Annotated in this window: 45 protein-coding genes, 1 tRNA gene and 1 riboswitch (2 of these 47 only partly in view); of the genes, 24 read left to right on the top strand and 22 right to left on the bottom strand. The window is 63.5% G+C overall.

Annotated features, from left to right (window positions below):
• On the bottom strand, positions 1-436 hold the 5' portion of the coding sequence (locus tag EO094_RS09785; RefSeq protein WP_128292131.1) for an SDR family NAD(P)-dependent oxidoreductase. The gene continues 470 nt to the left of window position 1, outside the view; 436 of the gene's 906 nt are visible here — the first part of the coding sequence; the start codon lies at positions 434-436; the stop codon falls past the left edge of the window.
• A gap of 34 nt (positions 437-470) precedes the next feature.
• Complete coding sequence (gene aptA / locus EO094_RS09780; RefSeq protein WP_128292130.1) at positions 471-1,814, bottom strand: omega-aminotransferase AptA; 1,344 nt, start codon at positions 1,812-1,814, stop codon at positions 471-473.
• Positions 1,815-2,020: 206 nt separating this feature from the next.
• Between aptA and EO094_RS09775 the strand changes: the two genes are divergently transcribed.
• Positions 2,021-5,524 carry a hybrid sensor histidine kinase/response regulator gene (locus tag EO094_RS09775; protein ID WP_128292129.1) on the top strand — a complete coding sequence of 1,168 codons (3,504 nt, stop codon included), beginning with the start codon at positions 2,021-2,023 and terminating at the stop codon, positions 5,522-5,524.
• Positions 5,525-5,530: 6 nt separating this feature from the next.
• Here the strand turns inward: EO094_RS09775 and EO094_RS09770 are convergent, their stop codons facing one another.
• Complete coding sequence (locus EO094_RS09770; protein ID WP_128292128.1) at positions 5,531-6,193, bottom strand: response regulator; 663 nt, start codon at positions 6,191-6,193, stop codon at positions 5,531-5,533.
• A gap of 297 nt (positions 6,194-6,490) precedes the next feature.
• Between EO094_RS09770 and EO094_RS09765 the strand changes: the two genes are divergently transcribed.
• Positions 6,491-8,389, top strand: a complete 1,899-nt coding sequence (locus tag EO094_RS09765; protein ID WP_128292127.1) for a sodium:solute symporter family transporter — start codon at positions 6,491-6,493, stop codon at positions 8,387-8,389.
• Here the strand turns inward: EO094_RS09765 and EO094_RS09760 are convergent.
• Together EO094_RS09760 and EO094_RS09755 are read right to left on the bottom strand one after the other, a co-directional pair.
• Positions 8,374-8,847 carry a secondary thiamine-phosphate synthase enzyme YjbQ gene (locus EO094_RS09760; protein ID WP_425455869.1) on the bottom strand — a complete coding sequence of 158 codons (474 nt, stop codon included), beginning with the start codon at positions 8,845-8,847 and terminating at the stop codon, positions 8,374-8,376. The genes EO094_RS09765 and EO094_RS09760 overlap by 16 nt on opposite strands.
• Positions 8,848-8,877: 30 nt before the next feature.
• Positions 8,878-9,360 (bottom strand): hypothetical protein, encoded by a 483-nt coding sequence (locus tag EO094_RS09755; RefSeq protein WP_128292126.1) that lies wholly within the window; start codon positions 9,358-9,360, stop codon positions 8,878-8,880.
• Between the two features lie 87 nt (positions 9,361-9,447).
• Here EO094_RS09755 and EO094_RS09750 point away from each other — a divergent pair, with 87 nt between their 5' ends.
• Both EO094_RS09750 and EO094_RS09745 read left to right on the top strand, forming a co-directional pair.
• Positions 9,448-9,810, top strand: coding sequence for a DUF952 domain-containing protein (locus EO094_RS09750; RefSeq protein ID WP_128292125.1), 363 nt, complete (start codon positions 9,448-9,450; stop codon positions 9,808-9,810).
• Complete coding sequence (locus EO094_RS09745; RefSeq protein WP_246008455.1) at positions 9,807-10,895, top strand: quinone-dependent dihydroorotate dehydrogenase; 1,089 nt, start codon at positions 9,807-9,809, stop codon at positions 10,893-10,895. The genes EO094_RS09750 and EO094_RS09745 overlap by 4 nt, the downstream gene beginning before the upstream one ends.
• A gap of 28 nt (positions 10,896-10,923) precedes the next feature.
• Here EO094_RS09745 and EO094_RS09740 read toward each other — a convergent pair whose 3' ends face one another.
• The 3 genes from EO094_RS09740 to EO094_RS09730 form a co-directional block, all read right to left on the bottom strand.
• Complete coding sequence (locus tag EO094_RS09740) at positions 10,924-12,234, bottom strand: MATE family efflux transporter (RefSeq protein ID WP_342772735.1); 1,311 nt, start codon at positions 12,232-12,234, stop codon at positions 10,924-10,926.
• A 182-nt stretch (positions 12,235-12,416) separates the two neighbouring features.
• Positions 12,417-12,695, bottom strand: a complete 279-nt coding sequence (locus EO094_RS09735; RefSeq protein ID WP_128292123.1) for a DUF6460 domain-containing protein — start codon at positions 12,693-12,695, stop codon at positions 12,417-12,419.
• Positions 12,696-12,782: 87 nt separating this feature from the next.
• Positions 12,783-14,411, bottom strand: coding sequence for a cisplatin damage response ATP-dependent DNA ligase (locus EO094_RS09730; protein ID WP_128293239.1), 1,629 nt, complete (start codon positions 14,409-14,411; stop codon positions 12,783-12,785).
• Positions 14,412-14,714: 303 nt separating this feature from the next.
• Here EO094_RS09730 and EO094_RS09725 point away from each other — a divergent pair, with 303 nt between their 5' ends.
• Together EO094_RS09725 and EO094_RS09720 are read left to right on the top strand one after the other, a co-directional pair.
• Positions 14,715-14,915, top strand: a complete 201-nt coding sequence (locus tag EO094_RS09725) for a hypothetical protein (protein WP_092808924.1) — start codon at positions 14,715-14,717, stop codon at positions 14,913-14,915.
• A gap of 22 nt (positions 14,916-14,937) precedes the next feature.
• Positions 14,938-15,501 (top strand): GNAT family N-acetyltransferase, encoded by a 564-nt coding sequence (locus EO094_RS09720; protein ID WP_128292122.1) that lies wholly within the window; start codon positions 14,938-14,940, stop codon positions 15,499-15,501.
• A 3-nt stretch (positions 15,502-15,504) separates the two neighbouring features.
• Here EO094_RS09720 and EO094_RS09715 read toward each other — a convergent pair whose 3' ends face one another.
• Complete coding sequence (locus EO094_RS09715) at positions 15,505-16,515, bottom strand: ligase-associated DNA damage response exonuclease (RefSeq protein WP_128293236.1); 1,011 nt, start codon at positions 16,513-16,515, stop codon at positions 15,505-15,507.
• Between the two features lie 104 nt (positions 16,516-16,619).
• The gene (locus EO094_RS09710; protein WP_128292121.1) at positions 16,620-17,123 is read right to left on the bottom strand and encodes a hypothetical protein; all 504 of its coding nucleotides are present in this window, start codon (positions 17,121-17,123) and stop codon (positions 16,620-16,622) included.
• Positions 17,124-17,236: 113 nt separating this feature from the next.
• Between EO094_RS09710 and EO094_RS09705 the strand changes: the two genes are divergently transcribed.
• From EO094_RS09705 to EO094_RS09695, 3 genes are all read left to right on the top strand, one after another.
• Positions 17,237-19,828 (top strand): ligase-associated DNA damage response DEXH box helicase, encoded by a 2,592-nt coding sequence (locus EO094_RS09705; RefSeq protein WP_128292120.1) that lies wholly within the window; start codon positions 17,237-17,239, stop codon positions 19,826-19,828.
• Entirely contained in the window at positions 19,818-20,504 is a 687-nt protein-coding gene (gene pdeM, locus EO094_RS09700) for a ligase-associated DNA damage response endonuclease PdeM (RefSeq protein WP_425455893.1), read from the top strand. Before EO094_RS09705 ends, pdeM begins: the two co-directional genes overlap by 11 nt.
• Before the next feature lie 159 nt (positions 20,505-20,663).
• On the top strand, positions 20,664-22,220 hold the full coding sequence (locus tag EO094_RS09695) for a c-type cytochrome (RefSeq protein ID WP_164879616.1): 1,557 nt from the start codon (positions 20,664-20,666) through the stop codon (positions 22,218-22,220).
• A gap of 118 nt (positions 22,221-22,338) precedes the next feature.
• Here EO094_RS09695 and EO094_RS09690 read toward each other — a convergent pair whose 3' ends face one another.
• The 3 genes from EO094_RS09690 to EO094_RS09680 form a co-directional block, all read right to left on the bottom strand.
• Positions 22,339-23,100 (bottom strand): TIGR02186 family protein, encoded by a 762-nt coding sequence (locus EO094_RS09690; protein ID WP_128292118.1) that lies wholly within the window; start codon positions 23,098-23,100, stop codon positions 22,339-22,341.
• Positions 23,097-24,023, bottom strand: coding sequence for a sulfite exporter TauE/SafE family protein (locus EO094_RS09685; protein ID WP_128292117.1), 927 nt, complete (start codon positions 24,021-24,023; stop codon positions 23,097-23,099). Before EO094_RS09685 ends, EO094_RS09690 begins: the two co-directional genes overlap by 4 nt.
• A gap of 89 nt (positions 24,024-24,112) precedes the next feature.
• Positions 24,113-28,240 (bottom strand): peptidoglycan-binding protein, encoded by a 4,128-nt coding sequence (locus tag EO094_RS09680; RefSeq protein WP_128292116.1) that lies wholly within the window; start codon positions 28,238-28,240, stop codon positions 24,113-24,115.
• 349 nt (positions 28,241-28,589) lie between these two features.
• Between EO094_RS09680 and EO094_RS09675 the strand changes: the two genes are divergently transcribed.
• The 8 genes from EO094_RS09675 to EO094_RS09640 all read left to right on the top strand — a co-directional run bounded on the left by EO094_RS09675 (position 28,590) and on the right by EO094_RS09640 (position 37,036).
• Positions 28,590-28,991, top strand: a complete 402-nt coding sequence (locus EO094_RS09675; RefSeq protein WP_128292115.1) for a MerR family transcriptional regulator — start codon at positions 28,590-28,592, stop codon at positions 28,989-28,991.
• 139 nt (positions 28,992-29,130) lie between these two features.
• A complete protein-coding gene (locus EO094_RS09670; protein ID WP_128292114.1) occupies positions 29,131-30,939 on the top strand; it encodes an acyl-CoA dehydrogenase C-terminal domain-containing protein in 1,809 nt (602 codons plus the stop codon).
• Between the two features lie 78 nt (positions 30,940-31,017).
• Entirely contained in the window at positions 31,018-32,226 is a 1,209-nt protein-coding gene (locus EO094_RS09665; protein WP_128292113.1) for an acetyl-CoA C-acetyltransferase, read from the top strand.
• A gap of 3 nt (positions 32,227-32,229) precedes the next feature.
• Positions 32,230-32,697 (top strand): cupin domain-containing protein, encoded by a 468-nt coding sequence (locus EO094_RS09660; RefSeq protein ID WP_128292112.1) that lies wholly within the window; start codon positions 32,230-32,232, stop codon positions 32,695-32,697.
• Between the two features lie 19 nt (positions 32,698-32,716).
• Entirely contained in the window at positions 32,717-34,921 is a 2,205-nt protein-coding gene (locus tag EO094_RS09655; RefSeq protein ID WP_128292111.1) for a 3-hydroxyacyl-CoA dehydrogenase NAD-binding domain-containing protein, read from the top strand.
• 16 nt (positions 34,922-34,937) lie between these two features.
• Positions 34,938-35,489: a thioesterase family protein gene (locus EO094_RS09650; RefSeq protein WP_128292110.1), complete on the top strand. Its 552-nt coding sequence runs from the start codon at positions 34,938-34,940 to the stop codon at positions 35,487-35,489.
• Positions 35,490-35,622: 133 nt separating this feature from the next.
• Positions 35,623-36,285, top strand: a complete 663-nt coding sequence (locus tag EO094_RS09645; protein ID WP_128292109.1) for a S24 family peptidase — start codon at positions 35,623-35,625, stop codon at positions 36,283-36,285.
• Between the two features lie 16 nt (positions 36,286-36,301).
• On the top strand, positions 36,302-37,036 hold the full coding sequence (locus EO094_RS09640; RefSeq protein WP_128292108.1) for a thermonuclease family protein: 735 nt from the start codon (positions 36,302-36,304) through the stop codon (positions 37,034-37,036).
• A 26-nt stretch (positions 37,037-37,062) separates the two neighbouring features.
• On the opposite strand, the gene EO094_RS09635 is transcribed toward EO094_RS09640, so the two are convergent.
• Positions 37,063-38,154, bottom strand: a complete 1,092-nt coding sequence (locus EO094_RS09635; protein ID WP_128292107.1) for a 2'-deoxycytidine 5'-triphosphate deaminase — start codon at positions 38,152-38,154, stop codon at positions 37,063-37,065.
• 158 nt (positions 38,155-38,312) lie between these two features.
• Positions 38,313-38,390: riboswitch (SAM riboswitch) on the top strand.
• Between the two features lie 55 nt (positions 38,391-38,445).
• On the opposite strand from EO094_RS09635, the gene EO094_RS09630 reads away from it, so the two are divergent.
• On the top strand, positions 38,446-39,633 hold the full coding sequence (locus EO094_RS09630; RefSeq protein ID WP_128292106.1) for an O-succinylhomoserine sulfhydrylase: 1,188 nt from the start codon (positions 38,446-38,448) through the stop codon (positions 39,631-39,633).
• A 12-nt stretch (positions 39,634-39,645) separates the two neighbouring features.
• On the opposite strand, the gene EO094_RS09625 is transcribed toward EO094_RS09630, so the two are convergent.
• Positions 39,646-40,248 carry a CDP-alcohol phosphatidyltransferase family protein gene (locus EO094_RS09625; RefSeq protein WP_128292105.1) on the bottom strand — a complete coding sequence of 201 codons (603 nt, stop codon included), beginning with the start codon at positions 40,246-40,248 and terminating at the stop codon, positions 39,646-39,648.
• 105 nt (positions 40,249-40,353) lie between these two features.
• Between EO094_RS09625 and EO094_RS09620 the strand changes: the two genes are divergently transcribed.
• Positions 40,354-41,175, top strand: a complete 822-nt coding sequence (locus EO094_RS09620) for a transporter substrate-binding domain-containing protein (RefSeq protein ID WP_164879615.1) — start codon at positions 40,354-40,356, stop codon at positions 41,173-41,175.
• Between the two features lie 9 nt (positions 41,176-41,184).
• Here EO094_RS09620 and EO094_RS09615 read toward each other — a convergent pair whose 3' ends face one another.
• Both EO094_RS09615 and EO094_RS09610 read right to left on the bottom strand, forming a co-directional pair.
• Entirely contained in the window at positions 41,185-41,994 is an 810-nt protein-coding gene (locus EO094_RS09615; protein ID WP_425455868.1) for a sterol desaturase family protein, read from the bottom strand.
• A gap of 33 nt (positions 41,995-42,027) precedes the next feature.
• Complete coding sequence (locus tag EO094_RS09610; protein WP_128292102.1) at positions 42,028-42,441, bottom strand: tellurite resistance TerB family protein; 414 nt, start codon at positions 42,439-42,441, stop codon at positions 42,028-42,030.
• Positions 42,442-42,618: 177 nt separating this feature from the next.
• On the opposite strand from EO094_RS09610, the gene EO094_RS09605 reads away from it, so the two are divergent.
• The 4 genes from EO094_RS09605 to EO094_RS09590 all read left to right on the top strand — a co-directional run bounded on the left by EO094_RS09605 (position 42,619) and on the right by EO094_RS09590 (position 46,141).
• Entirely contained in the window at positions 42,619-44,229 is a 1,611-nt protein-coding gene (locus EO094_RS09605) for a lysine--tRNA ligase (protein WP_128292101.1), read from the top strand.
• Between the two features lie 131 nt (positions 44,230-44,360).
• A tRNA-Gly gene (locus EO094_RS09600) sits at positions 44,361-44,435 on the top strand.
• 93 nt (positions 44,436-44,528) lie between these two features.
• Positions 44,529-45,470 (top strand): aldo/keto reductase, encoded by a 942-nt coding sequence (locus EO094_RS09595; protein WP_128292100.1) that lies wholly within the window; start codon positions 44,529-44,531, stop codon positions 45,468-45,470.
• The gene (locus tag EO094_RS09590; RefSeq protein ID WP_128292099.1) at positions 45,467-46,141 is read left to right on the top strand and encodes a DUF6064 family protein; all 675 of its coding nucleotides are present in this window, start codon (positions 45,467-45,469) and stop codon (positions 46,139-46,141) included. The genes EO094_RS09595 and EO094_RS09590 overlap by 4 nt, the downstream gene beginning before the upstream one ends.
• Before the next feature lie 78 nt (positions 46,142-46,219).
• Here EO094_RS09590 and EO094_RS09585 read toward each other — a convergent pair whose 3' ends face one another.
• From EO094_RS09585 to EO094_RS09575, 3 genes are all read right to left on the bottom strand, one after another.
• Positions 46,220-48,337, bottom strand: coding sequence for a catalase (locus EO094_RS09585; protein WP_205649882.1), 2,118 nt, complete (start codon positions 48,335-48,337; stop codon positions 46,220-46,222).
• A gap of 198 nt (positions 48,338-48,535) precedes the next feature.
• Complete coding sequence (locus EO094_RS09580) at positions 48,536-50,017, bottom strand: glycosyltransferase (protein WP_128292098.1); 1,482 nt, start codon at positions 50,015-50,017, stop codon at positions 48,536-48,538.
• 321 nt (positions 50,018-50,338) lie between these two features.
• Complete coding sequence (locus EO094_RS09575; protein WP_128292097.1) at positions 50,339-52,387, bottom strand: glycosyltransferase; 2,049 nt, start codon at positions 52,385-52,387, stop codon at positions 50,339-50,341.
• 227 nt (positions 52,388-52,614) lie between these two features.
• Here EO094_RS09575 and apaG point away from each other — a divergent pair, with 227 nt between their 5' ends.
• Positions 52,615-53,007 (top strand): Co2+/Mg2+ efflux protein ApaG, encoded by a 393-nt coding sequence (gene apaG / locus EO094_RS09570; RefSeq protein ID WP_128293230.1) that lies wholly within the window; start codon positions 52,615-52,617, stop codon positions 53,005-53,007.
• Positions 53,008-53,023: 16 nt separating this feature from the next.
• Here the strand turns inward: apaG and EO094_RS09565 are convergent, their stop codons facing one another.
• Both EO094_RS09565 and EO094_RS09560 read right to left on the bottom strand, forming a co-directional pair.
• Positions 53,024-56,419, bottom strand: a complete 3,396-nt coding sequence (locus EO094_RS09565; RefSeq protein ID WP_246008453.1) for an efflux RND transporter permease subunit — start codon at positions 56,417-56,419, stop codon at positions 53,024-53,026.
• Positions 56,416-57,671: the 3' portion of an efflux RND transporter periplasmic adaptor subunit gene (locus tag EO094_RS09560; RefSeq protein WP_128292096.1), read on the bottom strand. 10 nt of this gene lie beyond the right edge of the window; 1,256 of the gene's 1,266 nt are visible here — the last part of the coding sequence; the start codon falls outside the window, past its right edge; the stop codon is at positions 56,416-56,418. Before EO094_RS09560 ends, EO094_RS09565 begins: the two co-directional genes overlap by 4 nt.

The raw sequence follows: 57,671 nt of genomic DNA, 5'->3' as shown, positions 1-57,671 counted from the left end.
GCGAGATGCCGGCATTGTTGACGAGCGCCGTCAGCCCCTTCTCTCCGACGCGTTCGCGCAGCTGGTCGATCGCGTACTGGATCGACTTCGGATCGGAGAGATCGACCTCAATGTGGCGGACATAGCCTTCCGCCCAAGGACAGACGCGCGAGAACGGCGTGCGGGAGAGGGTGTAGACCTCCCAGTTCTCGTCATAGAACTTGCGCACGATGGCGTGGCCGATGCCACGACTTGCGCCCGTGACGGCCACGATCGGGCGCAAGCCCTGATCGGCGGCAAGCGCGGTATGATCCACCGGGCATACGGCCGGGGCGTCCGCCGAGGGTTCGGCGGGCGCATCGTGAGCATGGGCCGGACAGCCTTCCGGAGGACGTGTCTCCGTGGGCGCGGCGTGTGCGGGGCACTCGCCCGGCTTGTCGATCGTCCTGTCGTCCATCACGGCCTCTCCTTCCGGGGGCCGTATGGCCCCCTCAGGCGAGCGTCGTTTCCACCGCCCGCCGGAATTTCTCAGCAAATTCGCCGACATGATCTTGCTCGATCACGAGCGGCGGCGAAACAGCAATAATGTCGCCCAAGGCACGGACCATCAAGCCTTCCTTCCAGCAGGCCTTGAAGATCGCCTGGCCCCGCTTGCCGGGTTTTTCACCCGGACGGAACTCCACCGCGCCGATGAAGCCGTAATGGCGGATATCGACGACTTCCGGCAGGTCGCGGAGGTTGAAGAGCGCATCGCCCAGAGCATCGCCCACCGGACCCGAGGCGCGGGTCAGAAGATTTTCGCGCTCATAAACATCGAGGCATGCAATCGAGGCCGCGCACGCCAGAGGATGCGCCGAATATGTGTAGCCATGCAGGAGCTCGACACCGCCTTCGGGGCCGCGCGCCATGATCTCGTCATGGACGAAGTCTGCCACAGCGACCGCGCCCATCGGGACCGTGGCGGCCGTCAGACCTTTTGCCATCGTCGTGATGTCGGGCTTCACGTCGAATTCCTGCGAGGCGAAGGGCGAACCGAGGCGGCCGAATCCTGTGATGACCTCGTCGAGGATGAGAAGGACGCCGGTCTGATCGCAGATCTCGCGCAGCCGCTTCAGATACCCTTTCGGCGGCAGATAGACACCGCCAGCGCCGATCACCGGCTCGACGACGACGGCGGCGACCGTGGAAGCGTCGTGGAAAGCGATCAGTTCGGCCAGCTCTTCGGCAAGCTCCACGCCGTGCTCGGGCAGGCCGCGGGTGAAGGCGTTTTTCTCCGGCAGATGCGTGTGGCGCAGATGATCGGCCGGCAGCCAGGAACCGAAGGCCGTGCGGTTGGCGGTGATGCCGCCGGCGGAAAGACCGCCGAAGCCCACACCATGATAGCCTTTCTGGCGGCCGATGATCTTCTTGCGGCCGCTCTGTCCGCGCGCATGGTGATAAGCATAAGCGACCTTGATCGCCGTATCGCAGGATTCAGAGCCGGAATTGGTGAAGAGGATATGGCCGAGACCATCCGGCAGGATCGCGGAGAGGCGGTCGGCGAGTTCGAAGGAGATCGTGTGGCCGAATCCGAAACTCGGCGCGTAATCGAGGACCGGGAATTGCTCGGCAATGGCCTGGCCGATTTCCTTGCGTCCGTGGCCGAGATGCGAACACCACAGGGCGCCGCTCATGTCGAGGACGGGGCGGTCATCGGGCGTGTAGTAATACATGCCCTCGGCGCGCGCGATCAGACGCGGATCGGTCCGGAAATCGCGGTTAGGGGTGAAGGGAAGCCAATGGTGCTCGAGGCTGATTGGCCGATTGCGGGAGAAGTAGGTCGGTTGCTCGTTCATATACTATGGGTGCACCCGGCCCAAATCGGCGTCAACTCATCTTGTGAGCAGGAGCCGCGACAGAATCTTGCAGAGCTCCCGCCCCCAAAAAGCCGGCATCGCCCGCGTTCGGACCGCGTTCTTTGCCCCCTGTCGTGCACTCGCCTCCACGCCTATGATCATGTGCAGATGACACAACCAAGATCCGTCGTCCCGCGGGAAGGAAAATGAACAACGGTCTCATCGCCGTCCTGGCCGCAATTCTTTATATCGGGACGCTTTTCGCCATCGCCGCCTACGGGGATCGGCGCGTGCAGCGGACCGGAGCGAGCGCGCGTCCGAACCTCTTCGCGCTCGCCCTTTCCGTCTATTGCACGTCATGGACGTTCTTCGGTTCGGTCGGCCTCGCCTCGCATTCGGGCCTCGGCTTTCTGCCGATCTATATCGGCCCGATCCTGATGTTCACCTTCGGCTTTCCGATCCTGAGACGGATCGTGGCTCTGTCGAAGGAAGAGCGCATCACTTCCGTCGCCGACTTTTTGGGGGCCCGCTACGGCAAGAGCCAGGCGGTCGCCGTCGTCGCCACACTCATTTCCGTCATCGGGGTCATTCCCTACGTGGCACTGCAGTTAAAGGCGATCTCGTCGTCGATCTCGACAATGGTCCCGGAGCTCGGCGCCGATGCGGCCGAGGCGCTCCCCCTTCTGGGCGACACAGCCTTTATCATCGCCGTGGTGCTGGCAATCTTCGCCATCCTTTTCGGCACGCGCCACGCTGACGCGACGGAGCACCAGCACGGAATGATGCTGGCCGTTGCGTGGGAGGCGGTGGTCAAGCTCATCGCATTCCTGATTGCCGGCATCTTCGTCGTCTTCTTTCTGTTCGGAGGACCATCTGAGCTTTACGCGCTCGCAGTCGAAAGCCGCGAGGTCCAGACAATGGTCACGAACGGCCTCGTCGGCGGCGAATGGGTGGCGATGACGGCGATCGCCTTCACCGCGGCAATCCTGCTGCCGCGGCAATTCCACATCACCGTCGTGGAAAACAATTCCCTCGCCGAGCTTGAGCGAGCACGCTGGCTGTTTCCGGCGTATCTCGTCGCCATCAACATCTTCGTCGTCCCGATCGCGATCGCGGGTTTGATCGCTTTCGGCTCGTCCGTCGATGCCGATCTTTTCGTCCTGGAATTGCCGCATCGGGCGGATTTCCCGATCGTCGCGCTGATCGTCTTTCTCGGCGGTCTTTCCGCCGCAACCGCCATGGTCATCGTCGGCTGCGTGGCGCTTGCCATCATGGTCTCCAACGAGATCGTGCTTCCCGCCTATCTGAAGCGGCAGCAGACGCGCCAGCGTGATGACATGTCCCGCTTCATCCTGAGCGTGCGCCGCATCGCCATCACCGTCATCTTGTTGTGCAGCTACGCATATTACCGCGCGGCCGGCACGGCAGCGCTTGCCTCGATCGGCCTCCTCGCTTTCGCAGCCGTGGCACAGCTCGCGCCCGCCTTCTTCGGCGGACTTCTGTCACGTCGGATCACGGCCCGTGGCGCTATTGCCGGCATGACGTCGGGGCTCGCCATCTGGACCTATACGCTGCTCCTGCCAACTTTCGTCAAAGCGGGACTCATCGGTGAGGGATTTCTCAATCCAGGCCCCTTCGGCATTGCATGGCTCCGACCGCAGGCGATGTTCGGTCTCCACCTCGATCCCCTCTCGCACGGCGTCTTCTGGAGCATCAGCGTCAATTGCGCCTTGATGATCCTCGTATCGCTCGCCCGTGCGCCGGAAGCGATCGAGCGCCTGCAGGCGAAGATCTTCGTCCCCTCCGAGATGGGGCCGACACCGGCACTCAAGCCATTGCGCACGCATGTCACCTACGGCGACATGAAGGAGACGGTCGCGAGATATCTCGGCCAGGAGCGCACATCGCGTTCATTCGCCAATATGGAACAGGCGACGGGTCGCTCGACCGATCTCAGCGAGCCGGTCGACCACCAGGCGGTTCGCTTTGCCGAGCAGCTTCTCGGATCCGCCATCGGCGCGGCCTCCTCCCGCCTCGTCATGTCGCTGCTTCTGAAGCGCAGCGATCCTTCGACGCGCGAAGCCCACCAGCTCCTCGACGACGCCACGGAAGCGCTCCATTACAATCGCGACCTCCTGCAAAGCGTGCTCGACCATATGCGTCAGGGCATCGCCGTCTTCGACCGGGATCTGGCGCTCATCGCCTGGAATCGTCCTTTCCGTCAGATCATGCATCTGCCGATCGAGTTCGGTCAGGTCGGCGTCTCGCTCCGCGATGTTCTGCGCCATACCGCAAGAATCGGCTTCCTCGGCGAAGGAGATCCGGACCGGCTCGCCGATCAGCGCATGCATGCGCTCGTCTCACGGCTTCAACCCTTCGTATCACGCCACCCAGCCACCGATAGCGTCATCCGCATCGAAACCCGCCGCATGTCCGATGGCGGCATTGCGCTCACCTTCTCCGATGTGACCGAAGAGGTGGAGAGCAAGCGGGCGCTCGAAATGGCGAAATCCAATCTCGAGCGGCGGGTGGAAGAACGCACCGCCGAGCTCACCCGCATCAACGAGGCCCTGAAGAAAGCGAGTGCGGCCGCGCAGGAAGCCAACATCTCCAAAACACGCTTCATTGCAGCAGCCGGCCACGACATTCTGCAGCCGCTCAATGCGGCGCGGCTTTATGCGACCGCGCTTTCAGACCGCACGAAAGATCTTCCGGCCGCCCCTCTTGTGCGCGACCTAGAAGCCTCGCTCGATTCCGTGGAGGAGATTTTCCGAGCAGTCCTCGATCTTTCGCGTCTCGACACCGGCGCGATCACGCCAGAGCTCAGACCCTTCAACCTGCGCAAATTGTTCGATCAGATCCGTGTCGAGTTCGAGCCCATGGCGCGAGAGAAAGGCCTTGAGTTCCGGATTTTGCCGACATCCTTGTCAGTGACGAGCGATCCGTCGCTGCTTGGACGCCTCCTGCGCAACCTCGTCTCCAACGCGATCAAATACTGCGCCTCCGGCCGGGTGGTCGTCGGCTGCCGGCGCAAGAACGCCATGGTCTCCGTCGAGATCCTCGATACGGGCATCGGTATTCCCTTGTCCGATCAGGAAGTGATCTATCAGGAATTTCGGCGTCTCGATGCCGGCGCCAAGGTGGCTCACGGTCTCGGTCTCGGGCTTTCGATCGTGCAGCGGCTCGCACGGGTTTTGGGAGCCGAGGTGCGCCTGCAATCCGCTGTTGGAAAGGGAACGCATTTTTCCGTCACGGTGCCGCTGGCAATCGCCGTGCCGAAGGAAACAAGCGAAGGCGCTCCTCCCGCACCGCCGCCTGGCTCGGTTTCAGGTCTTACCGTGCTTTGCATCGACAATGACGAAAAGATCCTCTCCGGCATGGCGGCGCTCCTCGCCGGCTGGGGCTCGACCCCGCTGACGGCTAGCAATATGCGGGAGGGCATGGCGATGTTGCACCAAGAGCGCACACTGCCCGACCTTATCCTCATCGACTATCATCTCGACGAGAGCGACGGGCTCAGCGTCGTCACGGACATGCGCTGGAAACTGAGCCGGACCGTGCCGGCGATCCTGATCACCGCAGACCGTTCTGAAGAAGTGCGGCAGGCCGCGATGAAGGCCGGCGTCAGGATCCTCAACAAGCCTCTGAAGCCCGCGGCACTGCGCGCCTTGATGGCGCAATGCAAGCCCGCATCCGTGGCGGCAGAATAACGGCTTCTATTCTTCGATCGCGCCACGCCATTCGCCGGCTTCGATGCGGCCGGCAGCGAGCACCGCCTTGGTGCGGTTCTCCACACCGAGCTTTTGCAGGATCGCGGAGACATGCGCCTTGACGGTCGCCTCCGAGACGCCGAGCTCATATGCGATCTGTTTGTTGAGAAGCCCCTCGCCCAGCATCATCAGAACTCGGACCTGTTGCGGGGTGAGGCTGCGCAGACGCTCCAGAAGCTCAGCCGTTTCGCGATCGCTTTCGGCCCCGATGAGATCGTCCGGGATCCAGTGCTCGCCACGCAGGACCGTACGGATGGCTTCTGAAATCGTCTCCAGAGAAGCCGACTTGGAAATGAAGCCCGAGGCGCCGAGGCCGATCGCATTGCGAACCGTCGCCGGGTCATCCATTGCAGAAATGATGCAGATCGGCGCCGCCGGATACTGACCGCGCAGATACATGAGACCCGAGAAGCCGCGCGCGCCGGGCATCTTCAGATCGAAGAGCACGATGTCGGCTTCACCTATGCGATCGAGAGCTGCGGCGACTTCATCGAGAGTACCCGCCTCAATAATCTCAACATTGGCAAAAGCGGATTGGATCGCGCTCCGCAGAGCATTGCGGAACAACGGGTGATCGTCTGCAATCACAAAAACAGGACTATCGCTCAAACCGTCACCTAATTGGGGGACAGGGGCGCAGGGCGCCGTTTGGCCGGGATGAATGCCGTAAAAGCATTGCACAGAACCTTTTCATACCCTGTTATCGCACATGGTGAAGGACAAAAAGGGACATGGGAGATGCGCCGAATCCGGCTATCCTTCTCTTTCCGCAGACGGATCGGGTTCGCGCTGCAACGTCTCCAGCGTAGGATCAACAATCTCAGACATGTGTGGAATGCGAGAGAACCCGCGGGTTCGGCGGGCATTGGAGCCTCGTGAAGTGTCGAGAAAGGCGCGTATCGAAGCATGAGTAACCTCCCTTATTCGATCGATACTGACTTCTTCACGGCTTATGCCCGCACCATCTGGGGCTTCTTTGTCGCAGTTCTGGTGGGATCGATTCTCCTGCTTATGGCGCTCGATGCACTCGGCCTGCCGCAAGCGGTGATCGGGATGGGCTGTCTGGCAGGATCGCTCATCGCCTTTGTCGGCATCGGGCTTGCTTCCGGCAGCACGCAGGCCAAGGGCTTCTTTCTCGCCGGCGGCAGCGTGCCGGCGGGCTACAATGGCATGGCAGCGGCCGCTGCCTATCTCTCGAGCGCATGGTTCCTGCTTCTCGGTGCGGCCTTCAGCTCCTGGGGCGCGGCCGCTTGGGCGATCGTCGCCGGAGCGCTCATCGGCCTTGCAGCGGGCGGCCATTACCTCGCCGCCCCTATGCGCCAGAGCGGCGCCACCAGCACGGCGGATTTTCTGGCGCGACGGCTTGCCAGCCCATCGGTTCGCCTTGCCGCCTCCCTCATCGTCATCGCGACGGGCTTCATGCTGCTTGCCGTGATCTTCAACACCGGCGGCCGCATCACAGAAAACCTCCTCGGCCTTCCCTTCGGATGGGGTGTCGGCACGATGGCCGCGATCGTCGCTCTGATGCTCATTCTCGGCGGCATGCGCAGCACGACATGGACGCAGACAGCACAATTCATCGTGATGTTCGCCGCCTTCCTCCTGCCGGTAGCGATCGCGGCCGCCGACCGGTACGGCTGGCCGTTGCCGCAGCTCGCCTTGAGAGATGCGGCCTCTGCCGTGCGCACGATCGCGAGCGCAGATCCCCGGGCAATGCCGGAAGCTGCCGGCCTGTCCCTCTTCGGACATTTCCGGCCGGCCGATCTTGCCGGGCTGCTGGCATTTACGGCCTTGTGCAGCGTGGCTCTGCCGCATGTTCTTGAACGCTATCTGACGGCGCCTTCCGCCGCGAGCGCCAGGCGTAGTTCACGCTGGCTTCTCCTCTTTACTGGCCTGTTTCTGGTCGTGACCCCGACCTATGCCGCCCTCAGTCTGCTAGAGCTGCTGCGCGACGTGGTCGGCATGCCGCTGCAATCCTTGCCGGACTGGGTCTTTACGCATGGTCAGGCGGGGAGCCTTGCGCTGTGCGGAGCGCCAGCCGTCTCGCCCGAAGCGATCAGAGCGGCGTGCGGCGCACGCGTCGACACGATCGGTCTTTCTCTCTCCGACATCAGGCTCGCCAGCGAGACGATGGTCATCAGCTTCGCGGAGCGTGAAGGGCTCTCTTTCGCTTTTTCGAGCCTTATCTTCGTGGGCACCGTGGCCGCCGCATTGTCGAGCGCCAGTGGGTTGTTGATGACGATCGTCGGCACGGGCAGCCATGATATCCAGCACCGGCTTTTGATGCCCGATATGCCGATGGGCAAGCGGCTTCTGGCGGCGCGTGTGACGATGCTGTGCGCGATCGCGCTTGCCGCGATGTGGGCTCTCGAGCCGGACCGCGCGGTGATCGATCTCGGTTTCCTGGCGCTCGGCCTCCTCGCAGCGGGGCTGATGCCGGTCCTCATCGCGACGGCGCGCGCGCGCCATGTGCGACCCTTGCCGGCGCTGCTCTCCATGCTCGCCGGGACGGCCACGCTTCTCACCCTGTTCATGCTGCAGCGATTCGGTTTCGACCTTAGGGCAGCAAGCGGTGACGAATGGCAGCCTCAGGCTTTTGCAGCTTTGGGCGAGGCCGGCATTCCTCTCGTCGCCTCGACCTTCATCGCCATCGCGGCATCGACGGCAACCCTCATTTTGGCCTCCGTGCTCATTCCCACCACAGCGTTGGCGGCACGGCGGGGCAGGCAACTCAAAGCACAAATCACGCAACCGGAGGAGCTCTTGCGGGCGGCTGCCGAGCGGATGCCTCAGCTGCCGAAATAAACGAGCTTCAGGCTGCGCCTGTGCGGGCGCGCGCGATGCTCGACAAGATAAACGCCCTGCCAGGTGCCGAGAGCGAGGCGCCCGTCCTCAACCGGCACGGTCAAGGAGACATCGGTCAGCATGGTACGGATATGGGCGGGCATGTCGTCTGGTCCCTCCGTATCATGTACCCAGCCCGCGTTTTGCGGTGCCAGGCGGTCGAGAGCCGTCAGAAGGTCGGTCTGCACGGAAGGGTCCGCATTTTCCTGGATTGTGAGCGAAGCCGAGGTATGCCGCACGAAGATGCAGAGAAGTCCGCTCCGAGCTCCCGTCTCGCGCAGCCATTCCTGCAGCTCGTCCGTGATGTCGATGAAACTTTCACCGCGCGTCGGCAAGGAGAGGCCGCTCTGCACAAGCCGCGCGACCGTCATCTCGATCGTTTCGTCGAAGCTCACATCGCGTGCGCGTGATCTCAGCATGGCGTTCAGTCGTGCTCCCCGTGGCCCGCGTCAAAGCCTGTCGTCGTTGAAATCGCGTTTCAGATCTTCCACCATTCCGAAAAAACGCCGCATGACCTGATCGCTGAGGCTGAAAAAGCGATCGAGCTTCTCCTGCTCCTCAGACGTCATGCTCTCGTTGTCGCGCTCGGAGGCAGGGGGAGACGACGGTCTCGCGGTGAGGCTCTCAAGCTTCCCCTCGAGCCGATCGAGGCGTTGCGACAAAGCCTCGATCTCCTCCTGATAGGCGAGCCGCTCATCCGCGACGAGGCGGCAGACGGCGCCCTCGCCCATGCCTTCGCAGCGCGAGACCTCGCCCGTTTTCGTGTCGAGGCGCAACGCACCCTTCTCGATCGGCACGAAGACATAGCGCTCGGTGGTCGGCCGGTCGACGACACCATTGGACGTGCGCGGCGGTTCGGCCGCACTTGCCGGCACCAAGGCCGAGAGGCCGGCGCCCATCAAGAAGACGACGGCAAGCGAAAGAGAACGCATGGCTCTGTCCTTTTTGATGTGCACAAATGCGCAGCGGCGACGGCACCGCTTTCGGCGGGGCGCAGCTTCGTTATCATGGCGGCTGCAATGCAGCATCTCATTTACAAGATAGCGCCAAAGCCCCTGTGGCGCGAGGCCGAGGCGGCCGGCGTTTTTCACGGAGCCCCTGTCGACCGCACCGACGGCTTCATCCATTTCTCCAGCGCCGAGCAGGTCGGTGAAACGGCGGCGAAGCATTTTGCCGGGCAGAGCGATTTGCTGATCGTCGCCGTTGATGCGGAACGGCTCGGGCCTTCGCTCACATGGGAGCCGTCGCGCGGCGGGTCTCTCTTCCCACACCTTTATGCACCCCTACCGCTTTCATCGGTCTTGTGGGTGAAAGACCTGCCGCTTGGCGAGGATGGGCGGCACCGTCTGCCGGAGGAGATCCGGGCGGAGGGCAGCGCGTGAACCTGGATCAAATGGCAGCCGGGCTTATGCGGCTCCTGCCGCCGGAGCGCGCCCATGCACTCGCCTTCGCGATGCTCAAACGCTTCGGACGGACCAGCCGCGCGCGAGACGCGCACGGCAAGCTCGCCGTCAACCTTTTCGGTCTCTCCTTCGCCAATCCAGTCGGGCTTGCGGCGGGCTTCGACAAGAACGCTGAAGCCATCGACGGACTTCTCAATCTCGGCTTCGGGTCGATCGAGGTCGGAACCGTCACGCCGCGCCCGCAAAGCGGCAATCCGCGCCCGCGACTCTTCAGGCTGACTTCCGACCGCGCCATCATCAACCGCATGGGCTTCAACAATGACGGTCACGAGGCCGTCGCCCGACGTCTCGAAGAGAGACGCGGCCGTGGCGGGCTCGTCGGCGTCAATATCGGCGCCAATCGCGACCAGGAAGACCCCGCGGCCGATTACGTTGCGGGAATCCGCCGCTTCGCACAGCTTGCGAGCTGGCTCACGATCAACATTTCCTCCCCCAATACACCGGGGCTGCGCGGTCTTCAGGAGGCGGGCACCTTCGACCGACTGCTCGGCCGCTGTCTGGAGGCGCGCGAGGCCGTGCCCTCGCCACGGCGTGTCCCGCTTCTCGTCAAGATCGCGCCGGATCTCACGGAAAAACAGCTCGCCTCGCTCATCGAGACAAGTGTCGATATGGGCGTCAGCGGGCTTATCATCTCCAACACTACCATTGCGCGCCCACCTCTCAAGGCGAAGCGACTGGCGGAAGAAAAAGGCGGCCTGTCGGGCCTCCCGCTTTTCAATCCGTCGACGGCCATGCTGGCCCGCGCCCGCCAGCTCGCCGGGCCAAAGCTGCCGCTGATCGGCGTCGGCGGCATCCATGACGCACATTCCGCCTGGGCGAAGCTGGTGGCGGGCGCCGATCTCGTTCAGGTCTATACGGGTTTCATCTTCGAAGGGCCGCGCTTCGCCGAGCGCATCAAATCCGGTCTTTCGAAAGAGCTCGCCAAGCGGAACTTCGACGCCATCAGCGATGCGCGCGGCATCGAGACGGCCCGTTGGGCGGCTGCCTGGCCACCGCAGGCCTAGATTTCAAACCCGCGGCCTCTGCAGGATATCAGATCGCAGCGCTCTCCATGCCTTGCCGCTTGACGGGGAGCCGCCATGCGAGCGTCAGACCACGCAGCCCGAGGAAGACGAGCAGCGCGGCCCACAGGCCATGATTGCCGAAAGGTGGAACGAGCACAAAACACAGAACGAAAAAGCTGGCGAGCGAGGCGAGCATCATATTGCGCATCTCCTTCGACCAGGTGGCCCCGATGAAGACGCCGTCCATCTGGAAGGCGAGCACGCCGGCAAGCGGGGTGAGGCAGGCCCAGGGAAGGTAAAGCCGGGCCGCTTCGCGCACGTCCTGCGACGTCGTCATCATGTCGACGAGCGTCCTTCCGGCAAAAAAGTAGAGCCCGGCGAGCGACAGCGCGAGCACGAAGCCCCAGACGACCGTCAGACGCACGGCGCGGTCGAAGGCCGGGGGAAAGCGTGCCCCCACGGCCCGTCCGACGAGCTGTTCAGCTGCGTTCGCAAAGCCGTCGAGAAAATACCCGGCGACCAGGAAAAAATGCATCAGGACGGAATTGGCCGCGAGCGTGACCGCGCCGAGCGCTGCCCCCTGGCGGGTGAAAAAGGCAAAGGCGAAGAGCACAGAGAACGAGCGAATCATGATGTCGCGGTTGACGACGATGAGCCGCGCAAAGCCGGTCTTGTCGAAGATTCGTGTGAGGGACGGTCTCTGAGCACCGCTCACATGCGGGATAAGGACGGGCACGAAGGCGAAAAACGCCACCATCTCGGCAATGACCGAGGCTGCTGCGACACCGGTAATTCCCCAGCCAAAATCCAGCACGAAGAGAAGCGACAGAACGATGTTGGTGAGCGTCAGAACTGTCTGCAGCGCGAGCACCAGGAAGGAGCGGCCTATGCCCAGAGCCCAACCGACCAGGGCGTAGTTCGCCAGCATGAAGGGCGCGGCCCAAATGCGCACCAAAAGATAATTGGAGGTCGCATCAGCCACCTCTGGACCGACATCCATCGCCACGATGCCGAGACGTGTGACAGGCAACTGAAAAAGGATGATGACGAGGCCGGCAACGAGCGCGATCAGAAGCGCGCGCACAAGGATCGCCTGCTCCTCCTTGCGATCGCCCGCCCCAAATGCCTGGGCGACGAGCCCCGTCGTGCCGGAGCGCAGAAAATTGAGCGTCGTGAAGATGACGTCGAGGATGATGGCGCCGACCGCAATGCCGCCAATGAGCGCCGCATCCCCGAGCTGACCGATCACGGCCGTATCCACCAACCCTGCGAGCGGCACCGAAAGATACGCGAACGTCATCGGCACGGCGATGCCGAGGACCAGCCGATTGTTGACCAAGAAAGGCTTCGGCGCGGCGCCCATCTCGGGCTTTGTCGGGGCGCCTGCTTGTTCAGGCGATGGGGCGGGGCTCGTTTCGCTCATCATCTAAGCCATACAGCAATCGGTCGGCCGCGAAACCACTACAGAAGTTCATAATATGTTCCAAGCGCCCTTCCTTATCGGCGACACGACCGCTGGATTCAGTCCCGGCGCCCGCCCATCACGGAAAACAAGCGCATGATGAGGAAGATCGGCACGACAATGAGGGCGCCAAAAAGGAAGTAGCCGAAGGCGTCGGAGAAGACGGTAAAACCCATGTGGTAGACGCGCATGACGAAGCGTTCGGCCCAATAATAGATGTCGAACGGATGCACGTTGAGCACCGACAACACCAGGCCGACGATCACCGAGAGGACGATGAGACGAAGAAGAACCCGAAAGGGGGAATCGCCCAGGAAGCGTGTCATCCGGCCCGCCATGCTCGCGTCTCCTTTTGTGCGATCGGCTGAGAGCTAGGGTTTCGGAGACCGAATGGCAAGCCGATACATCGAGACACCAATCATCGATTATACCTGCTGCGGCAGAAGTTTTTCCAGGTCATCGAGACGATCCGCCTCCGCTGCAGGCTTGTCCCATCTGATCCGGCTGATGCGTGGAAAGCGCATGGCGACCCCGGATTTGTGGCGACTCGAACGAGCCAGCCCCTCAAAGGCCACCTCAAGAACGAGACCGGCGTCAGGCCCAGCCCTCACGGCCCGTACCGGGCCGAAGCGATCGACCGTATTGTTGCGCACGAACCGGTCGAGCTCCTTCAGCTCCTCGTCCGTGAAACCGAAATAGGCCTTGCCGACGGGGACAAGTTCTCCATCCTCGGCTTTCTCCGCGGTCCAGACGCCAAAGGTGTAATCGGAATAAAACGAGGAGCGGCGGCCGTGGCCGCGCTGGGCATACATGAGCACGGCATCGACCAGGAAGGGGTCACGCTTCCATTTGAACCAAGGGCCTTTCGGTCGCCCGGCCACATAGGCGGTGTCCCAGCGCTTCAGCATCAGGCCTTCGGCGATTTCATCGAGGCGGCCCTCGGCGGGCGGGTTGGCCCGAAGATGCGCAAGCTCGTCCCAATCGCCGAAGTCGACGAGGGGAGAAATATCGATGCGCGGCGAGGACAAGCGAGCGATGAAATCCTCAAGCCGCCGCCGTCGTTCTGCGAAGGCAAGCGGGCGGAGATCTTCATCCCCCTCTTGCAGGAGATCGTAAGCCCGGATGAAGGCGGGATAATCCTTGAGCATCTTCGCCGTCACGCGCTTGCGGTTGAGGCGCTGCTGCAAATCCGAAAAGGATGCGATGGCCATTCCCCCTTCCCCTTCGCGCGCCACCAGCAGCTCGCCGTCGATCGCGCCGTCGAATTCCATTTGCTCCAAAACGTCGGGAAATGCGCCGGAGATGTCATCGCCGGTGCGGGAATAAAGCCGGCGTTCTCCACCTGAAGCCGCTGCCTGGATGCGAATCCCGTCCCATTTCCACTCGGCCGCATAATCTGTCGCATCGAGCTTCGGGAAATCCTCATCCTGGATGGCACTCGCCAGCATGACCGGCCGGAAGGGAGCCTTCTGCTTCGATTGCGGTCTCTCTCCTCGCCCTTCCAGAAAGGCGAAGAGATCGACGTAGGGCGGCTTCAGGCCATGCCACATCTCCTCGATCTCGGTTGCCGGGCAGTCACCGAATTCCGCCAGGGCCTGGCGCGCGAGGCGGGCCGTCACGCCAATCCTGAGCCCGCCGGTGATGAGCTTCAAAAGCGCGTAACGCCCGCTCGGATCGAGTTCGTCGAGCCAGCCAGCGACGAGCTTCGGCCCTTCGAGACGGGATGCGCCCCTGAGCCGCTCCACCACCTCGGCGAGATGCAACGCCGCGCCGACATCGTTTTCACCCGGCCAGATCAGCGAGACGGTCTCAGCCAGGTCGCCGACATAATCATAGGAAAGCGCAAACAGGACGGGATCGACCCGCTCCTCCACCAGAGCGCGCACCATCGCCGGCTTGACCGAGACGATGTCGAGATCTCCGGTGATTGCCGCGATGGCGTAACCGCGGTCAGGATCTTTCACCTGGCGCAGATAATCGACCAGAAGCCTGATCTTGCCGTTGCGCTGCGGCGTCAGAGTGAGACGATCGAGGAGGGCGGCAAAGGCCTGCATGCCGTGAATATAGGCATCCAAGTGACGGTGACGAGCAAACCGCTGCGTCTCCGGGCCACGAAACGCCATTGTTGCAGCGCAATATTGGTGGGTTGTCGCAAGGCCTGCGACAGCTCGGCGCAGTAGCATGACTGTGCCGACACATCAGGCACTTGATGGACAATTGTGCTATGCAAAAACAATCGCGCTGCATTGCGAGAGAACGGGTTGGCAGGCGCTCAAAGCCACAGCATTTTAGGGGCGTTCGTCAGCTGCCGTTGCCGTCCCGATATGGCTCGGCTCCGTCTCCGGAAGGATCGCATCATGGCCCATGCCGCACACGGCTCTTTCAGCTTCGCCGGCCGGCTCCACGTGCCCGCTCGGTTTCGCCGCGCGTTGAATTGGATCATTTGGGCGCGCGAGGCGGAAGCCATCCGCCGCATCGAGCAGGAATCCGGTTTTCTCATCGGCCCGTCGCAGCTTCGCGAGATGAAGCGCCATCACCTCGCGCACCGGCCGCTTTGACGGCTTGCCTGGCTGAGGTCGCATGACGGCATACATCCGCAAGCTCTGGCCGTATGAGGCCGCGCTCTTCTCGGAGCATCTCTGCCGTCTCGGCCCCGAGGCGCGGCGTATGCGCTTTGCTGGCCCCGTCAACGACGCGCGCATCCAGAATTATGTTCGTGAAGCCTGGGATCTGGACACCACGATCCTCGGCTATTTCGTCAACGGCGTCATCCGCGGCTCGGCAGAACTGCACCCGCTCACCAAAGAATGGACGGGCAAAGCCGAGGCCGCCTTCGCCATCGAAGAGGCCTGGCAGGGGCGAGGCGTCGGTCGGGCGCTTCTTGCGCGCACTTTCACGCTCGCCCGCAATCGCGGCTTTCGCCAGCTGCATCTCTTCTGCCTGCAAGAGAACCGGCGCATGCTGAAGCTTGCGCGCGAGCTCGGCGCCCGTCTCACCTATGACGAAGGCGAGGTCGACGCGTTGCTCGAACCGCCGCTTGCCAATCCGTTCTCCTGGTACGGTGAAGCGCTCGACGATGCGGAAAGCGCGTTCCAGGCGACCTTGAGCCTGTTGCAGCCGAAGCCTGCCGGCGTGGCCGCCTGAGCCTCAATCGGGTTCGTCCTCGTAGCCTGCAAGATGCAGCGGGCGGGCAGCAACGCCGTTGAGCTCGCACCAGCGCAACAGCGCGTCGTCGCGGCCATGCGTGATCCACACTTCGCCGGGCGCAATTTCTCCGATCGTCTGCAAGAGCTCTCCCCAATCGCAATGGTCGGAAATGACGAGCGGCAGTTCCACCCCGCGCTGTCGGGCTCGCTGGCGGATTATCATCCAGCCTGACGCGAAACAGGCGAGAGGATCGGGAAAGCGGCGCGCCCAGCGATCGGAAAACGCCGAGGGCGGGCAGACGACGATGGCACCGGCGAACTCGCCCTTGCGCGCATTGTCCACGGTTGCCGGCGCGAGCGGACCGAGGTCGACCCCCTCCTCGCGATAGAGATCGCACAGCCCCTTCAAAGCACCGTGAATATAGATCGTGCGGTCGTATCCGGCCTCACGAAGCAGGCCGATGACGCGCTGCGCCTTGCCGAGCGCATAGGCGCCGACGAGATGAGTGCGCTCGGGGAAAACCTGCGTCGAGTGAATGAGCTTGGCGATCTCACCGCGATCATCTGGATGGCAGAAAACCGGCAGGGCAAAGGTCGCCTCGGTGATAAAGACATCGCAGGCGACCGGCTCGAAGGCGGCACAGGTCGGATCCTTGCGGCGTTTGTAATCGCCCGAGGCGACGATGCGGAAGCCGTCCTTTTCCACCGCGATCTGCGCCGATCCGAGCACATGGCCGGCCGGATGAAAGCTGACGGAGGCGCCATTGATGGCGAGCGTTTCGCCAAGCTTCGCGTCCTGAGTGGAGGCCGCGAAGTCCGGCCCATATCGGGCGGCCATGATCTTCAACGTCTGCGACGTCGCCATCACCGCGCCATGGCCGGCACGCGCATGGTCGGCATGGCCGTGGGTGATGAGCGCGCGTGGCACCGGGCGCGTCGGATCGATGTAGAAATCGCCTGGCGGGCAATAAAGGCCTTTCGGCGTCGTGCACAGAAGTTCGGTCGGGCGCATCGTCCCGAGATAGTGGCACGGGCCGGCTTTTCCATGTCGCCGTTGCATGTCAACGGAACGCCCATGTCACCGGCACGCCGCGGCGGAGCTTTCGGGCCTTGGCCCTAAATCTCGCCGAGCCGCAGCCAGCGGTCGTCCTCGGGCCGCCGCACCTCCCAGATACGCCAGCCATTGAGATTGACCTTCTTGCCGTCGCGGGTGCGCACATGCGCGATGAGCGCGGCGGAGGGAGAATTGTAGCTCGTGCCGTTCACGACCCAGTGGCCGTCGACGATGAGACCTTCCACCGTCTGGCCGGCATAGGCAGCTCTCAAGGTCGTCCCGTTCGGCAAAAACACCTCGTGACCGTGACGGCCGATCTTCGACCAGCCGCCCTCCTTGGCACCGCCGCCCTTGGCGCGGCGCGCACGTTCGCCGAGGCTTTCTTCCGCAGCCGCACCCCCTCCTCTGCGGCCGTCGAGGCCGAGCAGGCGACGGAGGATGGCGTTCTGCGTCTCCTCAAAATCTTCGCGTGCACCTTCGATCCGCTTGTGCACGTCCATGTCGACAGCAATCGTGGCGAGGTTCTCCTCGTCCTTCTTCTTGCTGCCCTTCTTCTTCTTGGCCATGCCTCCCCCCGGCAGCCGCATCTTGGCATTGTGGAACTTTTCGACGCCGCGGGGGACGCGACGCAACGTCAGGTCCGCTCGACTTGGCCGCAACCAAGCCTAAACTCATCGTCATGACGGCACCCGCTGCGATCCCCATTGGCGAAAACGGGCTCCTGCCGGAGCGTTTCCAGCAATGGTTCGCCGACCGGGGCTGGGCACCGCGCCCCCATCAGCTCAAGCTCATCGCCCAAGCACGGGCGGGATCCTCGTCGCTTTTGATCGCTCCGACCGGCGCTGGCAAGACGCTCGCGGGCTTTCTGCCCTCACTCATCGAGCTTTCGCAAGCGCACGACAGGCGCAATTCATCACATTTCATCGGTCCGCACACCCTTTATGTCTCGCCTTTGAAGGCGCTCGCCGTCGACATCGAGCGCAATCTCGGCATGCCGGTCGCCGAGATGGGGCTGCCCCTGACGGTGGAAACGCGCACCGGCGATACACCCACCCATAAGCGACAGCGGCAGAAACTCAGCCCTCCCGACATCCTTCTGACGACGCCGGAGCAGGTCGCGCTTTTGATCGCCTCACGCGATGCGGAGCGCTTCTTCGCGCGCCTGTCGACAGTCGTCTTCGACGAATTACACTCTTTGACCCCTTCAAAGCGCGGCGACCTTTTGGCGCTCGGGCTTGCACGGCTGCGCCGGCTCGCACCGGGCCTCAGGACGATCGGCCTCTCCGCCACCGTCGCCTTTCCCGACGATTTGCGTGCCTGGCTCGTCGAACAGAATTCCAACGCGAGCCGAAATCTCGCCGAGATGGTGGTGGTCGGCGAAGGCGCGCCTCCGGAGATTTCGATCCTGCATTCTGACGCGCGCATCCCCTGGTCGGGACACACGGCGCGCTATGCGCTGCCTGAGGTTCTCGAGGCGATCCAAAGCCATCGCATGACGCTCGTCTTCGTCAACACGCGCTGGCAGGCGGAGATGCTGTTCTCCGAGCTCTGGCGCATCAACGAGGAGGCACTTCCAATCGCGCTGCACCACGGCTCGCTCGACCGCGGTCAGCGCCGCAAGGTGGAGGCGGCGATGGCAGCGGGCGCTCTGCGCGCGGTCGTTGCCACCTCAACGCTCGATCTCGGCATCGACTGGGGCGATGTCGACCTCGTCATTCATGTCGGCGCGCCGAAAGGCGCGAGCCGTCTTGCCCAACGGATCGGCCGCGCCAACCACCGGATGGACGAGCCTTCGCGCGGTCTCCTCGTGCCGTCGAACCGCTTTGAGGTCATGGAATGCCAGGCGGCACTCGAAGCCAATGAAGCCGGCATTCAGGATACACCGCCGCTCAGACCCGGCGCGCTCGACGTCTTATGCCAGCATATTCTCGGCATGGCCGTCGCCGCCCCGTTCGACCTTGAAAGCCTCTATGAGGAGGTTCGTTCAGCCGAAAGCTATCGTGGCCTCAGCTATGAGGATTTCGAGCAGGCGGTCGATTTCGTCGCGACCGGTGGGTATGCGCTCAGAAGTTACGAGCGCTACGCCAAGATCCGGCGCCGCAAGGACGGGCTGTGGGCGCTTTCGCATCCGAAGCTCGCCCAGCAATACCGTCTCAATCTCGGCACCATCGTCGAAGCGCCGATGCTCAATGTGCGCCTCGCCTCCCGACGTGGCGGGAAGGACGGCCGCCCCGGCACCGTGCTGCGCGGGGGACGCGTCCTCGGCAAGATCGAAGAGTATTTTCTGGAGCAACTCGTTCCAGGCGACACGTTTCAGTTCGCCGGCCAGGTTCTCGCTTTCGTCGGCATTCACGAAAACGAGGCGCTCGTCACACGGGCCGAGGCCAACGACCCGGCGATCCCTTCCTATGCCGGCGGCAAATTCCCTTTGAGCACCTATCTTGCCGCCGGCGTACGGGCGATGCTCGCCGATCCCGCCCATTGGGAGAAGCTGCCGGGGCAGGTGCGCGACTGGCTCTCCATCCAGCGCGAGGTCTCGGTGCTGCCGTCGAAAGACTCGCTTCTCGTGGAGACCTTTCCGCGCGAGACGAAATTCTACATGGTCGCCTATCCCTTCGAAGGAAGGCTCGCACATCAGACGCTCGGCATGCTGTTGACGCGCCGGCTGGAGCGCGCGCGCGCCCGGCCGCTCGGCTTCGTCGCCAACGATTATGCGCTCGCGGTGTGGGGGCTGCGCGACATGGGCGCCCTCTTTGCCACCGGCAAACCTTCGCTTGCAGAGCTCTTCGATGAAGACATGCTGGGCGACGATCTGGAGGAGTGGCTGGCAGAGAGTTATCTCCTCAAACGCAGCTTCCGCAATTGCGCCATCATAGCCGGACTGATCGAGCGTCGGCATCCCGGCGAAGAGAAGAGCGGGCGACAGGTGACGATTTCCACCGACCTCATCTATGACGTGCTGCGCAGCCACGAGCCCGACCATATTCTTCTCAAGGCCACGCGTGCGGATGCCGCGACCGGCCTTCTCGACATCCGCCGCCTCGGCGAAATGCTGTCGCGCATCCAGGGGCGAATCGTGCATCAAAGGCTGGCGCATGTCTCACCGCTTGCCATCCCGGCCATGCTGGAAATCGGCCGGGAGCCGGTCTTCGGCGAGGCGCAGGAGGATCTTCTGGTCGAAGCCTCCGAGGAGCTAATGCGCGAGGCTATGGGCAGCGAGGCAGATTTTGGCGCTGGCGGAGACTTCTTACAGAGACGAGATCTTGCCTGAGACGCGTATCGCGCTTTCGGGGCGAGAGCTGGTGCTCGATGTTTCCGGGGCGCTTTGGGACCCGGCCTCACGCATGCTGGTCGTCGCCGACCTGCATCTGGAAAAGGCGTCGTCCTTCGGTCGCAGGCGCACATTCCTGCCGCCATATGACAGCGCCGCGACCCTTGCCGCCCTTCACAACCTGATCCTGCGGCGCAAGCCGAAAACCGTCATCTGCCTCGGCGACAGTTTTCACGATGGCGGCGGGCCCGAGCGCCTCGCCGAGATCGACCGCGGCAAGATCGCAGCGCTGCAGGCGGGACGCGACTGGATCTGGATCGCCGGCAATCATGATCCGGCCCCTCCCCCCGGCCTTGGCGGCGAGTGTCTCGCGGAGCTTTCGATCAATGGCCTCGCCTTCCGACACGAGCCGGAAGACGCGATGGCTCAAGGGGAGATCGCTGGACATCTTCACCCATGCGGGAAAATTGCCCGGCGCGGACGCAGCGTGCGCCGGCGCGCCTTCGTCACAGACGGCACGCGGCTCATCCTGCCCTCGTTCGGCGTCCTAACCGGCGGGCTCAACGTCCTCGACCGCGCCTTTGCCGGCCTCTTCGCCAGGCGCGGTTTCATCGCCTTCCTGGTCGGAGCCGACCGGCTCTATCCCGTCGCGCCGGCGTCTCTCAGGCCAGATTGAGCAGGCTTTCTCGCTAGCCTCGGCAACCCTCAGCCCGAAGCACCGAGACACAGCTGCGACGATGCGTTCCGGGTCCGCCGGACCACGATAATGAACTTCATTCACATTCGCGTGTTCAGCACCCCGATTCAGGATCACAAGAGGATCAGGGGACAACTTATGAGACGCTTTTTCCCGCACGGCATACTCGGCTGGTTCGGTCCGATCGTGTCGACTGGCATCGCATTCGTCGTCGTTGCGGGCATCGCCGTCGTCACCGGAATGTACAACATCGCGGCGTCGATCCCCCATCCGCCCGGCTGGGCGCAGCTTCTGCATTTCAGCTTCGAACGCTCCGTCGCCCAGCATGCGAGCGAGCTTTCCCGACCTGACGATTTCGATACCGAATGGCGCGTCGTTCAGGGCGCCGGCCATTACGGTCACGCTTGCGCCGGCTGCCATGGAGCGCCGGGGCTCGGGCAGAACGTCATGGCGCTGCAGGAGCGGCCGCAGCCGCAATATCTGCCGGAGGTGGTCGGCGAATTTTCCGATAAAGAGCTCGCCTGGATCGTCCTTCACGGCGCGAAATACACCGGCATGCCCTCTTGGACCGACACCGATCGAGATGATGAAGCGTGGTCCGTCGCGGCGTTCCTGCGGCGGCTGCCGGAGATGGATTACAAAACCTACCGCAAGCTCGCCTACGGCACGGAAGGCGAGATCACGAACCTGAGCCTTCCGGCGAAGTTCACCCAGTTTGAACCGACGTCCGAAAGCTCCAAGACAAAGACCCCCGATCCGAATACCCATCGCACAAGCGTACCCGCAACGGGCTTCACCGAGTTCGCCATGAACAACACGCTGATGTCGATGTGTGGACGCTGCCATGGCGCCGACGGGCTCGGACGGGGCATCGGAGCATTTCCCAATCTGACGCTGCAAAACCCGGAATATCTGCGCCGGACACTCGAAGCCTTTGCGCACGGTGACCGCCACAGCGGCTTCATGCGTTCCGTCGCCACCCAGCTCAGCGACAATCAGATCATGGCGCTTTCAGCCTATTATTCCATGCTACCGGAAACCCGCTCGCCAGGCTCCGAGGCGCTCGATGCGGCACTTATCGACGAAGGCCGATCGATCGCAGAGAACGGCGTGCCGGAACGCAACGTGCCCGCCTGTCTGTCGTGCCACGAGCAGACGAAGTTCACCTCGCGCCTGTTCCCGCACCTCAATGGCCAATACGCCAATTACATCGAAAGCCAGCTGAAGCTCTTCGCGAAAGGTGCGCGCGGCTACGCCGGGGATTACGGGCCGATGGACGAGCTCGCTCATCAGCTGGAGCCTGACGAGATGAAAGCCGTCGCCGCCTTTTTCAACGCCCAGGAACCGACAAGGCTGGCCAATGCCCCCGGCGCGTCAAAGGATTCGGAAAGCGGACAAAGCGAGGCCAGTGCAGCTGCCGCGGGCGCCGAGACACCGGCGACGGCCGCACCGAATGGCGCGGCCAAGCCACGGCCTGAAACAAGCGTCGACGAGACGGATACGAGTGAGGCGGCGGGTTCACCCGCCTCAGACTCCCCTCCGGCCGCAGGGAACGCGGCGATAGAGGGGACAGCGGACGATAACAGCGCTGCGTCCACTGAGAGAGGCGCAAACCCCTCTGTGCCAGTGCCGGCACCGACCAGCAGCGAGGCGGATGAGGAAGAGGCTCCTGCGTCGGCCACACCTGCCGAATAGGGCCCGACAAGGCCAAGACGGTGGAGCGGCGCAAGATGCCTCGTCGCTCTCGCCGTTGCCGGCCCTTTCCCACCATCTGATATGGCTCCGGACCAGCCTTATAGGGCTTCAAGGATACTCAGTTGCGGCGGAAGATGATGCCGGCCATCCAGCCGGTAAAGACGGCCACCATGACGGCGAAAAGACCGTAGAGCAGCGGCTGCTCCGTCGAAAAACGCGCGATACGGTCTGAAAAGCCGCTCTTCTCGACGAGCAGGCTTTGCACTTCCGCCGCCACCAGCTCTTCGTTGCGAAAGAGGAAGACGGAGACGTGGTAGGTGCCGACGGGGATCGCGGACGGCAAATGGAAGGTGGTGCGAAAGACATTGGGGGCAAGGAAGGTGACCGCATCGCCGCGCTTGACGAAGAGCTCCTTCTGTTTCTTCAGCTCCACCAGTGCCTTTGCGAAGGCCTCGTCCTGCGGCGTGTAACTTGCGTCGCGCGAGAAGCCGAGATCGGCGAAATCCAGCTTGTAGCGCGCCAAGAGCTGCTGGCTCGCCGCATCGTTCAAGTTCTCGCTCATATGGATGACGTAGAAACTCGGGACATTGTAGAATTCCCGAGAGGCCGTGTTGATCCAGATCCTGGCGACCTGCCCCTTGCGGCGCACGACGAGGGGCATCTGCGGACCCGCCACGACGATCGCAACCTCATAATCGCGCTCGCCGGAGGCCGATTTCGCGCCTTCCACCGCACCGAAGACCGTGATGTTGGAGCCTGTGAAGTTGGAGGTGATCTCGACGGCATCATCGGACAGGGTGGAGACGAGCTTCTCCGCTGAAGCCGGGCCGCAGACGAGGAGACCGGAAAAAAGGGCGAGAGCGAGCAGGAACCGCATCATCCGATCCCCTGCAGAAGGGCGATCGAATAAAGGCTCGCAGGCGGCAGGAACAGGTTCAACAGGAAGCGGAGTGCCACCGCCAGCACCAGAAGCGCTAAGAAAAGACGCAGCTGGTCGCCGCGCATGGCCTGACCGATCTGAGCCCCGAACTGTGCACCGACGACACCGCCGACGATCAAGAGACAGGCCAGCATCAAATCGACGGCGCCGTTCTCCAACGAATGCAGCACCGTGGCGAGTGCCATCGTGAAGAGGATGTAGCCGAGAGAGGTGCCGATGACGACGTTGCTCGGCACGCGCAGAAGGTAAATGAGCGCCGGCACCATAATGAAGCCGCCACCTATGCCAAGGACGGTGCCGAGAAAGCCGATCGACAGGCCAAGCAGGATCACCGGGATGACGCTCACATAGAGTTTGGAGCGGCGGAAGCGGACCTTGAACGGCAGGCCGAGCAGCCAATTGTGGTGGCGGCCTCGGCGCAGATTGGATGGGCGGCCGCGCCGTGCGCGCAGAAAGGAACGCAGCGCCTCACGCAGCATGAGGCCGCCGATCAGCCCCAGAAAGGTGACGTAGGACAGCGAGATGATGACATCGAGCTGGCCCAGCGAACGCAGCATGGTGAAGACCCGCACGCCGAGCCATGAGCCGGTGACGCCGCCGACGATGAGAAACATCGTCATCTGCGGGTCGATCATCCGCCGACGCCAATAGGAGATCGCAGCCGACGTGGACGAGGCAACGATCTGAGGCGTTACGGTCGCCACGGCGACGGCGGGACTGATGCCGGAAAAGATCAAAAGCGGCGTCAGCAGAAAGCCGCCGCCAACGCCGAACATGCCCGAAATGAAGCCGACCGCCGCTCCCATTCCGAGATAGACGAAGATGTTGACCGTCAGTTCAGCGATCGGGAGATAGAGCTGCACGCAGGACGGTCCTGTCGCTATCGGCGAAATTCGCTCGGTCTAGGCCGATCTCTTCAACACCGCCGCTTCACGAAGTGCAAGACGGTGGTTCAGATATCTTTTTCATCAAGCGCCTTAATGACGCCGGTATCGATTTTGCCGGTCACGGAAAGGCCGTTATCCTTTTGGAACGACGCAATTGCCTGGCGCGTCTTCTTGCCGAAGATGCCGTCGGCCGGTCCCGGATCGTAGCCCTTTTGGGCGAGAAGACCCTGGGTGTGCTTCACGAGGTCGGGGCCGCTGAGGCTCACGCTCTCGCTGGCTTGTCCGCCCCATCCGCTTTCGGGTGCGAAGACCATGTTGGCCTGCGGGTCGATCGGCAGGGACTTGAAAGTCTCAGCGGCCTTCTTCGCCTCCGGCAGGAGATCTTGCGGCAGTGCACTGGCGATTTCCTGCTGGCGCTTTTTCGCCTGCTGGTCGCCCGAGCGGGCTGCCACGGCAAACCATTTGTAGGCGGCCACAAGGTCCTGTTTGACGCCGAGGCCCCGGGCAAAAAGAACTGCGATATTGAACTGGCTGTCGCGCACACCCCGCTCGGCCGCGCGCTCGAAGAGATCGGCCGCTTTTTCCAAATCCGGAGCGCCGTCCGCCCCCTCGGCGTAAAGAACGGCGAGATTGTGCATGGCTTTCACATTGCCGGCATCGGCCGCCTTGCCATACCAGCCGAGTGCCTTGTCGATGTCCTTGGGAACACCCCGTCCCTTCTCGTAAATCGAGCCGAGCCGATATTGCGCCGGGGCCAGCCCACCGCGGGCCGCACGCTCGTACCAGGAGACCGCCGCCGCCTGATCGCTCGCCACGCCGCGCCCTTCAGCATACCGGACGGCGACTTCGAACTGGGCCTCCGTCACGCCGGTCTCTGCAGCGCGCCGAAGTTTTTCGGAGCCAATCGACGCCGGCAGAGAGCCTGACGGATTTGAGATGGCCGGCTCTTGTGCCGTCGGTGCAAGCGTCTTGATGGGCTGGGATGGCGGCGGAGTAATCGAGGCCGTCTGTGACAGCGCTCCATCGTCGGCGAAGATTTCGTTCTCGTCAGGCTCCGCCGGGGCGGAGGAGACAGCGGCTTCCGGCGCCTGACCGAGCGCCGTCTCGTGTTCGGCCTCAGGCTTCGGCGCGCTCGCACGCGCGGGCGGCGTCAGCTCCTGGGCACTCAAGCCTGGCAGTGCGGAGAGACGGGTCGAAAAGGCTGTTTCCCGGTCGGGCCGCGGAAGGGGCGCGGCATTGCCGGATTCCATCACCGCTCCGCCCGACGCGGGGCTCGGCTGGATGATCGAGCTGCCATCGCCCGGAGCTTCGGTCTCCTTCGGAGCGGGCGCCGGTGTCTCGACCGCCGGACGCGAATTCGCGGTCCGGGCCTCCTCCCCTCGCACCTTGACGAATTGCACCGCGGCGAACGCGACGGCGAGCGCGACAGCACCCGCGACGAGAAGACGGCGCCGGGCCTTGAAGAAATCGAGGATCTGCGACCCGCCTCGTCCCTTGGCGCGGCCAGCATCGCTTTCGGCGGCCGCAGCTTCCGCAGCGGCGGCACGGGCGGCGCGACGCGCGGCGCTCAGGAAGTCGCTCGAGGAGGTCTCTCTGTTGCGGCTTTGAGCCCTGAAATCCTCGTAAGCCGCAGCCAGCGCCTGCTCTGAACCGCTCGTCTCAGACGGCGGGTTCTTACGGGCCGCTGAAATGTAATGGCTTGCCGAACTCGGCGCATCCGCGAGGTCGGAATGCAAGGGACCGCCGCCTGGCTCCAAGAGGGAGTCGAGCGACACCTCCTCTTCCTGGCGGGGCACGAAGGATTCCGCCCTTCCGCCTGTCGCCCGCTTCAGCAATTGCGTGGCGGAGAGGCGGCTCAGGAGGCCCGGGGCGGTGCTTTCTTCCACCCGCTTTTCCGGCTCCGGCGCGGGAGGCCGCGGCGACCATTGCACGGGGCCCGCACGGCCCGCGGGACCAGGCTTCGGGCCAGACGGCGCGGTCGATGAGGGAGACTTCCCAGACGGCCTGTCGTCATCGCCGGAAGGGGTGGGGCGCGGTGCCGGCGTTCTCGAACCGCCATTGTCGTCGCCTGAGAACGGCAGGTCGCGCTCGAGGAAAGCCATACGCTTGACGACGGCTTCCAGCGTTTCGTGCACCGCGTCGAGCGAGCTTCGCGTGCGTTCCTCGCTCGCTTCGGCGACGAATTTCAGTTCGCCGAGATCGTGCTGGAGCGCGCTGGCAAGACGCGCCAGCGCTTCGGACCCTTCGGCGGTGTCGACGCCGGCCGCGTGCCAGGTTTCCGCGTCGTGGTGCAGCTCCTGACGATCCAGGCGTTCGCGAATATCCGCGAGCGCGTCTTCAAGGCGCGTCAACGCCTTCGATTCCGCTGCGGGGCGATCGAGCATCGCAGAGATGCGGCCGATCTGGGCTTCCAGCTCGCGGTTGAAGCGCGCCGGCTCCTCGGGCAGCCGGTCGAGACGCTCTTTGATTTCGCGGATGGCCGGCTGCAGCACGCGAACGCCAGCATCGGCGGTCGGCGGGCTGTTGCGGATATCGGCCCTGAGCTCGGCGATTTCCGAGCGGAGATCGACGATATCGTTCAAAAGACTGCTGTCGCTATCCGGCAGTTTTTGATCAAGGCCTTGTATGCGGGCCTCGAGCGCCGCAAAGCGCTCACCGATCGGGGCGCTGGTAACGGCGTCTTCCATGCGGGCGACGAGACCGGAAAGCTGATCGACATCGACCCGCTCATCGGCGAAGCGCGCATCGATTTCCGACAGGCGATCAAGGACGGGCTTGAGCGAGAAGCGTTCTTCGCTCTCGGTCAGAAAACCTGAAATTTCAGCCGCAAGACGGTCGAGACGCTGGGTGATTTCCTCGATATCGGACGAGTCGACACTGCGTTCATCGAGGCTCGTAGCGATGCGGCTCAGCTTGTCGTCGAGCGCGGTCAGCATCGGACGTGTATCGGGCACGGCCTGAATACGCGCGGAAAGCTCGGAGAGAGGCCCCTCTATCGCTCCGAGATCGGAGCGGCTTTCACTGAGACCTTCAACACGCTCAGCGAGACGGTCGAGCTGCGCAGCAAGATCGTCGATGGCGCCGATTCGGCTGTCGCGGATCTCATCCATCGCGGCTGCGAGCGTGTCGAGCCGGCTTTCGATACGGGCGAAACTCTCGTGTTCGTCACCGCGATCGTGAGGTTGAGACATCGCATCGATGCGGCCAGCGAGTTCGCCGAGCCGGGCTTCGATCGCATCAAAAGCTTTGCCCTGCGGAAGCGCGGCAAGACCGATGCGGATGGCGGCGATTTCCTCCGCAAGCCCCTGCGGCTGGGCAACCGAGGCGACGCTGCGATGCAGCGCCTGAAGGCGCAGATCGACATCGCCCATGCGCTCCTGCAACGAGGCGAGCGCGCCGCGCGAGGGACGCACCTCGTCTTCCAGCGCATGCTGGAGCTTCTCGATCTGGCGCAGAACCTCGGCGTTCTTATCGGCCTGGACGGGCTTCTTCTCGCGGTCATCGGCGGGTTCGGCGCGCGAAGCCTCTGCTGGTGCCTCGCTCTTCGGCCGACGATTGGCGAGATCGCGGGCGAAATCAGCAAGTCCGCCAGCGAATGCGCGGCGTGGTTCGGCGGGCTTCTCTAATGGCTTTTCTGAAGGCGTGGACTTGCGAGCCGATGGTGCCTGGATGCTCGGCTCGGCAGGTGTCGCCCGACGCTCCGGTGCAGGCGCCTCTTCGAAGGCAGCTTTGCGCTTGCCAGCAGCGTCGGCGGCGCCGCCACGGGAGAGCTCCTCCAGGTGCCTTTCGAAAGCATCGAGACGCTTTAAGAGGTCATCGGCGGCATCCGATGTCTTGTCTGAGGATGGCGGGGTCGTCGTTGCCGGCTCGTCGAACGTGCCGGGGGCGGGAGGCGCGATAGGCGCACGCCGGCTACGGGCCTGCGAGGTGCGGTCAGCCTCGCCGCGCTCCGCCTCTTCTATGCGTCTGGCAAGCGCTTCGACGGCCGCCTGCAGGTGTTCGGTGCTGATGTCGCCCTCGCCGGCATCTCCGGCAAGGCGCTCAGCTTCCGAATCGGCGTAGGCCGGCTCGTGAATGATGCGACCTTCCGCATCGAAGCGCGCATTCAACAGAGCCCGCAGATCGGTTCCCTCCTGACCCGGGGCGGGCGGCGGCGATCCTGCTCTGCCTCTCCATGATGTGCGGGCTTTCATTGCGTCTCCTCGGACCAGAAGAGAAAAACTCGACCGTTCGCACGCCGACAGGTCGAAGCACTCTGATGGTTGGAAAAAGGTTAACGGCGCTCATGGTAAACATGACGTTAACTCTGCCATGTTTTGGACGATTTCTCATGTTGAGCAGCCGGGAAAGCAGCCTGACAAGGAACCGGGGCGGCCGACGCCCCGTTCACGTTTCATCGAAGCCCGTAGGCTGGACCTATAGGCTCATGATTGACGTGCGCTATTGTTCGGTCGAGAGACTGCGACCTCAATCAAAGTGAACGTACTCACGCCCGACCGGCGGAAAGCTGGCGCTTACGGCGGGTGCAGAAAGTGGACGTGAATGACTTACAGCATCGGTGAATTGTCGCGCGAATTCGGCGTGACGCTTCGAACCCTACGATTTTACGAAGACAAGGGCCTTCTCAACCCGCGTCGCGAAGGATTGAACCGCATCTATTCCCGGCGCGACCGGGCACGGCTGAAGCTCGTCCTGATGGGTAAGAAGGTCGGTTTCTCGCTGGTGGAGATCAAAGAAATCCTCGATCTCTACGACCTGAAGGATGGCGAAGTTCTGCAGATGCAGGTGGCTCTCGACAAGTTCGAGGGACAGGTTGCCATCCTGAAGCGGCAGAAAGAAGAGATCGAGCACGCGATCGACGAATTGTCTCAAACGATGGATTCAGTACGCCAGATCCTGACGCAGAAGCAGGACGAGCAGAAGCAGGCCGGAGAGGCCGCGTAAGTCTTAGAAGACGTTGCGTCATGCAAAGAAACCCGCACATTTCCGCGGGGTCAGGGGTGTGTGGGCGCTTGTCACTGACGAATTCAGACGATAATGGAAGGTCGACCTAGCTGACGTTTACGTAAGGGTAAGCTCTCCTATGCCGACCTATTCCGCTCCTGTTCGCGATACGCTTTTCGTCCTCAACGACGTGCTTGGAATTGGCCGTCTTTCGAACCTTCCCGGATTCGCCGATGCCAGCGGTGAAGTCATGGAAGCGGTTCTGGAAGAGGGCGGCAAATTTTGTCGCGAAGTGCTCGCGCCCCTCAATCAGGTGGGCGACCGCGAAGGCTGCACGCGTCACGACGACGGCCGCGTGACGACGCCTTCCGGCTTCAAGGATGCCTACCGCCTTTATGCCGACGGCGGCTGGGTGGGACTGGCGGCAGATCCCGATTATGGCGGCCAGGGCCTGCCTTTCGTCATCGCCACGGCCGTCGGCGAATTTCAGGCCTCGGCCAATATGGCGTGGTCGATGTATCCGGGCCTTGCCCAGGGCGCCATCGCCGCCCTTTCCGCGCATGGCAGCGACAGCCAGAAGAGCGAGTATCTGCCGCGCCTGATCGCTGGCGAATGGCTTGCCACGATGAACCTGACGGAGCCACATTGCGGCACCGATCTCGGCCTCATCCGCACCAAGGCCGTGCCGCAGGACGACGGCAGCTACCGCTTGAGCGGCCAGAAGATCTTCATCTCCGGCGGTGAGCATGATCTCACGCCCAATATCGTGCACCTCGTGCTGGCGCGCATCGAAGGTGCCCCCGCCGGCGTCAAAGGCCTCTCGCTCTTCCTGGTGCCGAAGCGCCTGCCGGATGCGGACGGCGCACCCGGCGAGGCGAACGGCGTCACCTGCGGTGCGATCGAAGAAAAGATGGGCATTCACGGCAATGCCACCTGCGTCATGAATTATGACGCGGCCAAGGGCTGGCTTGTCGGCGAAGCCCATAAGGGCCTCAAAGCGATGTTCACGATGATGAACGAGGCGCGGCTCGGCGTCGGCCTGCAGGGACTGGCGCAGTCGGAAATCGCCTATCAGAATGCCGCCACCTATGCGCGCGACCGGCGCCAGGGGCGCGCCCTGTCGAAGAAGAACGGAGCCGCCGGCGAGCCCGCATCCGCCGCCGACCCGATCATCGTGCATCCCGACATCCGCCGGATCCTGATGTCGGTGCGCGTCTTCAACGAGGCGGCGCGCGCGCTCATGCTCGACACCTCGCTCAAGTCCGATATCGCCACCCGCAGTCCCGATCCCGCCGCCCGGCAGGCGGCGGAAGATTGGCTCGCGCTCGTCACACCGGTGATCAAGGGCGTCTTTACCGATCGCGGCTTTGAAAACGCCGTCGCCGCGCAGCAGGTCTATGGCGGCCATGGCTATATCGCGGAATGGGGCATGGAGCAGTTCGTGCGCGATGCGCGCATCGCCATGATCTACGAAGGTGCCAACGGCATCCAGGCGCTCGATCTCGTCGGGCGCAAGCTGCCCGCCGACAATGGGCGCGCCATCACAGCATTCCTGACCGAGATCGCGACCTTCCTCGCCGAGAACGCGGAGGACGCCACGCTTGCGCCGCTCGTCCCTGCCCTGAAGGAGGGGCTCGACCATCTGCAAAAGGCGACGATGTGGCTCGCCAAGAACGGCATGCAGGACCCGGACAATGCGGGCGCCGGCTCCACCGATTACATGCACCTCTTCGGTCTTGTCGCGCTCGGCTATATGTGGGCGAAAATGGCGCAAGCGGCCGGCAGAGCACTCGCCGCAGGCGCGACGGAGGATCAGAGCTTCTACGAAAACAAGCTTCTCTTCGCCCGCTATTACATGGAACGGGCGATGCCGGAGACCGGAACACGCCTCAGACGGATCGCCACGGGCGCCGAGACGACGATGGCGCTGCCGGCAGAGGCTTTTTGAGGCCTCGCAGACGTCAAAACCAAACAGAACATTGTATCTGCGGAGCCCTCACCGCGGATCGCCAGGGCAGGAGAGAACATGTCTGAAGCTTATATCTTTGACCATGTGCGCACGCCGCGCGGCCGCGGCAAGAAGGACGGAGCGCTGCACACCGTGCCGACGGTGCGGCTTGCGGCAACCGCACTTGAGGCCGTGCGCGAGCGCAACGGGCTCGATACGAGCCTCATCGACGATGTGATCCTCGGCTGCGTCGATCCGGTCGGCGAAGCGGGCGGCAATATCGGGCGCGCCGCGGTTTTCGCCGCCGATTACCACCAGTCGGTTCCCGGCATGCAGATCAATCGCTTCTGTGCGTCCGGTCTCGACGCGGTCAACATGGCGGCGGGCCAGGTCGTCACCGGTCACCATGATCTCGTCGTCGCCGGCGGCGTGGAATCGATGTCACGTGTCGGGCTCGGCGCCTCGGGTGGTGCCTGGGCCGTCGATCCGCAGGTCGCCGTGCCCGCCTATTTCATGCCGCAAGGCGTCTCTGCCGACCTCATCGCGACCAAATACGGCTTCACCCGCGACGATTGCGATGCCTATGCGGTGGAAAGCCAGAAGCGCGCCCATGCCGCCTGGGAAGAAGGCCGTTTCAAGCGCTCGATCGCACCGGTCAAAGACCCGACCGGGCTGCCGCTGCTCGAACGCGACGAGCATCCAAGGCCCGAAACGGACATGCAGTCTCTCGGCTCCCTCAAGCCGTCCTTTGCGGGCGTCGGGGAGATGGGCGGCTTCGATGCCGTCGCCATCCAGGCCCATCCGGAAGTCGAAAAGCTCCGCCACGTCCACCACGCCGGCAATTCCTCCGGCATCGTCGATGGCGCGGCCGCCGTCCTCATCGGCAATGAACAGGGCGGCAAGGCCGCCGGTCTCAAGCCGCGCGCAAAAATCCGCGCCTTCGCCAATATCGGTTCAGAACCCGCTCTGATGCTGACCGGGCCGGTCGATGTGACCGAAAAGCTCCTGAAGCGCTCCGGCATGCAGTTTTCCGACATCGATCTCGTGGAGATCAACGAAGCCTTCGCCTCCGTCGTGCTGCGCTACATCCAGGCCTTCGATCTCGATCCGCAAACGGTCAACGTCAATGGCGGAGCGATCGCCATGGGCCACCCGCTCGGCGCGACGGGTGCGATGATCCTCGGGACGGTACTCGACGAATTGGAGCGGCGCGATCTCAACACCGCCCTCGTCACGCTTTGCATCGGAGCCGGCATGGGCACCGCGACGATCATCGAAAGGGTCTGAGCCATGCCGAAAATCGACATCGATCAGATCCCCGATGTCAATTCCACCGGCTATCCGGCACCCTACGACGCGCTGGTGGCCGGCCGCTTCCGCAAGCGCCTCGGCAATGCCGGCGGTCTCGACCAATTCGGCGTCAATCTCTGCCGTCTTCAAGCCGGCGCCGCCTCGTCCCAGCGCCACTGGCACACGGGGGAAGACGAGTTCGTCTTCATTATCGAGGGTGAAGCGGTGCTCGTCGAAGACGGCGGAGAGACGATCCTGAAGTCGGGAGACGCCGCCACTTTCAAGGCGGGTGTTGCGAACGGCCATCATCTCATCAACCGCAGCGACAGAGACGCGCTCTTGCTGGAAGTCGGAACACGCTCCGGGGCCGACATCGTGACCTATCCCGACATCGATTTGCACTCCGTCACCGGCGAAGGTGCGCCCGGCTACACGCATAAGGACGGCACGCCTTACGAGCGCGCCTGAGCCTGGGGAGAAACAAACAATGACCTACGAGAATTTCACCTGCGAAACGGGTGACGACGGGATCGCTCTCGTCACCTGGAACATGCCGAACCGCTCCATGAACGTCTTCACGGAGACGGTGATGGAGGAGCTTGCCGCAATCGTGGACTGGGCGGTGGCCGAAGACGCCGTGAAGGGCGTCGTCATCACCTCGGCGAAAAAGGATTTCACCGGCGGCGCCGATATCAACATGCTCTCCGACCTGCTCGGCACGTTCGAAGCCAAGAAGGCGGAGAACCCGCAGGCGGCCACGGCCGAGCTGCTTGAGCGCGCCTCGCGCATGTCGCGCCTCTATCGCCGGATCGAGACCTGCGGCAAGCCGTTCGTCGCCGCCGTTGCCGGCACCTGCATGGGCGGGGGGACAGAGTTGATGCTCGCCTGCCATGGCCGCGTCGTTGCTGAAAACGCCAAGATCGGGCTGCCGGAAGTCAAGATCGGCATCTTTCCGGGCGCCGGCGGCACGCAGCGCGTGATGCGCATGGCAGATACCGTCGCGGGCCTGCAATTTCTTCTGCGCGGCAACACGCTCAAGGCCGAGGCCGCCAGATCGATGGGTCTCGTCGAAAAGGTTGCGCCTGAAAGCGAGCTCGTCGAGGCCGCCAAGGCCATGCTGAGCGCGGGCGTGTCGCCTGTGAAACCTTGGGATCAGGAAGGTTACAAGCCGCGTGGCGCGACCGCCGTCTGGACACCGGGCGGCTTCCAGTTCTGGCCTGCCGCAAACGGCCTCTACCGCAAAGAAACCCAGAACAATTACCCTGGCGCCCGGGCGATCATGCAGGCCGTCTTCGAGGGCGTGCAACTGCCGATGGACCTCGCGCTTCAGGTCGAGAGCCGCTACTTCGCGAAGACGCTGCAGACCAAGGAAGCGCAGGCGATGATGCGCTCGCTCTTCGTCTCGCTGCAGGCGCTCAACAAGGGGGCCCGCCGTCCGGCCGACTTGCCGGCAAGCGACTTGAAGCGCGTCGGCGTTCTCGGCGCCGGCTTCATGGGGGCGGGCATCGCCTATGTCACGGCGCGCGCCGGCATGGGGGTCGCGCTCATCGATCGCGACCAGGAGACGGCGGAGAAGGGAAAGCTGCATTGCGCGGGCCTTCTCGAAAAGGAAGTGGCGCGCGGGCGCATGAGCGAAGAAGCCGCTGCTGGCATTCTTGACCGCATCGTCGCAACGCCCGATTACGCCGCGCTCGCCGATGCCGATCTCGTCATCGAGGCCGTCTTCGAAGACCGCAAGGTCAAGGCCGAGGTGACGGAGAAAGTGAAGGCGCATCTGCCGGAAGGCGCTGTCTTCGCATCCAACACCTCGACGCTGCCGATCACCTCGCTTGCCAGGAACTGGCGCTCGGAAGAGGAGTTCGTCGGCATCCACTTCTTCTCTCCCGTCGACAAGATGCAGCTCGTCGAGGTGATCCTCGGCGAAAAGACCGGTGACAAGGCGCTCGCCGTCGCCCTCGATTATGTGCGGGCGATCCGCAAGACGCCGATCGTGGTCAACGATTCGCGCGGCTTCTACGCCAATCGCTGCGTCACCGCCTATCTCCTCGAAGGCCATCTCATGCTTCTGGAAGGCGTGCCGCCGGCGATGGTGGAAAACGCCGGCAAGATGGCAGGCATGCCCGTCGGGCCGTTGTCACTCACCGACGAGGTCGGCGTCGATCTCGCCTGGAAGATCGTCAAGGCGACGGAGGCCGATCTCGGCGAAGGCGCCGTCTCGGCCGAGCAGAAGCGCCTCTTGTCGGAGATGGTGGAAAGCCGCGAACGCTTCGGCCGCAAGAACGGCAAGGGCTTCTATGATTACGCCGGCAAGGACAAGCACCTGTGGCCGGGGCTTTCCGAGATCGTGACACCGAAATCGGCGGACGGCTTCGATTTCGCGGAGTTGAAGGAACGCCTTCTCGTCACGCAGGCGCTCGAAGCGGCCCGTACCGTCGAAGAAGGCGTAATCGAGGATCCGCGCGAGGCCGATCTCGGCTCGATCCTTGGCTTCGGCTTTGCACCCTTCACCGGCGGAACGCTCTCTTATATCGACTTCATGGGTCTCAAGGAGTTCGTCGCGAAGGCGGAGAGGCTCGCCGAGAGATACGGGCCACGCTTCAAACCGAACGCGCTTTTGAAAGAGATGGCGGAAAAGGGCGAGACGTTTTACGGCCGCTTCGGCAGGACGGACGAGCGCGAAAGGGCGGCCTAGGGTCGATGTCTAGCTGATGTATGTTTGGGGTAGACTTCTGAAGTTGGGGCTTTCGGGAACGAAGGCCCCTCTTCCCGTTCCGTTCGGTGTCTCGGAATTGTCGTTTCTCACCTGGCCGTGGGATTGCGACACCAATCTCCATATCACCAACGGTCGCTATCTGATGCTGGCCGATATCGGCCGCTTCGATCTCTTCCGCCGCTTTGGCCTGTGGGACGAGGCGATGAAACGTGGCTGGGCACCGATGCTCGGCGGCGTCAACATCGTCTTCCGGCGCGAAATCCGTATGTGGCAGCGCTTTCAGCTCACCTCGCGCATCGTCACCTGGGAGGGAACGAGCGTCGTCGGCGAGCACCGTTTCGTCCTCGGCGACAAGGGTGAGGGGCAGGTTGCCGCCCAGGCACTGACCTGGGGCGGCATCTATGACCGCAAGGGCAAACGCTTCGTACCGCCGGAGGAAATGTTCCAAATCCTCGGGATTACGGCCGAGCCGCCGGAGCCCGACGAGAACGTCGCCGCCTTCCTGGCCGCGCAGCGCACCCTGCGAGAGCGTGTCAAGGCTGGGTGAAAACGCTTTGCCAGCCGGAAGAAAGCCCGAGACACAAGAAAAACCCTCGTGCCGGCCGCCGGCACAGTTGTGCTTCTGCCCGATTAAGGACTATATTCCTTAATCACGCGCAGGGCGGGAGCGCCCCACGATCATGGTCTGGACACACGCCACCGTTTGGGGCGCCATCGATGCGCTCGCCAGCCGCCACGGTCTCACTGTGTCTGGGCTGGCGCGCAAGGCCGGCCTCGACCCGACGGCCTTCAACCGTTCCAAGAGATGCAGTGCCGATGGGCGGCCCCGCTGGCCCTCGACAGAATCCATCGCCAAAATTCTGACGGCGACCGGAGCCTCGCTCGAGGAATTCGTCGGCCTCGTAGAGACGCGCACGCGCTATGGCGGCCGGGCCGCTGACGTACGCTTGCCGGCTCCGGCGCAGGTGCCGCTTCTCGGCCTTGCCCAGGCCGGTGCGGGAGGCTTCTTCGACGATGGTGGTTTTCCCGTCGGCCAGGGCTGGGACGAGATCGACCTGCCGGTGGCCGACAGCGAAGGCTCCTATGCGCTCGAAGTCAGCGGCGATTCCATGCTGCCGCTTTACCGCAACGGCGATGTCATCATCGTCTCCCCGACCTCGCAATTGCGGCCGGGGGACCGGGTCGTGCTGAAGACGACGGAGGGCGAGGTGATGGCCAAGACCCTGCAACGGCAGACGACGGACGCCGTCGAATTGCATTCGCTCAATCCGGAGCACCCCGACCGGGTGGTGCCGCTGACCGAGATCGAGTGGATCGCACGCATCATCTGGGCGAGCCAATAAAATTCGGCCGCCCCAGATGCGCGCCCTGACCCTCCTCAGCCTTCTTCTCGTCGTCGGGCTCGTTTTCGGGCTTTTTGCGCTTCCCTCGCCTGCCCCCGATGACGGCACCGAGGACCCATCAGTCGCTCCGCAAACGGCAGCGCCGCCGGCACTCCCCCAAGAGGTCGAGCCCGCGACGCGCAATGTTACCCCGCGCGGCATGACACTTGGTCCCAAGGTGAGCGGGCCGCTTCTGCGCGTGGAGCCGCCGGAGCCTGTACGCACCCGCGCAGACGAGGCGGAGCAGCAGGGGGAGCAAAAGACCGCGCCAACGGAAAGAACCGAGCGCCTCTTCCGCCCCGTCGTTGCCGGCCTCGGCAAGATCGAAAGCGGCGAACACAGCGTCAGGCTCGCGGGGATCGAGCCGCTCGCGCCCGATGCGAGCTGCGGCAAGCCGGCCTGGCCGTGCGGCATGATGGGACGCTCGGCGCTGCGGCGCCTCATCCGGGCGCGCGCCATCGACTGCACGATCCCGGCGGGGGCGGAGACACTGCCAGAGACGACATCATGCCGGCTCAGCGATATCGATCTTGGCGAATGGCTGGTGAGCCAAGGCTGGGCGAAGGCCACCGCGGCCCGCTATCAAGACGCGGAAACGGCGGCGAAACGCGACAAGCGGGGCCAGTGGAGTGCGCAAAGACCAGGCTTCACACCCGACGCGGAGAAGACTGCGCCATTCTCCTCCGACCTCCCCTCAAGCTCACCTCTTTGACCGGGCGTCTTCCCGACAGGCGCCCCTCAGACGCGAAAATGCTTGGAGAGCTTGAGTGCCTGGCCCTGGTAATTGGAGCCGAGCCCCGCGCCATAAAGCGCCTTGGGTAGCGCCGCCATGCGCTCATAGACGAGACGGCCAACCGTCTGCCCGTGTTCCAGGATGAACGGCACCTCCCGGCTCCTCACCTCCAGCACCGCCCGGCTGCCGCGGCCGCCCGCCGTATCGTCGCCGAAGCCCGGATCGAAAAAGCCCGCGTAATGCACACGGAATTCGCCGACGAGCGGATCGAAAGGCACCATCTCCGCCGCCGTCTCCGCGGGCACATGCACGGCTTCGCGCGAGGCCAGGATATAGAACTGATCGGGATCGAGGATCAGGCCCGCTTTGTCGCTCGGCCGCAAGGGCTCCCAGAAATCGGCAACCTCATAGGCGTCCGGACGGTCGACATCGATGACGCCGGTGTGTCGCTTACCGCGATAGCCGATGAGGCCATCCTCGCCGCCGGCAAGATCGACGGAGAGAACGAGACCTTCGAAAAAGCGCGGGTCGCTCGACACGAAGGAGGTTGTCTGCAGCGTGCCAAGCTCCTCGTCAGAAAGGCGCGCATGGCCGCGGCGGAAGCGGATCTGTGCCAGACGCGAGCCGGTGCGGACGAGAACCGGGAATGTGCGCGGCGAGATCTCCAGATAAAGCGGTCCACGGTAGCCCGCCGGGATCTGGTCGAACGCGTCGCCATTGTCGGCGATCACCCGCGTGAAGACGTCGAGCCGGCCGGTCGAGCTTTTCGGATTGGCGCTCGCGGCGACCTCTTGCGGCAACGCCAGGGATTCCAGCAACGGCACGATATAGACGCAGCCGGTTTCAAGAACGGCACCGCCGGTGATGTCGAAGGCGTGCAGCTTGAAGCGGTCGAGCTTTTCCTCCACCGCGCAATCGCGCCCGGGCAGGAAGCTCGCGCGCACACGATAGGCTGTCTCACCGAGGCGTAGATCAAGACTCGCCGGCTGCACCTGTCGAGCATCGGGGGGCGTGGCGAGATCGATTTCGCCTACCGCGATCATCGCTTCGATCGCGCTGTCGGGCAAAATGCCGTCGCTGTTTTCTTTTGCGTTCATGCCCCTCGGTTAGCCGAAGCCAAGGGCCACGCCAAGTCGGCAGTTTCCGCCCCCTCTTCACTGTGGTCGCGCCTTTTGCCGCCGTCTGACGCATTCCAGCATCGCAGTCTTTCCTCAAGTGCAGCATTGACGTCGACCAAGTCGAAGAGTAATCGGCCCGAGGACTTCGTGGTGATTTGGCCGGCCGGCTTGCAGCCACGTAAAACAACTCGCTAAAAGGTCGGGGCGCATTCGACCCGGTCTGGCGGCGGCCCGGCCGGGTTTTCGTTTGCTTGAAGGCAGGAATGCGCTGTGACAGACAAAAAGTCTCTTCGCCCCGCCACGCAGCTCGTGCATGGCGGCACCACAAGATCTCAGTTTTCTGAAACCTCCGAGGCACTCTTCCTTACGCAGGGTTTCGTCTATCCGAGCGCGGAAGCTGCCGAAGCGCGCTTCAACGGCGACGATCCTGGTTACGTCTATTCGCGCTACGCGAATCCGACGGTTGCGATGTTCGAGGAGCGCATGGCGCTTCTGGAGGGCGCGGAAGCGGCGAAGGCAACGGCCTCCGGCATGGCCGCAGTGACGGCGGCACTCCTCGCCGACATCGAAGCCGGCGATCATGTGGTCGCCTCGCGCGCGCTTTTCGGCTCCTGTCTTTACATCGTGTCGCAGCTTCTGCCGCGTTTCGGCGTCACCTCAACACTCGTCGACGGCTCCAACCTCGATGAATGGCGGGCCGCGGTCACGCCCAAGACCAAGGCGCTGTTCCTCGAAAGCCCGGCCAATCCGACGATGGAGCTCGTCGATATCGCCGCCGTTGCGGAAATCGGCCGCAGCGTCGGTGCCCGTCTCGTCGTCGACAATGTCTTCGCGACGCCGATCTTCCAGAAGCCGCTCGAACTCGGCGCCCATACCGTCGTCTATTCCGCCACCAAGCATATCGACGGCCAGGGCCGCTGCCTCGGCGGGGTGGTTCTGTCGAGTGCCGAATGGGTGGAGGAAAAGCTCCTGCCCTTCGTCAAGCATACCGGCCCGGCGCTCAGCCCATTCAACGCCTGGGTGCTTCTGAAATCGCTCGAAACGCTGGAACTGCGCGTGCGACGCCAGGCGGAAACGGCGGCAAAACTCGCCGAGATCATCGGCTCGCATGCGGCCGTTGCCCGTGTCCTTTATCCCGGCCATCCGGACCACCCGCAGGCCGAACTCGCCCGCCGGCAGATGAGTGGCGGCGGCACGATGATCGCCATCGACATGAAGGGCGGCAAGGACGCGGCCTTCCGGCTCGCCAACGCACTGCAGATCGTCAGCCTCTCCAACAATCTCGGCGATGCCAAGAGCCTCATCACCCACCCGGCGACGACGACGCACCAGAACGTCGCGGAAGAGGTGCGGCGCGAGCTCGGCATCACCGAGGGCATGCTGCGCTTTTCCGTCGGGCTCGAAGATCCCGAAGACCTCGCAGAAGACGTAGCCCAGGCGCTCGACGCGGCGCTCTGAACGGCTCTCGCATCAGAAGGTGCGCCAACCGACCAGAATGCGTGAGGTCGTCGTCACGGCGCAAAGCGCCGCAAACAGGTAGGCGAGAGGCGAAAAAAACGCGGGAAACAGGCAGAAGGCGAGGAAGAAGATCACCGTCTCCGCGCCTTCCATGAGCCCGGTCGTGAAATAAAGCGACTTCACGCCGCGCTGGTCCGTCGTGATTTTCTTCTTTTCCGCCATCACGGCGAAGGCGAGAAAGCTCGCGCCGTTGACGTAAAAGGCGAGAAGCAGGATCGCGGCCGCAAGTGCGTTGGCGTCCGGATCGGCGAGCGCGAAGGCGGCGGGGACGAGGCCGTAAAAGGCAAAATCGAGCGTGATGTCGAGAAAGCCGCCGCGATCGCTGAGCGCAGTCGCACGTGCCACGGCGCCGTCGAGCCCATCGGCAAGGCGGCCCAAGAGAATGAGAACGAAGGCGAGTGCATAGGCCTCGACGACGATTGCGCCAGCTGAGAGCAGGGCGAGACCGAACCCTGCCAACGTCACCTGATCGGCGGTGACACCGCGGCCGGCGAGCATCCGGCCGAGAGAGTTCAACCCGGGTTCAATCTGCTTGCGGATAAGCCCGTCGAGCATCTCCCGCCTCCTCGCGGTCTTGTTCGCTGACGCTCGCTCCTCTAGCGGTCCTGTCAGCAAGACACTATGAACGATTGCAAACGACCTCGTGATTGGCGCGCCGTCTTGCCGAGACTTTTCCTCTTTCTCGCAATCCTTTTCACCGCCACGGCCGGTGCGGCGAAAGCCGAAGAACCGGTGATCCCCAATTTCTGGGATCCGCGATCCCGCATCGAACGGCCCAATATGGATGCGGTCGGCGCGATCCGCTTTCTCGTCACGGACGATTTCGCGCCGTTCTCGTTTCGCGACCGGCACGGAGACCTGGTCGGCTTCGACATAGATCTGATCCGGGCCATGTGCGAGGCGCTCGAGGTCCAATGCGCGGTGCAATCGCGCCCGTATGAGACACTGGAGACAGCGCTTCGGGACAAGGAGGGCGATGCCATCATGGCCGGGCTTTCGCCCGACCCGGAAGGCGAGGATCCGCTTCTCGCCACACGCCCCTATCTCAAGATACCGGCACGCTTCGTCACGCTGAAGGAGACGGAGTTCGAACCCGACAGCGACAGTGACGGCTTCGTCGGCGTCGTCTGCCACAGCGCGCATCAGGCCTTTCTGGAAGATTATTTCCCGAAGGCGCGTGTCGCCTGCTACCAAAACCCGGCCGCCGCTCTGCAGTCCTTGCAGGAAAAGCGCCTGACCGCCGTCTTTGGGGATGCGCTCAGTCTCGCCTTCTGGCTGCATGGCGCAGGATCAAAAGATTGCTGCCGCTTCGCGGGCGGGCCTTATCTCAACGATGCCTATTTCGGCGACGGGCTGCAGATCGCCGTGCGGCCACAAGAGCACGAGCTCAAGAGCGCCCTCGATTACGCCCTGCGCGAGACCTATCGCAACGGCACCTATGCCGAACTCTATCTGCGTTATTTTCCCGTCGGTCTGTTCTGAGCCGGGGCCTCAGGCGCCGCGCCGGAAGGGATAGAGAAGCGACCAGAGGAAGCGCGCCGGCGCGCCATCCTGGTGCGGCTTGAGGCCCAGACGCATGCCAACCTGCCCGGCCTCGGGATCCTGCGTATAGACGCGGAAGAGCCGGTCCCAGACGGAAAAATTGAAGCCGTAATTGCTGTCGGTTTCACGCCGCTCCACCGAATGGTGGATGCGGTGCATGTCCGGCGTCACGATCAGGAAGCGCAGCGCCCGGTCGACGCGGTCTGGCAGGCGGACGTTCGAATGATTGAACATCGCCGCGCCATTCAGAACGATCTCGAAAAGAAGAACCGACAGGACCGGCGCGCCGATGAGAACGACGAAGGCCGCCTTCAGGCACATGGAGATGAGGATCTCGATCGGATGAAAACGCAGCGCCGTCGTCACGTCGACATCGACGTCGGCGTGATGCACGCGGTGGACGCGCCACAGGATCGGGATCTTGTGAAAGGCGACATGCTCCGCCCAGACGGTGAAATCGAGCAGAATGAACGCAAGGACGCCGGCAAAAATCGGATCGAGGCCGAGCGTTCGAAACAGCCCAAAACCCTGCGCTTCGGCAAAGATGGCGGCGCCGACCGCCGCCATCGGAAAGATCACCCGCAGGACCGCGACATCGACGAGAAGGACCGCAAGATTCGTCGCCCAGCGCCGGCTCTTGAGCGGATGCGCTTTACGACGCGGATAAGCGAGCTCAAATGCCGCCATCGCGCCGAAAATGCCGAAGAAGGCGAGAAGCCGAATACCGGCTTCGGAAAAGAGAAATCCGAAACTCATCACGCCTCGTCAGATGGCCCTGGCCGCTTCGCGGCCTTAAACGCGACGGTAGCGGGCCGTAGCCGAACGCTCCAGGGCCGCCGCCGTCAATTTGTCGATAGCGAGCCGGTCGCGCAGCAGGCTGAGAAAGCGCAACTCCTCCTGGGGCAGATCGAGATCGGCCACCGCCACTTCGACAGCCATGGCGTAAAGCGTGTCGTAGAGCTTCTCAGGCACCGCGTCTTCGAGCAGCGACATCATGTTTTCGAGCCCGTCCGCCCCGGCGAGGATTTCGGCAGCGGTGCGCGACACATCCGGCAGGCGGTCGCTGTCGAAGCCTGAAAAGACCGGCAGAGAGCGCGTCAGATTGCCGATCGTCATGAGTTCGGGATCAGCCATATGGCCGTCCACGGCCGAGACCGTGACCATGGCGTAGACGAGGGCATCCTGGGTGGAAACCGTTTGCGGCATTCTGGGCTCCTTGGCCGGCTGCTACTGCCGCGTAGCTATGTTCGCCCACGCCCCTTCGCAAGCTGGCCTGCGCCTCGACGGCACGCTTTCCTTGCGCTAGAGCTGCGCTCCCAGATTGCGGCACCGGCTCATGACGACCCGGCATCGCCCACAATCGCTCAACCACCAGGATGAAAAATGTCTGCCCAATCTCTGCCCGAAGAATGGCTCGCAGCCGCACAAGTCTCGAAGGCCTGGCCTTTCGAGGAAGCGCGCAAGCTGATCGATCGGCTGGAGAAACGTGGCGGAGACAAACGCGAAATCCTGTTTGAGACCGGTTACGGCCCTTCCGGCCTGCCGCATATCGGCACCTTTGGTGAGGTGGCGCGCACGACGATGGTGCGCCACGCCTTCAGCGTCCTGACGAAAGACAGCGTGCCGACCCGCCTCCTCTGCTTTTCCGACGACATGGACGGCCTCCGGAAAGTGCCGGAGAACGTGCCGAATCGGGAGATGATGGAGTCGCATCTCGGCAAGCCGCTGACGGAGGTGCCCGACCCGTTCTCCAACGAGTACGACAGCTTCGGACGGGCGAATAATGCGCGGCTGCGCGCCTTTCTCGACACATTCGGCTTCGAGTACGAATTCGCCTCGGCGACGGATTATTACAAGAGCGGCCGCTTCGACGAGACGCTTCTCAAGATGCTCGCCGTCTACGAGAAAGTGCGGGCGATCATTCTGCCGACGCTGGGCGAGGAGCGGCGCGCCACCTATTCGCCGTTTCTGCCGATCTGCCCGCGGACCGGCATCGTCCTGCAGGTGCCGACGATTGCGCGCAACCCTGAGGCCGGCACCATCACCTATCTCGATCCGGAGACGAAAGAGGAGGTGACGGTGGGCGTGACCGGCGGCCAGGTGAAGTGCCAGTGGAAGGCCGACTGGGCGCTCCGCTGGACGGCGCTCGGCGTCGACTACGAGATGGCCGGCAAGGATCTCATCGATTCCGTCCGCCTCTCCTCGCAGATCTGCCGCGCGCTCGGCGGCAATCCGCCCGAGGGCTTCAATTACGAGCTCTTCCTCGACGAGAACGGCGAAAAAATCTCAAAGTCGCGCGGCAACGGGCTCACCATCGACGAGTGGCTCGCCTATGCCTCGCCGGAGAGCCTCGCGCTCTACATGTTCCAGAAGCCGCGCTCAGCGAAGCGGCTTTATTTCGACGTCATCCCGCGGGCGGTCGATGAATATTTCTCGCATCTTGCCGCTTATGACACGCAGGCGCCGGAGCAGAAGATCGTCAATCCGGTCTGGCACATCCATTCCGGAAAGCCGCCGGAAGTCGAGATGCCGGTTTCGTTCGCCATGCTCCTCAACCTCGTCTCGGCATCGAATTCCGAAGATGCCCGTGTTCTCTGGGGCTTCATCTCCCGCTATGCCCCGGGGGCTAGCGCGGAAAGCCATCCAGCACTTAACGAGCTCGTCGGCTACGCGATCCGCTACTACAACGATTTCGTCAAACCGACGAAAAGCTTCCGCGCACCGAGCGACACCGAGAAAGCCGCTCTGGCCGATCTCGACCAGCGTCTTACGGCGCTGCCGGACAACGCCAGTGGCGAGGAGATCCAAAACGAGGTCTATGCCGTCGGTAAGGCGCACGATTTCGGCAATCTCCGCGACTGGTTTCAGGCGCTCTACCAGGTGCTTCTCGGCCAGGACCAGGGGCCACGCTTCGGCTCCTTCGTGGCGCTTTACGGCATCGGTGAGACACGGGCGCTGATTGCAAAGGCTCTCGAAGGCAAACTCGCCGCGTGAGCGGCCGGCCGGCGCGCGGCCTCTGGTCGTCTCGACCATCGCGGCGCGCCGTGCCTCTTCAGAGAAAATGCGACGGCCCCTCCGATCCTGCTTGACGGGAGGGCCGGCCGCGGCCAATTTGCGACCCGGCCGCGGGCGTAGTTCAGTGGTAGAACGTCAGCTTCCCAAGCTGAATGTCGTCGGTTCGATCCCGATCGCCCGCTCCAATCCTCCTCTCGCTTCCTGAGATCTCCGGACGCCTCACGGCTTGTTGAGGCCCGCGCCTTTGCGGGCCGGCGCGGTGACGCCAGATAGAGGTGATGGACGATCTCAGAACACCCCCCTTGAGCCGGCGCGCGCTTCTCTCCGGCGGCGCGGCACTCGCTCTCGCCTCCGCCCTGCCGGTCACGCCTTCACAGGCGCAGGTGGCTGAGCCCGGTAAGCGAAAAATCCCCTCCAGCGGCGAGATGATCCCGGCTGTTGGCCTTGGCACCTGGATCACCTTCAATGTCGGCAACGATCCGGTGCTTCTCGACCGCAGCGCGCAGGTGATGGAGGCCTTCTTCGACAGCGGCGGACGGGTGATCGATTCCTCGCCGATGTACGGCTCCTCGCAGGACACGCTCGGCTATGGCTTGTCGAAGCTCGGCCGACCGGAGGGACTTCTTGCGGCCGACAAGGTGTGGACATCCTCGGCGGAAGACGGCCCGGAGCAGATCGAACGATCGCGACGCAAATGGAACGTACCGCGCTTTTCGCTCATGCAGGTGCACAATCTGCGCGCCTGGGAGGCGCATCTGCCGATGCTTTTCGACAAGAAAGACGGCGGCGAGATCGACTATGTCGGCATCACCACGTCGGAAGGCCGGCGCCACGATCTCTTCGAGGAGGTGATGGCGAACCAGCCGCTCGACTTCGTGCAGATCAGCTACAACGTGCTCGACCGGGAGGTGGAGGAACGCATCCTGCCCTTGACGCGCGAGCGCGGCATCGCTGTCATCGTCAACCGGCCGTTCCGCCAGGGTTCTCTGACACGCCGGCTCGAAGGCAGGCCATTGCCGGATTTCGCCGCGGAGATCGGCGCCTCGAGCTGGGCGCAGTTCATCCTGAAATTCATCCTCTCGCATCCGGCCGTCACCGTTGCAATCCCGGCGACGACCGTGCCGGAGCATGCGCGCGAGAACATGGCCGCCGCCTCCGGTCCTCTGCCCGAGCCTGAACTGCGCACAAGGATGTCGGCCCATGTGCGGGACATCCTGTGAGCACATGGTGGAGCTACCGGCCCGCCGATTTCCTGCTCTTTTCCGAAGAGGTTTATTGGCGGCTGTTTGAGCTGCAGAATGCGGCTTTGTGGCCCGCGCAGATCGTGGCGCTCGCCGGCGGCACCCTCATCCTCGTCCTGGCGCTTCGGCAACGCCCATGGTCCGGCCCGATCGCCGGCGTCCTGCTCGCCGCCGCGTGGGTCTCCGTCACCGCCTTGTTCCTCTGGCAACGCTATCAGCCGATCAACTGGGCGGCTCTCTATGCGATCCCGCCGTTCCTGGCCGAGGCGGCGATCCTTCTCTTCGCTTTCGCACGACGAGAGAGCGCTTTCGCAGGGTCACGCGGCCTTAGATCCGAGCTCGGCGCAGGCCTCTTCGTCTACGCGCTCGCGCTGCACCCTCTCCTGCCGCTTGCGACCGGCCGGCCCCTCGGCCAGGGCGAGATCTTTGCACTCGCCCCGGATCCAACCGCAATTGCCACGCTCGGCATTCTCCTTCTGGCGAGACGGTGCCCATTGATCTCCCTCGCCCTGCCGGTGCCGCTCGTGTGGTGTCTCGCGAGCTGGACCACGCTTCAGACGATCGGCACTTTTGAAGCCTGGATCCCGTTTGCCGCCGCGCTTATCGCCATAATCGGCGCCTTTTTGTCGGAGCGGCGCCGCAAGCGCTGACTTTATCGCAAAGGCCGCTTGCAGACGAAAAAGGCGCGGCCAGGACGCCGCCCCTTCCTGTTGTCGCTTTCGCTGTGTTCAGCCGGCACTCACTTTCGGCTCGCGATCCCAGACGCGCAGCTTGCCGAGGCTCTTCACGAAAGTCTTGGCCTCGCCGGCGTCGGAAAGAGTGACGCAGCCCGCATCCATGTCGGAGGCAATTCCCGCCTTCTCGAACAGCATCTTCGCCGCCTGCGAATAACCGATGAACTTGCAATGCACGAACGCGTCGGAGACGAAATCCTTCGCGGGCGGCATCTTGGCAAGCGCGGTGACCGCATCCTCGGACGTCAGGATCGCCACCGCGTCGTAAAGGACGGAAGGGCCGCCATCGATCTTCTCATCGGCCTCGATCCAGGTGCCGTCGGAGGCTTCGACGCCACCCACCATCGGCGCCACGAATTCGATCATCGCACCCTCGGCCTCGGCAGCCGCTTTCAGGGCTTTCACGAGATCGATGTCGACGCCGTCAGTAACGAGAACGCCGAGCTTGCGGCCGGCAAAGCTCTCCGGACCGTTCAAAACGATTGAGAGCTTGGGCGAAGCCTTGAGCTCCATCTTCGTCGGCATGGCCGCTTCGATCGGCTCCGGCATTGTCTTGAGACGCAGCCCGTCCGCTACCTTTTTCGCCAGTTCCTCATCGACGTTCCTCAGATGAGCGACGATGCGGGCGCGGATTTCAGGCGTCTCCACCTTGGAAAGCTCGAACGTGAAGGCGGAGATGATGTGGCCTTTTTCCACATCGGTCTGCGACAGGTAAAATTGCCGGGCCTGGCTGTAATGATCGGCGAAAGTCTCGGAGCGCACGCGGCCCTTCTCGCCCTCGACGGCTTCCGGATGCGAGGCAAAGCCCGTCTTCGGGTCCTCGCGCGGCCCGCCTTCCTCCCCGCTCCAGGAATTCGGCTCGTAGTTCGCCCGCCCCACCGGATTGTGGAACGCCATGTGGCCGTCCTGCTGGAAGTGATGGAAGGGGCAGCGTGGGGCGTTCACCGGCAGATGCGTGAAATTGGTGGAGCCGAGGCGCGACAGCTGCGTGTCGAGATAAGAGAAGTTGCGCCCCTGCAGGAGTGGGTCATTGGTGAAGTCGATGCCCGGCACGAGATTACCGGTATGGAAGGCAACCTGCTCGGTTTCGGCGAAGAAATTGTCTACGCAGCGGTTCAAGACCATGCGCCCGACCGGCTTCACCGGCACCTCTTCCTCCGGGATGATCTTCGTCGCATCAAGGACGTCGAAATCGAACTTCTCGGCGAAATCCTCGTCGAAGAGCTGCAGGCCGAGCTCCCATTCGGGGTAATCGCCCATCTTGATCGCATCCCACAGGTCGCGGCGATGGAAGTCCGGGTCGGCGCCGTTCAGCTTCAACGCCTCGTTCCAGACGACCGATTGCATGCCCTGCTTCGGCTTCCAGTGGAACTTGACGAAAGTCGATTTGCCCTCGGCATTGACGAAACGGAAGGTGTGGACACCGAAACCTTCCATGAAACGGAAGGAGCGCGGGATCGTGCGATCCGACATGATCCACAGGGCCATGTTGATCGATTCCGGCGTCAGAGAAATGAAGTCCCAGAAATTGTCGTGCGCCGTCTGCGCCTGCGGGAAGCCGCGATCCGGCTCCTGCTTGGCGGAATGGATGAGGTCGGGAAACTTGATGGCGTCCTGGATGAAGAAGACCGGGATGTTGTTGCCGACAATGTCCCAGTTGCCTTCCTTCGTGTAGAATTTCACAGCGAAACCGCGCACGTCGCGGGCGAGATCGGCCGAGCCTTTGTTGCCGGCCACCGTGGAGAAGCGCACGAAGACATCCGTCTTCTCGCTCGGGCGCTGAAAGAGATCGGCCGCAGTGATATCTGACAGGCTCTCGTAGGTCTCGAAATAGCCATGCGCCCCGAAGCCTCTGGCATGCACGACGCGCTCCGGGATCCGCTCATGATCGAAATGGAAGATCTTCTCACGGAAGTGCTGATCTTCCAGAAGCGTCGGCCCGCGGCGCCCGGCTTTCAGTGAGTTCTGATCGTCGGCGACGGGCGCACCCTGCGCCGTGGTCAGCGACGTTCTCTTGCCATTCGCGACCTGATGCACCTCGCCACCCGTGCCGCGCAGCACCTTCTGGTCGGCGAAGTCGACGGGTTTCATATCCTGCTCAGATCTTGCCATGAGACTGTCTCCTCGATGCGGGGCGCGGGATGGCCGATCGGCCATCCGGGGGCGCAACACGAGGCAGAGGCGAGCCGTTCCCTTGGAACAGCGGAGACTTTATTTAGCTGCGAAAGCGAAGCGGCAGGTCAGGCGGCGAGGTGTTCACCGCCCGACATATGTTTCATGTTCAGGTGCTCCCGATCAGGAGCCGACTGTTCAGGCTGCGGCAGCTCGGCCGTCAAGCGTCTCCGCCAGAACCCGCAGCCAATTGCGCACATGGGCGAAGACCAGGAACTCGTTGTGGACGCGCTGCTGCGCGCTCAGGCCAAAGGCGTCCCGATGCTCCTGGTCGAGCAAGAGCTCGGTCAGCGTGCGGGCGATATCGTCGGTGTCGTGGGCATCCTTCACGAGGCGCCCGTCGAGATCCGGTCGGATTTGCTGGCGAAGGCCCGCCGCCGGAGATCCGACGATCGCCGCGCGCTTCCACATCGCCTCAGTCACCGTCAAGCCGAAGCCCTCGCGAACCGAATTCTGCACGACGATATCGGAGCAGCGCTGCAGCGCGTTGACGATGAGTGCGTTGTTCTTGGGCGAGGTCATCGGCAGGGAAATGACGGCGATCGCGTTCTGCAGGTCGGCGTCAAGCGAGAGGTAGGTGTCAATCACTTCTTGCAGCGCCTCCAGACCTTCCGGATCGTCGGTCACCGATTCCGGATCGGGACCGGCGAGCACCAGCCGCGCCAGCTCGAGCGGTCGGCGCTCCTCCTCGCTCAGCGTGTTCGCCTTCAAGGCTTCTTTCATCTTCACAAAGCCCTGCATCAACGGCAGCCAGCCCTTGAGGCGATCCCACCGGGATACCTGCGTGACGATGGGTCGGAAGAGAAGCCCCAGGTCTTCAGGCTCGGTCGCGGGGGCCCATTCGCCGTTCCTCTGCAAGCGTTGCGCACGCTCTTCGAAAGGGGGCGTCAATGTCGGGCCGGTCGCCGTGATCAAACCGCCATTGGCGAGGATGCCGGCCAGCTTATGCACCGGCAGATCCCGGTTCTTGTTGCTCAAAGGATCGATGGAGGGATGGATGATGCTGGCCCGGCCGGCGAGGCAGCGCGGGATATATTCCGGCGCAGTGAAGACGGTGTGGTCGTATTTCACCGCCCATTGCTCGAGAAATTCCCAGGCCGCGATGGTTTCCGGGGTCTCCTCGTCGAGGCCGATATGACAGCGCCAGATCGCGGTCAGGTCCATGCGCTCGCGCAGAAGCGCGCCAGCTCCGAGCGGCTGCGGATCGTGGATGACGAGAACGTCGTTCGGCTTCACGAATTCAGCGAGACGGGCCGCAACCGAATGGCTCACCTTCTCGTAAAGCGCCTGGGCGCCGTTGCCGAGGTCGGGGTCTCCCGCTCCATGGATGAGATTGTGGATCTGCTTGGTCAGACGGAAAAACTCATCCTCGTCGCTTTCCATGACAAGCCAGTTGGCGTCGACGCCGAGCTCGCGCAGCATGGTGATCAACGGCGGCAAAAGCTCCGCAACGCCGCCCCCATGGGCCGTCGAATTGACCATCCAGACACGCCGTCCCTGCAATTTCGGCAGGAGCATTTCAGCTTCGTCGCGGAGGTCGCGCACATCGTTGCTGAGATGCGCGATGCGCTCGTAGTCACTCAGCGAGGCGTGGTGGTTGGAATCGATGAGTTGTGCCATGCCTGTTCTCAAATCCTCATGGGTTCAAAGCCGCAGATGCAAAACCTATGCCGGAGGCTCGATCGGTGAAGATCACACTTTGGCAGGGTGACGAACAAAAGTGCCAGGCGGAGCCTGCGAGCCGAATTTCGTTGACGAACGTCACAGTCGAACGACAGAAACCGTCAAAGAATGCTGGCCGCAGACAAAGCGGCCCTCTGGAGGAACGGAAGCTCAGCTTCCTGGGTGGACGGCTTTTCTAACCATAAGCCGCCTAAGGCTCAACCGGAGGCGAGAAGACCGCTCCACAGAACTTGCGCCTCAAGGCCCGGCTCCTTCGCATCAAGAAGCCGCAGGCGAAGGACGGCTGGAGGTCGCACAGCCTGTCGTTCCGCAAATCGCAGGCCCGGGCCGCCGGGGTCCAAACCATGCCCTTTTGCGCCACAACGCTATGAACCTTGAAGTGCTGAGCCACCTCGCCGCGCCACTTTGGGCATCGGGCCTCATCCCGCGCGCCTTGGACAACCCGTGGGCCGTCTTCTCCCACAGAAACGGGCGGCGCAGCAGCTGGAAGAACGCCTGCCAGGAGGCGAGCGACATCGCCATCCAATAAAACGGAAGAAACGCAATCATCGGCACGAGGTCTGTCCGTCCGACCGATCGCAGGCCGCGGAAGGCCATGGTCGCCGAGGACAGGACGAGCACTGTCACATTGAGAAAATTCGCTGCAAAAAGGCTCCAGGAGAGCAGGCCGTCCGGCTCCGGCATGCCGCGAAAGGCCAACGCCGCAAGAAACCCGACAAGGCATGCAGGCGCGTAGGCCAGAAGTCCGGCAACGCCCATCCCCAGAATGGCCAGAACCGCCATGCGGTCCTTCGCAGTCAGAGCTGGTGCAGACCCCTGCACCGGCCACATGGCGACAAGGAGAGACTGCATCCAACCCTTCACCCAACGACGGCGCTGCCCCATCCATTGCGAAAGCGAAACCGGCGCTTCCTCGAAGGTGCGCGAGGCGATCGTGATGCTGCGATAATGGTAGCGGGCGAGTCTGATTCCGAGGTCGGCATCCTCGGTGACGTTGAAGGGATCCCAGGCGCCGATCCTCTTCAGGACGGCGAGCGGAAAATGATTGGATGTGCCGCCGAGCGGGAGCGGCATGCGCCAATGCGCGAGGGCCGGCAGGAAGACATCGAAATTGGCCGCATATTCGAGCGCAAACAACTTCGAGATGACATTCTCGGTATTGTCGATGGTGAGCCGCGCCTGCACGCAGCCAAGCGCCGGGTCGTCCGCAAAGACGGCGGCCGCCTTACGAAGCTGGTCAGGCTCGGGGCGATCCTCCGCATCGTAGACGACCACGAGGCGCCCCGTCGCGAAAGGCAGGCCGTAGACGAGAGCCTTCGGCTTTGTGCGCGGCTCCTGCGGCGGCACGGCGACGATCTGGTAACGCGGATGGCGAGCATGACGCCTCGCGGCGGCAAGCGTGTCTTCGTCATCGGCCTCGATCAACAGGAGGCATTGCAGCTTCGAGGAGGGATAATCGATGCGATCGAGATGGGAAATGAGGTCAGGCACGATCCCGGCCTCGCGGTAGAGCGGCACAAGGACCGTGTAACTCGGCAAATTTGCATCGCTCAAAGGCCGGGCAGGCCTTTCGGTCGTCTGCAGGAAGGCGATGGCCGATTTGAGAAGCATAGAAAGAAAGAAGAAGGCGCTCAGGAGGATCGCAACGATGCGCCCGAAAGGCAGGGGTGAAACGAGGATGAGAGCGATCAAGGCGAGCGGCGCAGCGCCGATTACGAGCCGTCCTTTGCGCGAGCTGCAGAGAAGCGCCGAAAGCTGCGGCTTTGCACGCGCCAGCCGGTGCGCGGCGCAATAGGCAAGGCCGGCATCGTTGCGCGCCAAAAGACACGCCTGGATCGTCGCCGGATCCGCGATCGCAAAGCGGCCTTTGATCTCGGGCCGCTGCATCAGAAGGCGCTGCAATTCCTCGACCCGGGCCGGCCCTTCCGGTGCGAGCACGAGCATGCGCGCGGGGCCCTTTTCAACGAGCATTCGCCTGGACCTGACGATGGTTTCCGCAGCCGGCGGCAGGGTCTCAGGCAGGAGTGTCACCGGATCGCCCTCGGCGATGAAAGGCAGACCGAGATGGTCGGCAAGAAGCCGCCAGTAGAGAGGGCGCGAAAAGCCCGGCAGGGCCATCAATTCCTGACTGGCCGAGGTTCCCCGCTGTCTTGCGAGCTGTGCCGCAAGAGCGAGCATTCTCGGCGTGAGACAGCGCCCGGCGAGGAAAGCGATATCGGCCGGCAGAGCCGCTCTGTCCGGGCGCTGCAAATCGGCAGGAGATGGAAACAGCGAGGAAGCGCGCGGCGAGCGGGAGACCGCCGGCAACACCCGTCTCGGCGGAACGGACACAGGCTGACGCGACCCGCCACCTGTGCGGCGGATACCCGGATTTTCCCCTTGCAAGCTCGCCCCCCTTCAAGCCCGCCAGAGACACAACTTTAGCACGAGGTTTGCGGTAAACAAATTCTTAACGGCGTCCGTCGCCGAGACGCAAAGAGCTTGCGCTGTGTGACCGGGTCACGCAAAAAGCGCCGCAGAGAATCGGATTGACCATGTATCGCGCCACCACCCGCAATATCACCGTCTCCGTCGCGCCGGAGTTTCTGGAAAAAGAATCCAATCGCGAGGCGGGGCGGTTCTTCTGGGCCTACACGATCGAAATCACCAATGAAGGCCAGGAGCGGGTGCAGCTTTTGCGGCGGCACTGGCAGATCACCGATGCTCTCGGGCGCACGGAAGAGGTTCATGGGCCGGGCGTCGTGGGCGAGCAGCCCGAAATCCCGCCGGGCGAGACTTTTCGCTATACGAGCGGTTGTCCGCTCAGCACGCCTTCAGGGATCATGGTGGGAAGCTACGACATGGTGAGCGAGACCGGCTCCGGCTTCTCGGTCGAAATCCCGGCTTTCTCGCTCGACCTGCCGGGACAAAAAGCGCTCCTTCACTAAAAACGAGCGCGCCGTCTCAGGACCGCGCGAAAGCCGAGACGCGCCGTCCGGCAGCAAAGCGGAAGAGGCGCGAGATATCCCCGCCAATACCGATCAGCGCCGGCACGAGGAAAAGCACGAGCCCGGTCGCAAAGCCCAGACCGAACACCATGGTGATCGCCATGGGCAGCAGGAACTGCGCCTGCAGGCTCGTCTCCGTCAAAAGCGGCGCAAGCCCGGCGATGGTCGTCAGCGAGGTGAGAAGCACCGCGCGAAGGCGGTCCGTGCTCGCTCCGATCGCGGCCTCGGCCAGGTCGTCCCCATCCCGTAAGCGCTCCTCGAGCCGGTCCACGAGAATGATGGAATCGTTGACGAGGATGCCCGCCAGTCCAAGCAGACCGAAGAGCGACAGGATGGTGAGGTCGAACCCCATGAACAAATGGCCGAGCGTTGCGCCGACGAAGCCGAAGGGAATGATGAGCATCACCGCGATCGGTCGCAGATAGGAGGCGAAGACCCAGGCGAGCAGGATGTAGATGACGGCGAGAGCGATCACCGCACCAAGCTTCAGGTCGGCGAAGGCGTCCTCACGCTCCTCCGCGCGTCCGGAAAAGCCCGTGTCGAGGCCATAGCGCGCGGCGATGCGGTCGATTGCGCCGGTTTGGCGCAGAGAGGCGAGAACCGCACCCGGATTGGTGACGGCGAGGTCGACATCGGCGGTAACCGCGACGCTCGACTTGCCATCGACACGCTGGATGGAGGCAAAGCCCTGTCGCTCGCTCAAGGTCGCCACTTCCTCAAGAGGCACGTAAAAGCCTGCCGGCGTGCGCAATTGCAGAGCGCGCAAGGCGGCCGTGCCCTCCCCGTCCAACTTGCGCTTGACCCGGATCGTCACCTCTTCGTCGCCATCGGCGAAGCGGCGTGGAATGGCGCCTTCCAGCGCATTGCGCACCTGGCGGCCGACGTCTTCGTTGGTCAGGCCGAGAGCAGCGCCCCGCGGCGTCAGGCGGATGACGAGTTCGGGCTTGCCGTAGGGCAGGTCGTCGGCCACGCCGGAAACGCCCGGAAAGCCTGAGAGAACCTCTGCCGCCTCTTCGGCGGCTTTCTTCAGATCGGCCGCATTGCCGCCGCGGAAGCGGATATCGACGTCACGCCCCGGCGGCCCGCCGCGCATCTCGTAAACGGCAAAGCGCTTGATGCCGGCAAGGTCCGGCGCTTTTTCCTGCCAGGCGCGCACGATCGTCGGCGTGCGCACGTCGCGCTCCTCGGAGGTGACGAGCTGCACCCGAAATTCGGCGAGATTGTCGCCTTCCGAGCGCCCCGCCGAACCGATGGTGGTGAAGGCGGCGACGATCAGCGGCTTGTGCGGAGAGAGTTCGTCGCTTGCCTGCCAGAGAGCGGATTCGAGCTTTCTGACCGTCTCCTCGACCTCCTCGCGCGGCGTGCCCGGATTGAATTCCACGCGACCGCGAATCGTCTCCGCCTCCGGGGACGGAAAGAACACGAAGGCCACACGCCCGCCCTGGAGAAGGCCTATCGTGAGGATGAAGCTTGCAACCGCGAGCGCCACCGTCAGGTAGCGCCAATGATAAGTGAAGCGGACGAGCCGCAAGAACGGTCCGCTGCGCACCCATTCGAAGCCGTTGTCGAGGCCACGGCGCAACGCTGTGCGGCGGTGGGTGCTGCGCTCGCGGCGATGCGAGAACATCGCAACCAAAGCCTCGATGAGGGCCCCGGCGGCCATGGCGAAGGCGACGGTGAGAAGGAGCTGCACGGAAGACGGGCGCTCGGTAAACCAGTCGCCGAGGGCGGAAAGCCAGGACAGTCCCAGAAGCTCGCCCGTGCCCGGCCGCAGCGCCAGGATGACGGCGGCCGCGACCGACAGCGAGGCAAACACCCAGCGCCACATCGACCAGCCGAAATGGCGCACCCGCGTCAGCGAATGGGCGAGATGGCCGGGCAGAACCAGAAAGCACTCGATAAGACTTGCGAGGATCACCGCGATGACGACGAGCGGCAGGGTCTGGATGAACTGACCGATGCCGCCGCGCACCAGGAAGAGTGGCGCAAAGGCTGCAACCGTCGTCAGGCTCGCCGCGAAGACAGGCGTCATCATATGGCCAGCCCCGCGGATGGCCGCCGTCAGCCCGTCATCGCCCCTCGACGAGCGTGTGGCCGTGTGCTCCCCCACGACGATCGCATCATCGACGATGACGCCCAGCATCATGATCAGCCCAAAGAGCGACATCATGTTGAGTGTCTGCCCGGTCACGTACATCACGCCGAGCGTCGTCATCATGGCGATGGGGATGCCGGCAGCGACCCAGAAGGCGATGCTGCCGTTCAAAAAGACGAACAGGATGATGATGACGAGGATAAGGCCCTGGAGGCCGTTGCGGACCAGAAGCATGATCCTGTCGGCCACCTGATCGGCATTCACGTCGTATTTCAGGATCTCGACATCCGGCGGCAATGTCGGCCGCACACGCTCCAGATAATCGTTCATCAGCCGCGCGCTGGCGAGCGTGTCGGCGCTGGCGGAGCGTTCGACGTAGAGCTCGATCGCTCGCTGTCCGCGCGCCAAACCTTCTTTGTCGTCCGGGTCGAAGCGCTCGTTCACGTCGGCGAAATCGCCGACGCGGATCCTCTCGCCGGAAGCGAAGCCCTTGACCTCGATCTCCTTGATCGCAGCCGGATCTTTGGCATCGGAGAGCGCACGCACCTGACGGGACATGGATGCGTCGAGTTCGCCCGACGGCAGGTCGCGACTGTTGCCGGCGATCGCCGTCGAGACGTCGCCGATGGTCAGGCCGAGCCGACGCAATTCCGCCTCTTCGGCGCTCACCACCAATTCGCGATCGCGAAAACCCGTATAGGTGACGGAATCGATACCGGCGTCGATCAGCCCGTCATGGATCCTCTTGGCGATGGCGCGCAGCGCCGTCTCCGAATAAGGGCCGGTGACCGCCAATCTCGCAACGGCTTCGCGCCATTGTCTGAAGGAGACTTCCGGCTCTTCCGCATCCTCCGGCAGGTTGGTGATCGCGGCAACCGCCGCCTCGACATCCGACAAGGCCTTCTGCATGTCGGCGCCGTCTTCGAATTCGAGCGAGATCGTGGCGCTCCCCTCGCGGGCATAGGAGCGCATCTCATCGACGCCGTCGAGGAAGCGCACATCCGGCTCGATCACCTCCAGAATATTGGATTCTACGTCCTCCGCGCTCGCCCCCGGCCAGGAGACGGAAATGGAGATCGTGTCGGTTTCGAGCGAGGGAAAGAACTGCGTGTTGATCTTGAGAAGGGCGAAGATCCCGAACAGGATCATCAGCACCATCAAGAGGTTCGCGGCATTGGCGTGACGCGCAAAAAGCTCCACGATCGGGATGGCATCGCGCCGCGGGCTCGACGGGGGAGCGGGCGGCACCGCACTCACGAGCCATGCCCCATCGACATCGTCGGTGAGATCCGCTTGTTCTCCCCGGGCTTCGCCACCTTGATGCCTTCGCGGGCATCGGCGATCTGCGTCGTCATCACCGTCTCGCCCTCCGACAGGCCGGAGGTGACGATGACGTCGGCCCCGTCATAGGCCGCGACATCGACCGGGCGTCGTTGAAGGCGCCCATCCTCGACGACGAAGACGGCATTGCCGCCGTAGAGCGCCGTTTCCGGAAGCCGAACGGCATCCTGCCACGTTCTGTCGGGCACGGAGACTTCAACGAAGGCGCCTGGGCGGAGATCGACTTCCGGCCCGTCTTTGACGTTGGCGAAAAGCTCCACGCCGCCACGGTCGGCCACGACCTCCGCACCGATGCGATCGATCGTGCCCTTATAGACGAGAGGCTTGCCGCCGACCGTCCAGGTGACGTCGACCTCGCGTCCGATGACACCTTCGGAATCCGAGAGAAGACGGCCGAACTGGCGATCGCTCACCACGAAACGGGCTTCCACGGAGCCTTCGCGGTAGAGCTCCACGAGAAGATCGCTGGCACTCACCTTGCGACCAAGGCCGGCTGCTTCGCTCATGACCACGCCATCGAAGGGGGCTTTCAGGACCGTATCAGCGAGATTTCGCTCCGCCTCCTCGACGCGCCAGCGCAGCCGATCGTTCACCGCGCGCTGCTGCTCCAGCCGCGCACGGGCGACCTCGAGATTGCTCTGCCGTTCTTCAAGCGCCTGGGCCCGCTGGCTCAAGATCAGCTGCCGCTCATCGAGGGATTGCTGTGTTCCGGTCCCGCGCGCACGCAATTGCTGGGCTCGTTCGAGATCCGTGCGGGCGAGGTCCAACTGCTCTTTGGCACGCGACACCGCAACCTCTTCGGCGCGCACGCTCGCCTGCCTTTCGGTGAGCGTCGCTTCCGCCTCACGAAAATTGGCGCGCGCTTCGGTGAGTGCGCCCCGATAGGGGAAATCATCGAGTGTGACGAGCGTTTCGCCCGCCTCGACACGACGTCCGACTTCGACATCGTCCGAAATGGACACGATCTCGCCGGCGACGAGAGCACGCAGCTCGACCGTCTTGCCCGCGATCGTCGTGCCAAAGACAGAAAAATCCGGCTGATGACTGCCGAACGCGACCGTCTGCGTTTCGACCGTGTAGACCTGCTCACTCGGCGGGCGCTTCGGCCCTTCGGGCGCCGTGGCTGCCATGTAGCGCATGCCAGCGACCGCGGCGGCAAGCACCACGA

This window comes from Afifella aestuarii (assembly GCF_004023665.1).
Classification (GTDB): domain Bacteria; phylum Pseudomonadota; class Alphaproteobacteria; order Rhizobiales; family Afifellaceae; genus Afifella; species Afifella aestuarii.
This window is presented reverse-complemented; position numbering and strand designations above follow the sequence as displayed.

Excerpts from the sequence above, each read along its gene's own strand:
- aptA (WP_128292130.1), bottom strand. The coding sequence starts at position 1,814 with ATGAACGAGCAACCGACCTACTTCTCCCGCAATCGGCCAATCAGCCTC.
- EO094_RS09775 (WP_128292129.1), top strand. The coding sequence starts at position 2,021 with ATGAACAACGGTCTCATCGCCGTCCTGGCCGCAATTCTTTATATCGGG.
- EO094_RS09765 (WP_128292127.1), top strand. The coding sequence starts at position 6,491 with ATGAGTAACCTCCCTTATTCGATCGATACTGACTTCTTCACGGCTTAT.
- EO094_RS09760 (WP_425455869.1), bottom strand. The coding sequence starts at position 8,847 with ATGCTGAGATCACGCGCACGCGATGTGAGCTTCGACGAAACGATCGAG.
- EO094_RS09755 (WP_128292126.1), bottom strand. The coding sequence starts at position 9,360 with ATGCGTTCTCTTTCGCTTGCCGTCGTCTTCTTGATGGGCGCCGGCCTC.
- EO094_RS09750 (WP_128292125.1), top strand. The coding sequence starts at position 9,448 with ATGCAGCATCTCATTTACAAGATAGCGCCAAAGCCCCTGTGGCGCGAG.
- EO094_RS09735 (WP_128292123.1), bottom strand. The coding sequence starts at position 12,695 with ATGGCGGGCCGGATGACACGCTTCCTGGGCGATTCCCCCTTTCGGGTT.
- EO094_RS09730 (WP_128293239.1), bottom strand. The coding sequence starts at position 14,411 with ATGCAGGCCTTTGCCGCCCTCCTCGATCGTCTCACTCTGACGCCGCAG.
- EO094_RS09725 (WP_092808924.1), top strand. The coding sequence starts at position 14,715 with ATGGCCCATGCCGCACACGGCTCTTTCAGCTTCGCCGGCCGGCTCCAC.
- EO094_RS09720 (WP_128292122.1), top strand. The coding sequence starts at position 14,938 with ATGACGGCATACATCCGCAAGCTCTGGCCGTATGAGGCCGCGCTCTTC.
- EO094_RS09715 (WP_128293236.1), bottom strand. The coding sequence starts at position 16,515 with ATGCGCCCGACCGAACTTCTGTGCACGACGCCGAAAGGCCTTTATTGC.
- EO094_RS09710 (WP_128292121.1), bottom strand. The coding sequence starts at position 17,123 with ATGGCCAAGAAGAAGAAGGGCAGCAAGAAGAAGGACGAGGAGAACCTC.
- EO094_RS09705 (WP_128292120.1), top strand. The coding sequence starts at position 17,237 with ATGACGGCACCCGCTGCGATCCCCATTGGCGAAAACGGGCTCCTGCCG.
- EO094_RS09695 (WP_164879616.1), top strand. The coding sequence starts at position 20,664 with ATGAGACGCTTTTTCCCGCACGGCATACTCGGCTGGTTCGGTCCGATC.
- EO094_RS09690 (WP_128292118.1), bottom strand. The coding sequence starts at position 23,100 with ATGATGCGGTTCCTGCTCGCTCTCGCCCTTTTTTCCGGTCTCCTCGTC.
- EO094_RS09680 (WP_128292116.1), bottom strand. The coding sequence starts at position 28,240 with ATGAAAGCCCGCACATCATGGAGAGGCAGAGCAGGATCGCCGCCGCCC.
- EO094_RS09675 (WP_128292115.1), top strand. The coding sequence starts at position 28,590 with ATGACTTACAGCATCGGTGAATTGTCGCGCGAATTCGGCGTGACGCTT.
- EO094_RS09670 (WP_128292114.1), top strand. The coding sequence starts at position 29,131 with ATGCCGACCTATTCCGCTCCTGTTCGCGATACGCTTTTCGTCCTCAAC.
- EO094_RS09665 (WP_128292113.1), top strand. The coding sequence starts at position 31,018 with ATGTCTGAAGCTTATATCTTTGACCATGTGCGCACGCCGCGCGGCCGC.
- EO094_RS09660 (WP_128292112.1), top strand. The coding sequence starts at position 32,230 with ATGCCGAAAATCGACATCGATCAGATCCCCGATGTCAATTCCACCGGC.
- EO094_RS09655 (WP_128292111.1), top strand. The coding sequence starts at position 32,717 with ATGACCTACGAGAATTTCACCTGCGAAACGGGTGACGACGGGATCGCT.
- EO094_RS09650 (WP_128292110.1), top strand. The coding sequence starts at position 34,938 with ATGTATGTTTGGGGTAGACTTCTGAAGTTGGGGCTTTCGGGAACGAAG.
- EO094_RS09645 (WP_128292109.1), top strand. The coding sequence starts at position 35,623 with ATGGTCTGGACACACGCCACCGTTTGGGGCGCCATCGATGCGCTCGCC.
- EO094_RS09640 (WP_128292108.1), top strand. The coding sequence starts at position 36,302 with ATGCGCGCCCTGACCCTCCTCAGCCTTCTTCTCGTCGTCGGGCTCGTT.
- EO094_RS09635 (WP_128292107.1), bottom strand. The coding sequence starts at position 38,154 with ATGAACGCAAAAGAAAACAGCGACGGCATTTTGCCCGACAGCGCGATC.
- EO094_RS09625 (WP_128292105.1), bottom strand. The coding sequence starts at position 40,248 with ATGCTCGACGGGCTTATCCGCAAGCAGATTGAACCCGGGTTGAACTCT.
- EO094_RS09610 (WP_128292102.1), bottom strand. The coding sequence starts at position 42,441 with ATGCCGCAAACGGTTTCCACCCAGGATGCCCTCGTCTACGCCATGGTC.
- EO094_RS09605 (WP_128292101.1), top strand. The coding sequence starts at position 42,619 with ATGTCTGCCCAATCTCTGCCCGAAGAATGGCTCGCAGCCGCACAAGTC.
- EO094_RS09595 (WP_128292100.1), top strand. The coding sequence starts at position 44,529 with ATGGACGATCTCAGAACACCCCCCTTGAGCCGGCGCGCGCTTCTCTCC.
- EO094_RS09585 (WP_205649882.1), bottom strand. The coding sequence starts at position 48,337 with ATGGCAAGATCTGAGCAGGATATGAAACCCGTCGACTTCGCCGACCAG.
- EO094_RS09580 (WP_128292098.1), bottom strand. The coding sequence starts at position 50,017 with ATGGCACAACTCATCGATTCCAACCACCACGCCTCGCTGAGTGACTAC.
- apaG (WP_128293230.1), top strand. The coding sequence starts at position 52,615 with ATGTATCGCGCCACCACCCGCAATATCACCGTCTCCGTCGCGCCGGAG.